The sequence below is a fragment of the Rhodanobacter sp. DHB23 genome, from assembly GCF_014842975.1.
Taxonomy (GTDB): domain Bacteria; phylum Pseudomonadota; class Gammaproteobacteria; order Xanthomonadales; family Rhodanobacteraceae; genus Rhodanobacter_A.
On sequence record NZ_JACYXK010000016.1, the window covers coordinates 56,789 to 107,734 of the forward strand.

Sequence of the window (50,946 nt, forward strand, 5' to 3'; positions counted from 1 at the left end):
GATCTGGCATTGACGCGCAAGGAATACGCCGTGCTCAGCCTGCTGCTGCGCCATGCCGGTCGCGTGGTCACGCAGCCCCAGTTGCTGCGCGAGGTGTGGGGCCCCAGCCACGTCGCGGACAGCCAGTACCTGCGCATCGTCATCGGCAAGCTGCGCCAGAAGCTGGGCGACGACCCGGCCAGCCCGCGCTGGCTGAAGACCGAGCCGGGCGTGGGCTATCGCTTCCTGGGCTGATCGCGGCGCAACGCGGGCCTGGTGAGGCGGCTCATGCCCGCTGGCGTCGCATCGGCATTGATTCGCGCGCCGCGGCATCGACTGCATCCAGGCATTCGCCGAACAGCTGCATCGCTTCGTGCAACTGCGCCCTGGACAGGCTGCAGTAGCCAAGGATGAGGCCAGGCACGGCCGGCGGCTCCCGGTAGTGCGGCGCGATGGGATAAAGGCCCAGTCCGCGCTCATGCGCGTCGGCGATCAAGGCATCGACTTGCGCGTGGTCGTAGCCGGGCAACCACGCCGTGACATGCATGCCGGCATGCGTGTCCGCGATCTGCACGCGTCCGCCGGCGTAGCGCCGCAGCCCGGCGATCAGCTCCCGTCGTCGCGCGCCCAGTTCGCGGGTCATGTAGCGCAGATGGCGATCGAAGCCGCCGTCCTCGATGAAGTGCGCGAGCGCCGCCTGTTCGATCGCCGGGTTGCCACGGTCGGACAGGTACTTGGCGTTGACGAAGTCGTCGCGCAGCGCCTCCGGCAGCACCATGTAGCCGAGCCGCAGCGCGCCGGACATCACCTTGGAAAAGGTGCCGACATAGATCACCCGGTCGTCGTCGTCGAGCGCGCGCAGGGCGGGCAGGGGCGCCGAGTCGTAGCGCAGTTCGCCGTCGTAGTCGTCCTCCAGGATCCAGCAATTCCTGCTTTTTGCGTAGCGCAGCAGCTCTTGCCGGCGCGACAGCGAGAGGGCCGGCCCGGCGGGAAACTGGTGGGACGGGGTGACCATCACCAGGCGCGGGGCATGCGCCGGCAGGGCAGCGCAGACCAGGCCCTCGCGATCGGTCGGGATGGCCTGCAACGATGCGCCGTGGGCGCCGAATTGCTGCCAGGCGCTGAAATAGTGCGGCTCCTCGAGGGCCACCTCGTCGCCTTCGTCCAGCAGCACGCGCGCCGTCAGGGTGATGGCCTGCTGGGTACCGCTGACGATCAGCACGCGGTCCGGCGAAGTGCGGATCCCGCGGCGCCGGGCGACGTAGTCGCAAATCTGCTCGCGCAGGGCGGGCAGGCCCTGGTTGTCGGCGTATTCGAGCCTGGTGTGCGTGGCGGCCCATGCGAGTTCGCGTCCCCAGACCGTGCCCAGTGCCGGGTTGACCTGCGGCCGCCCGTACTGCATCTCCAGGCGCCGGTCGCGATGCCGCGTCGCGATCGAGCAGTCGGCGAGTTGCCGCGCACGCTTCGCATAGCGCGTGAGCGGCGCGATGGGCGTGGCCGGCCCCTGTTGCGGCGGCATGGGTTCGACGCGCGATGCGCTCACGTAGCTGCCCGAGCCCACGCGGCCGACGATGTAACCCTCGGCCCGCAGCTGCTCGTAGGCGGTCAGCACCGTGATCCGGGAGAGCCCCAGTTCCTCGGCCAGCACGCGGGTGGGCGGCAGGCGTGCGCCCGCGGCCAGCAGGCCGTCGAGAATGGCCGACTTCATGGCGCGGGTGAGCTGGCTGTAATGCGGGCCATGCCCATCGAGCTGGAGAAACATGTCGCCTCCTGATTGGTTATGTGAATTCCATTTGAATTGGTCATGCACCAGGCATTACTGCACCCAGGCAAGACGTTTGACGACGCCAAAATTGAAATGGCGAAAATCTCCAGATAGAGGATTCGATGGAATTCATTTCATCTCATCCATTTGAATTACGGGTCATGTGCCAAAAGGCATGTCGCGATTTTTTTCGAAACGCAAATATTTGATGTTAAAAGATGATTTGGTCATGTTCGTTTGTGCTCAATTGGTTCTGTAAAGCATCCAAATGTTTATTTAGTGTGGATTTGTGGATGGCTTGAAGGATTGATTTGCTGCGTCGGATCCGGGCCGGATGAAGCCGGTGCCATTCGGGCATGCAAGTCAACCAGCCACATGTCGGACAAATCGCACACGGCGATATGACAGGAGCAGGGAAAATGCGCGTGAGGTTCTATCCGGGCGAGCTGAAGGACGAAGCCATCCGGTTGGTGGTCGAGCACAGGCTCACCACGAGCGAGGCCGCTCTGAAGCTGGGTTTGCGCAGTGAAGTCGTCCGTGTCTGGGTGCATCGGCATCGCTGCAGGAAGACCCATCTGAATGACATCGAGCAGCTGCGGGCTTGCGTGAAAAGGCTGGCGGTGGAGCGCGATACGTTTGCCGGTATCGCCGCCAGCCTGCTGGATAAAACGAGTTGATCTGCGTGCATTAGGCGTGCAGGTGTCGAGGCATGCGACTGACTTTCTGGTAATGCGGTTTGTCGTTGATTGTGCGGGTATTTTCGAATAGCGGGGAATGGACTTTTTTGGATCGTCGGCATGATGAGGCCACGACCTTTTTCATTGCATAAGCTTGGGGAGTCGTTTAATGGATATCGCAAAGTTTCGTAATTCATCGTTGCACGCTGCACGTCTGCGTCGCACGGCGCTGGCGATAGCCGTCGTCGCCGGTGTCGGCATGACGGGCCAGGCGCTGGCGCAGGCCACCACCGGTTCCGTGTTCGGCACCGCACCGGTGTCGTCCGGCGAAACGGTTCGCGTCGTCAACAACCAGACCGGCCTGACCCGTGAAGTGGCGGTCGGCAACGACGGCCGCTACAGCGCCAACCAGTTGCCGGTGGGCGATTACACCGTATCGCTGGTGCAAAACGGCAATGTGATTTCCACGCACGATCACGTGCAGGTGAGCGTGTCGGGCGGCACGCCGGTGGCATTCGCCGCCGCCGGCAACAACGTGCAGAACCTCTCCAGCGTCACGGTCACGGCCAACTCGCTGCCGGCGATCGACGTGTCCTCCACCCGCCAGAGCTCGGTGATCACCGCGCAGCAGCTGAAGACGCTGCCGATCGCGCATAGCGCCGAAGCCATTGCCTTGCTGGCGCCGGGTGTGAATCCGGGTGCGTCGGACCTTGGCAATGGTCCCACCGGCACGCCGCTGGTTTCCATGGGCGGCAACAGCGTCGTGGAAAATGCCTACTACCTCAACGGTTTCAACACCACCGATCCGATCGGCGGCTCGGGCGGCGTCGCGCTGCCGTACTTCGCGATTTCCGAACAGCAGACCATCACCGGCGGCTATGGCCCCGAATACGGCCGTTCGACCGGCGGCGTGATCAGCCAGATCGGCCAGCGCGGCAGCAACGACTTCCACGCCGGCGTGTACGTGTCGGTGCGGCCGGCCTTTGCCGAAAGCAACTACGACAACATCCTGTACAGCAATCCGCAGACGCCGATCGGGGACCCCCAGCTGGCCCCCAGCCAGGGCACCACGAATTATGTCCCGGGTTACGGCCAGATCCAGCGCGGCAACCGGCAGAACAGCGACTGGAACACGGTGTACGACGCCTATCTCAGCGGCCCACTGATCAAGGACAAACTGTTCTTCTTCGTGACGGCCGAGTGGGAGCATGACAGCAGCCAGTACGGCCTCGGCAACAACGGCATGGCGCAGGTTCCGCCGACGGGCACCTACGACTGGATGTCCACGTCGCATTCCGATCCCAAGCTGTACGGCAAGCTGGACTGGAACATCAACGACAACAACGTGCTGGAGTTCACGGGTGTCCGCTCCCAGAACAGCCTGACCTCGGACAACGCCTACCAGTACAACTACTCGAACCAGAGCGTCGGTTCGTATTACGGCTCGGGCGTGCTGACCAAGAACACCTTCGACATCGGCATCCTCAAGTACACCTCCTACATCACCGACGACCTCACGCTCGAAGTGTTGTACGGCCAGATGAAGGGGCAGTATTACCAGGCTTTGGCGGGTGGCGCGGGCTCGCCGGTGTTCTTCGGCGAAGGGGTGACCGTGCCGGCTGGTGTCTCCGTCCCGAACACGGTGGGCAGCTCGATGGGCCATCCGGACCACACCAGCAAGGTCGGCAACCTGCGCATCGACTTCGACTGGAAGATCACGGCCGACCACGATATCAAGTTCGGTATCGACAACATGCAGAACCGTGACGACAACGATGGCAGCCAGTTGCTTGGCGGCGCCACCTGGAACTACGCCTGCGGCGTCCTGCCGACCGGCGGCAATTTCGTCACCACCCCATCCGCGGGCTGTTACGCGACCGAGAACCTGCAGGGGCAGGACACCTCGCTGGCCGTCCACCAGATGGCCCAGTACGTGGAAGACCGCTGGCAAGCCACGCCCAACCTGCTGCTCGACCTCGGCCTGCGCAACGACCAGTTCACCAACTACGTGCCCGGCGGCGTCGCCTACGTGCGTGAAACCAAGCCGCAGTGGGCGCCGCGCCTGGGCTTCAGCTGGGACGTGTTCGGCGACAGCTCGTTCAAGGTCTTCGGCAACGCGGGGCGCTACTACCTGGCGATCCCGACGGGACTGGCGTCGCGCAACTCGGCCCTGGGTTCGTATCTCGGCACCGTCAACTACACCTATTCGGGTATCGGCCCGACCGGCCTTCCCATCGATCCGGTGCCGGTGCTGACCAACCTGCCTGCGTGTTCGCCGATGCCGGCAGGGTTCTACTCGCCGGACGGCGAGTACGGTTGCCACGGCAATGCGAAGGACTATGCCGCGACCAACCTCAAGGCGGAGTATCAGGACGAATACGTGCTGGGCTTCCAGAAGCTGCTGGGCGACACCGGCCTGGTGTTCGGCATGCAGGGAACCTACGAGCGCGTGGGCAACCTCGTGGATGACACCGACTTGAACCAGTATTGCAATGCTGGCCTGGTCAATCCCGGCAAGACCAATTACATCCCGTGCGCGGCGGCGCCCGGTGGCGTGATCACCTGGAACCCGGCCACGTACTGGGGGCAGGCCCAGCCTGGCGGTGGCGGCCTCGGCAATATCGGCAGCATCGGCACCACCACGTGGCCGGCGCCGTCGCGCAAGTACTACGCCCTGGATACCTACCTGGAACACACCTGGGACGGCAAGTGGTACGGCAAGGTCGACTACGTGTTCTCCAAGTCGTACGGCTCCAGTGAAGGCCCGACCGACACCGCCGTCGGGCAGATCACGAACCAGTCGAACGGCGGCATGTCCGGCTCGACCACGGTGCAGTGGGACTACCCGGACATCATGCAGTACGCCAACGGCGAGCTGCCCAACAGCCGTCGTCATACCCTCAAGGCCTTCGGCGCGTATTCCATCACGCCGGAATGGATGGTTTCCGCGACCTACATCATCCAGTCGGGTGCGCCGAACGTCTGCCTGAGCGGCTACGGTTTTGCTCCGAACGGCAACGGCGGGTACAACTACGCGGACCTGTACTACGGCTCCAACCAGCACTTCTGCGGTGGCGTGCCGAACGGCGACTCGTCCACGGGCTTCGCCTACGGCGGCGCCGGGTCTCCTCCGGGCGCCAGCGGCCACACGCCGTGGACGCACCAGCTCAACCTGAGCCTGACCTACGTGCCGGCATGGGCGAACAAGCACCTCACCTTCCAGGCGGAAGTGCACAACGTGTTCAACGAACAGAACACGTTGCTGTACGCAGGGGCCTATACGCAGTACGCGGTGGGCGCGGGCGGCAACACGCAGTGGATCACCGGTTACTACAACCCGATCTACAAGACCGCCTATTCGACGGAAGCGCCGCGCTACATGGATTTCAGCGTGAAGTTCGACTGGTAAGCCAACCCTCCAACCTCATGCCGTCCCATGGGACGGCATGAGGGGAAGAGAAGCAGAAACCAACACGGCCGCCGGTAATCCGGCGGCCGTGTTGGTTTCTGCTTGCACGATGATGGCATGAAGCCCTGTGCCGGTGATTGCCGCCGGCATGGCGATGCCTTCACGTCTTGCTCCGCACGGCGACCTCACTACGCGGATGGCCTGTGCCGCGGTGCGGCTGCCTCGAAGAGGCCATCGGCTTTCCGCCTCGTGGGAGGGGCGGCGATGGTGCCGGCCGACGCCCCGCATCTGCCTGGAATGACACCGCCCTCCGGTTCGCCGGTGGCCGCTTCCAGCCCCCGGCAAGGTAAGATGTCCGAACCCCAACCCCGGCCGCAATCCGACTTCACATGCGGCCGGCCAACCAAGGAACGCATCCATGGCACGCGGCATCAACAAAGTCATCATCGTCGGCAACCTCGGCAACGATCCGGAAACCCGCTACACCGGCAGCGGCACCGCCATCACCAGCCTGAGCATCGCCACCTCCGAGCAATGGACCGACAAGCAGAGCGGCGAGCGCCAGGAACGCACCGAGTGGCACCGCGTGAAGCTGTTCGGCAAGCTGGCCGAGATCGCCGGCGAATACCTGAAGAAGGGCCGGCAGGTCTACATCGAAGGCTCGCTGCGCACCGACAAGTACACCGACAAGAACGGCGTGGAGAAATACTCCACCGACATCATCGCCAGCGACATGCAGATGCTGGGCGGCGGTGGCGAGGGCGGCGGCAGTAGCGGTGGCGGCTTCCAGCGCGAGCGCCCGCAAGGCGGCCAGCGCCCGCAGGGCGGTGGCAACTACGGCAACAACAGCGGCAACAACTACGGCAGCCAATCCCGTGGCGGTAGCGCCCCGGCCCCGTCGGCTCCCGCCGGCAACGGTGGCTTCGAGGACGACGACATTCCCTTCTGATCCGGATTTCGCGCTTCGCAGTAACAGGAAAGCCCGCCGTGATGGCGGGCTTTTCTTGTTTGGGAAGGTCGGCTTTCCGGTCAACGATCTCCGATGGCGTCCAGCTCGGCCAGCACGGCGGCCGACAGTTCCAGTTCCGCCGCCCCGAGGTTTTCGCGCAGGTGGCCGAGCGACGAGGTGCCGGGGATCAGCAGGATGTTCGGCGAGCGGTGCAGCAGCCAGGCAAGGGCGACTTGCATCGGCGTGGCGTCGAGGCGCCTGGCTATGTGGTTGAGGGTCTCCGACTGCAGCGGGCTGAAGCCGCCCAGCGGGAAGAACGGCACGTAGGCGATGCCCATGCCGGCCAGCGCGTCGAGCAGGGCCTCGTCCTGGCGTTGCACGAGGTTGTACTGGTTCTGCACGCAGACCACCGGCGCGATGGATTGCGCTTCCTTCACTTGCGCCAGCGTGGCGTTGCTCAGGCCGAGGTGGCGGACCAGGCCTTGCTCGCGCAGTCCGGCGAGCGCGGCGAACTGCGGTTCGATGCTGCCTTCCTTCGGCATGTGGATGTCGCCCATGATGCGCAGGTTCACCACGTCGATGGCGTCGAGGCCGAGGTTGCGCAGGTTGTCGTGCACGGCCCGGACCAGTTCGGCGGGGCCTTGCGCGGGGTTCCAGGATGCGTCGGCGCCGCGCACGGCGCCCACCTTGGTCACGATGGTGAGCCGGTCCGGGTACGGGCTGAGCGCTTCGCGGATGATGCGGTTGGTGACGTGCGGGCCGTAGAAGTCGCTGGTGTCGATGTGGTCGACGCCGGCAGCGACGGCTTCGCGCAGCACGGCGAGTGCGCCGGCATGGTCCTTCGGCGGCCCGAATACGCCCGGGCCGGCGAGCTGCATGGCGCCGTAGCCCATGCGGTGGACGATGCGGTCACCCAGCTGGAAGGTGCCGGCTTTCTCGAGTGGGTTCATGGAGTGCTCCTGGCGGGCGATGGGGGATGTCCGGAAGCATAGGCATTGACCGGTCGATCGATAATCCATTGGAATCGGCACGGGTTGTGCGGATGGCCGGACAATGAATGCCGACATGCAGGATCTTTTCGCCTTTCTCGCCGTGGCCCGTGCCGGCGGTTTCCGCGAGGCCGCGCGCACCGGCGGTGCCTCGGCCTCCAGTCTCAGCGAAGCGGTGCGCCGGCTGGAGGCCGGGTTGGGCGTGCGCCTGCTGAACCGCACCACGCGCAGCGTCGTTCCGACCGAGGTGGGCGCAAGGCTGGTCGAACGGTTGCTGCCTGCGCTGGGCGAGGTGGAGGCCGCGCTCGACGTGGTGAACCACTACCGCGACAGCCCGGCGGGCACGCTGCGCATCAACGTGCCGGCGAACGTGGCGCGCACGGTGCTGCTGCCGATCATCGCTCCGTTCCTCAGGCGTTATCCCGACATCCGCATGGAAGTGGTGGTGGAGGACAGCTTCGTCGACCTGCTGGCCGCGGGGTGCGACGCCGGCATCCGCTACGACGAGCGCCTGGAGCAGGACATGATCGCCTTGCCGATCGGCCCGCGCACGCAACGCCTGGTCACCGCCGCCGCGCCGGAATACCTGGCCGCCCACGGCACGCCCCGGCATCCGAAGGACCTGCTCCGGCATCGCTGCCTGCGCGGCCAGTTCGCGGGTGGCGCCATGCCGGCGTGGGAGTTCGAGCGCGACGGCGAGATCGTGCGCATCGACGCGCCCGGCCCGCTGCTGGTGCGCCAGGGAGCGGCATTCGACCTTGCGCTGGGCGGCGCGCTGCAGGGGCTGGGCATCATCCACCTGTTCGAGGATTGGTTGCGGCCGCACCTGGACAGCGGCGCGCTGCTGCCTGTTCTCGAGCTCTGGTGCCAGACCTTCAGCGGGCCGTATCTCTATTACCCGGGGCGGCGGCATTTGCCGGCGCCGCTCAAGGCGTTCGTGGATTTCGTGCGCCAGCAGGGGCCAGCGGCGTAACGCGCGTGTTTCCCGTGACTGCCCGTGCCGGTCACGGCAGGGCATGGCTACTGGCATTGCTCCGGCAGGTAGTACGGTGCGATGTCCGGGCTCCCGCAGGTCCAGACGATGGCGCCGTCCCGCCCTTCGGCGACCAGCGCCAGCCGCTTGCCGCGCAGGGGTTCCGGCGCGCCGTCCCCGAATACGGTCACCAGCGCGGTGCCTTCGTCGATGGCCAGCACGGCGAAGCCGGTCAGGCTGTCGCTGGCATACGCCCCGGCTTCCTTCAGTCCGGCCTGGGCATTGCTTCGTGGCCAGGCGCGGTTGCGGTCGATCGAATCCAGGATCTGCTGCTGCAGGGGCTCGGCCTGCGCCAATGCCCTGGCCACGTGGGCCTGCAGCACATGGGTCTGGTAGAGGGGGACGGCGACGGCGCCGAGAATGGCGGCGCAGGGTATGCCCAGCAAGACCCAGAACACGGCCTTGGCCGCCCCGGGCCTGGCCTGGCCGGTCTGCTGCCAGCGCGCCAGCCAGCTCAGTTGCCCCTGCAGGTACAGCGTGTTGAAGAAGAACAGGGTGATGCCGCCGATCCGTAGCGGGAGCCGGTAGATCGCCATGTGCCGGCGGATCGAGGCCGCCATGGCGAAGTAGGCTCCATAGAAGAGTACCCCGGAGGCCAGTTGCAGCAGCCGGCCGAGGCGCTCCGTTACAGTCATGGGCGTCGCATCGCCGCCCGGCGGCCAGGCCGGGATCAGGAAAAACGAGACGAGGATGCCGCCCAGCGACAGCCAGAGCATCAGCGACGCACTGCTGCGCGGATCGATCCTGCGCACCCAGTTGGCCTGGATGAAGGGCCAGACGACGGCGAAGATGCCGAGCGTGAGTACGCTGAGCAGGAAGACCCAGCCCCAATGCAGCGATGGCGGGGGCGGCAGGCAGGCGCGATCGGCGGCCTCCGTATGCGAGGGCCTGCCTTGCCGGTTTGCATGCCCGGGCATCGTGTCGCCGCGATCCATTCCGCACCTCCCTGTTCGCCGGATCGCAAGATTATGCGGGCGTCTTCCGCCGGGGCAAAGCCATGGACTGGGCGGTCGGTCCGCCGGGTTGCGTCGGCGTCGGTCAGCCGCGTCCGGCGCGCCGGTATTCGCCCGGCGTCATGCCGAAGCGGTGCAGGAACAGGTCGCCGAAATGCGAGGGCGTGGCGAAGCCCAGGCTGGTCGCGATGCCGGCGATGCTCTGCTCCGTCTCGAGCAGGCGGCGGCCGGCCAGGTGCAGGCGGTGCGTGCGCACGTAGTCGCTCCAGCTCATGCCCACCTGTTGCTTGAAGCGGCGGCTGAAATAGGCGGCCGACATCGCGCAGAGCGCCGCGGCCTGTTCCGCGCCGGGTGCATCGGCAGGCTGGTGGCGTAGGCGGTCGATGGCGGGGCGCAGGCGCTGCAGGCCGCGTGCATTGGCGGCCAGCGGCTCGCCCGCGATCGCCGGCGCCAGCGTGGCCGCGCGCAGCAGCAGCCCGGTCAGCGGCACCACCAGGGGATCGCTGGCGTCTAGGCCGAGCAGCCAGTCGGCCAGCATGCCCAGGCGCCGTTGCAGCGGCCGGCCGGGGCGGGCGCAGAACGGCTGGCGCAGGCGTTCGAGTCCCGGCGCATGGGCCAGCGCCTCGCCCGCGGTGGCCTCGATCTGCACCAGCACCCAGTCGCGCGGGCCGGCGTCGAGCAGGAAATCGTGCTGGCACATCGAGGGGATGAACGCGATGCAACCGGGCGCCAGCGCGTAGCGCCGGTCCCCGGCATCGAAGTGGCCGCCGACCCGGCCGAACAGCACCAGCTCATGCGCATCGTGGAAATGCACGAACGAACCGCTGGCCGCGACGCTGCGGCCCTGGCGGACGCGCTCGGCACGCACCGGCGCACGCGGTGCCAGTTCCACCGGTTCGCAGATCGGGCGTTCGAAGTGGGGCAGGGCCATGCCGGTGCCTGCGTGAGGGCGACGGTCGATTGTCGCCCATTGCGCATCGAGGCACCGGGTTCAGCGCGTGCCCACGATGCGCACCTGCATCGGGTGCAGCACCGCGTCGGGCGAAGCGGCACCGCCGGCGTCGAGCAGGTCGAGCCACGCGGTGCCGGCAACGAGCCGCGGATCGAGGCGCGGCCGCGCATCGGCCTTGCCGAGGTTGACCAGCAGCAGCGTGCGCCGGCCGCCCTGTTCGCGCAGGATGCACAGCACCGCGCTGTCGTCGTCGCAGAGGATGCGCTGGTCGCCGCCGCCGATTTCCGGTCGCGCATGGCGCAGCGCGAGCAGCTTCCGGTACCAGTGGTAGAGCGAGCCGGGATCGGCCTGTTCCTCCTGCAGCGACACGCCGTCGTGCGAGCGGTTGAAGCGGTCCTTCCAGAACCACTGGTCGCCGCGATACCAGGTGGCCGAGCCCGCGGCGTCGAGGTCCGCCTTCCAGCGGAACGCCTCGCGCGAAGGTATGCCCACGGCGTCGGTGAGCGGGATGCCTTCGGCGGTGCCGATGTGCTTCGGCTGCTCGCCGCGCATGCCCAGTTCCTGCCCGTAGTAGATCAGCGGGTCGCCCTTGAGCATCAGCTCGATCGCGGCGCCCGCGCGCGCCCTGGCGGGGTCGTCGTGCACCAGCGACATGTAGCGGTCGACGTCGTGGTTCTCCAGGAAGACCACCTGCTGCTTGCCCGGCGGCGTGGCGGCGTCGGTGTCGCGGATCGCCTTGACGATGGCCTTCTTGTCCAGCGACACCAGCGCGCCGCGCAGCGGGAAGGCGAACACCATGTCGACGTGGCCGTCGGTCAGCCACTCCTTGCCGTAGCCCCAGCCGGCCTGTTCGGCGAGGATGCGCAGCGCGGGGCGGCGCGCTTTCAGCGCATCGAAGATCGGCGTCCAGAAGCCGGCGAACAGGTGCTTGTCCAGGCCCTCGTGGTCGAGGTCGTCCATCATGTGGTCGATGCGGAAACCGTCCACGCCGTCGCGGCCGCTGCCGTCGCCATGCGGGTCGGCCCAGTACAGCAGCAGGTCCCGGAAGTACGTGCGCACCGCCGGGTTTTCCAGGTTGACCATCGCGATGCCGATGTCGCGGCCGTCGTAGCCCAGCCACTTCGCCTTGCCCAGGAACGGCTGGGCCACGCAGTGCCGTGCGTCCGTCCACAGCAGGTAGTCCGCGTATTTCGCATGCGGCCTGCAGATCGAGTCACGCCACCAGGGATGGCCTTCGGCGACGTACTGGAACTCCTCGTCGAGGTAGACCTCGAGGCCCTGCGCATGCGCGGCGCGCACGAAGGCGAAGTAGTCGTCCAGCGTGCCGTAGGCCGGGGCTATCGCCTTGAAGTCGGTGGCGAAGTAGTTGTGGTAGTACGGCGAGGGTTGCAGCGGCGTGAGCAGGATCGTGGTGGCGCCGAGCTGCTTGATATAGCCGAGCTTCGAGGTCAGTCCCTTGAGGTCGCCGACGCGGTCACCGTTGGAATCGCGGAAGCTGCGGAAGAAGATCTGGTAGAACACCTGGCTGCCGGAGGACGCGGGCGTCGCGGCGTGCGCCGGCGATGCGGACAAGGTGGCGGACAGCACGGCGCCAAGCCAGGCGAGCAGGAAGCGGGCGGGTTTCATGCAAGGTCCTCCGTCGGGTGCAGTACCTGACCGAAGAAGCGCAGCGTGTGCTCCAGCGTGGCCGACCAGTAGGGCCAGTCGTGGTCGCCGGGTGCCTCGGCGTACTGGTGCGCGATGCCGGCGCGCTGCAGTTCGCGATGCAGCGCGCGGTTGGCTTCGATGTAGGGATCGTCGAGGCCGCAATCGATGCGCAGCGGCGGCAGCGGGGCATCGCTGCCGGTGAGCGCACTCAGCACGCTGCAGTCGGCGGGCGCCTTGCTCCAGTCGTGGCGGCCTTCCTCGACCAGCGCATCGAGCTGGGCGACTTCGGTCACCGCCGAAAGCGCGGCTGCAGCGGCGATGCGGCGCGGGTATTTGCCGGCCAGCCGCAGCGCGCCGAAGCCGCCCATGCTGAGGCCCGCCACCAGCAGCGGCGAGCGCCTGGTGCAGCCATCGACCAGCTCGCATGCCAGCGCAGGAAGCTCGTCGATGATCCAGCGTTCGGCGTCGTGGTCGCCGTGCGCGACGTAGCCCGAGCCGTCGCCCCACAGGCCGTCGGATGGCATCAGCAGCGCGATTGGCGGCAAGGCGCCTGCGTCGATCAGGCGCGCGGCGGTGAGGTGCGCGCGGCCCTTGAGCGCCCATGCCCAGTGCGAGCCGTACACCCCGTGCAGCAGCACCGCGATCGGCAGATCCGTCACGCCGCGCGCCGATGGCGGCACGTACAAGGTGACGTCCGCGCGCCGGCGCAATGCCCGGCTTTTCACGGTGGCGAAAGCCAGCCTGTCCGCCGTGATGGCCGGATCGGATAGTTCGACGGTGCAAAAGAGCCTGTTCAACATCTCCACGTAGCCCGCGTTGTCTGGCCGTGGCCGTCAGGTGGTAGTGCGTGGCGCAGCGCCTGCCTGGCCGGCAGGTCAAGCCGCGCGCTGCCGCATGGCGGCCACGACCAGGCAACCCGAAGGGCCGGGTCTGTTTGCCCGCATGCCAGCGTCATCACTCGGTCGTGGACGGACGTCCACTCCCTCGTTCTTCCTTGGCCTGCGCGCAAACAGCTCCCGGCGCGGGCCACGCGGAGATGTTGAACAGGCTCTAGGGTTTCGTCGTTCATGCGATGCGCAACACGCCCTTGGTGCTGCACCCCTGCAGCATGTCGTCGAAGGCGCGGTCCAGCGCCTCCAGCGGGTAGCGGTGGCTGACCAGCGCCGCGAGTTCCAGCTTGCCCTCGGCGATCCATTCGAACAGCCGCGGGAAATCGCGCGCGGGCACGCAATTGCCGTACAACGGCGCAAGGTAGCGCTTGTTCCAGAACAGGTCGGTGAGTTCCAGCGTCGCGGGGCCGTGCGCGCCGCTCACCTGCAATGCGTTGCCGCCGTTGCGGGCGAGCCTCAGCGGCAGGAAGGCCAGCGCGGGCACGCCGGTGGCCTCGAAGGCGTGGTCCACGCCACGGCCGTCGGCAAGCGCACGTACCTCGGCGACGAGTTGCACGTGGTCGTCGTCGCCAGCGTGCGGCAGCAGCGTGTGCGTGGCGCCCAGTTCGCACGCGCGCTGCAGCCGCGACGGCATGTGGTCGATCGCGATGATGCTGCGCGCGCCGGCGATGCGCGCGCCCTGGATCACGTTGAGGCCCACGCCGCCGCAGCCCAGCACGGCCACGGTGTCGCCGGGCGCCACCGCGGCCACGTTCACCGCCGAACCCACGCCGGTCATCACCGCGCAGCCGAGGATGCAGGCGAGCTCGAGTGGAAGACCGGATGGCAGTGGCGTCACCGCCTCGGCGCGCACCAGGGTGTGCTGCGCGAAAGTGCCGAGGTGGAAAGAGCGTTCGATGGGTTGCCCGCGCCAGCGCGTGGCGCCGGGGTGTGCGCGGCTGTTGCCGAGCTGCGGCACGTCGAGTTCGTGGGTACGCTCGCACAGCGCCGTGGCGCCATGTTTGCACTGGTGGCAGTGGCCGCAGGGGATCGCCCAGTTCAGCAGCACGGGCTGGTCGATCTCCAGCCCCGTCACGCCTGCGCCGATGGCTTCGACATGGCCTGCACCTTCGTGCCCCATCACCAGCGGGCCGGGCCAGCGCAGCGAGGCGTGGTCGGTATGGCAGACGCCGGCCGCGGCCATCGCCACGCGAACCTCGCCCGCGGCGGGCGGGTCGACCGCGATGGTTTCCAGGCTGAAGCGCCCCGTGCCGTCGGCGATGATCGCGCTGCCGTGGACGGCCTTGCCGCTCATGCCGCCTGCCCGGACGGCGCGCTTTCGAACAGCAGCGGATTCTTCGGCGTGGCAATCACCGCGCCGACTTCGGCGCCCGGGCACCAGCGCTCCCAGTCGGCCCGCTGCATGTGGTTGTCCGGCGCCTTCAGGCGCATGTCGCGGTCCATGTAGATCACCGTCATCACCGAACGCGGCGTGGTCGAGCGGTTCGGGCCGGCGCGGTGGAAGGTCCAGCCGGAGTGGAAGCTCACCTCGCCCAGCGCGAACGGCTCGTCCAGCACGTCGAAGCCGCGTGCCTGCATGTTCGCGGTGATCGCGCGCTCGCTCTCGTCGGAAATCTCCAGGTCGCGGCCGAACGCCTCGTGCTGGCTGCCGGCGAAGAAGGCCAGCGGCCCCATGTCCTGCGGCACCGCCTGCAGCGGCACCCAGGCGGTAATGGTGCGGTCGCTGTCGACGGGCCAGTAGTACTGGTCGGCATGCGCGGGCGTGATGCCGCCGCCCGGCTCCTTGTACAGCGACTGGTCGTGGTACAGCCGCACGCCGTCCACCTCCATCAGCGCGGCGGCGAGGCCGGCCAGGCGCCTGCCGAACACGAACTCGCGCACGGTGTCGCTCTCCTCCCACAGGTTCATCACCTGCAGGAAGGCGCGGTCGTAGGTGCTGCGTTCCTCCAGCGGCCTGGTCTGCGTGTTCAGCGCGATGGTGCGGCGGGTGATTTCCTCGCCGTAGTGGCGCAGCTCGTCGGCGTTGAACACGTCCTTGAGCTTGATGAAGCCGTCGCGGCGGTAATCGGCGATCTGCCGGGCGGTGAGCGGATAGGGGCGGTCGAGGTCGATGGCCATGCGCGGGTTCCTGCGGGATGGGAGTCATCCTAGGAAGCCGGTGGCCATGGCGCATCGGCAGGGGATGCCCAATGGCCAGGTGAAACTGTCGGATTCATGACCTCGATGAAGCCTCGCCATGCCCGCACGGACACGGCGTAGGCGCACCCTGTGCGCGATGGCTCCGATGCTCGATCGGAGCCATCGCGCACAGGGTGCGCCCCTACGGCTGCTCCGTCAGCTGCACGCGCAGCGTGCACAGGCCGGCGACGAACAGGCTGGCGCCGCCCACCATCAGGGCCCAGACCGGCTGGTCGTGGAAGCAGCGCTTCAGCAGTTCGCCCAGCACGCTGGCGGCGATCAGCTGCGGGATCACGATGAAGAAATTGAAGATGCCCATGTACACGCCCATCTTCGCCGCGGGCAGGTTGTCGGAGAGCATCGCGTAGGGCAGCGACAGGATCGAGGCCCACGCAAAGCCCACGCCGACCATCGGCAGCAGCAGCCAGTGCGGGTCGCGCACGAACAGGAAGGACGCCAGGCCCAGGCCGCCCAGCCACAGGTTGACCAGGTGGCTGGCGCGCAGGCCCCAGCGGCGCACCATCCGCGGAATGAGCATAGCCGCCACCGCCGCGCAGACGTTGTACGCGGCGGAAAGCACGCCCACCCAGTTCGCCGCCTCGTTGTAGAGCGCGGAGTGCGCGTCCGTGGCGCCGTACTGCACCTGCGCCACGGTGGCCGTGGCGTAGATCCACATCGCGAACAGCGCGAACCACGAAAACAACTGCACCCAGGCAAGCTGGCGCATTGCGGCGGGCATCGCGTGCAGGTCGCCCAGCACGTGGCCGAGCAGGCCGCGCTTTTCCGCCAGCGCGGGACGCATCTTCATGGCGGCCTCGTAACCGATCAGCAGCAGGCCGTAGACGGCCAGGCCGGCGGCCAGCAGGTAGACCTCGTCGCGCAGTTGCAGGAACCAGACCAGCACACCGAGCGCGATGCCGGCAAGCAGCCACAGGCTGCCGCGGCGCCAGATGCCGCGCAGGTCGGGCAGGCTCTCGTGTACCGCCGGTGTGGCATCGAAGCCGCGCAACTGTTCGGGCGGGTACTCCTTCGTGCTGAAGACGGTCCACAGCACCGCGCCCAGCAGCGCCGCGCCACCGGCATAGAACGAGTACTTCACGGTGTCGGGAATGCCGCCGTCCGGCGCCACGTTGCTGACGCCGAGCTGCGCGAGGATCCACGGCAGCATCGAGGCGACCACCGCGCCCGTGCCGATGAAGAAGCTCTGCATCAGGTAGCCCTGCGGGCGCTGGCGCACCGGCAACTGGTCGGCGACGAAGGCGCGGAACGGCTCCATCGCGACGTTGAAGCTGGCGTCCATCAGCCACAGCAGGATCGCCGCCATCCACAGCACGCCGGCGTTCGGCATCCACAGCAGGGCCAGCGTGGACAGCAGCGCGCCGGCGAGGAAGTACGGGCGCCGCCGCCCCAGCCGGGTCCAGGTGCGGTCGGAGTAGTGGCCGATGATCGGCTGCACGATCAGGCCGGTGAGCGGCGCGGCGATCCACAGCGAAGGGATCTGCTCCAACGAGGCGCCCAGCGTCTGGAAGATGCGGCTGACGTCGGCGGTCTGCAGCGCAAAGCCGAACTGGATGCCGAGGAAGCCGAAGCACATGTTCCAGATCTGCCGGAACGACAGCTCGGGCTGTTGCTGCGCTGGCGCGCGGTGGGTGGAGACGGGCGGCAAGGGTACGGTCCTGCACGGGGTGACTCCGCGAGGTTAGGTGGCATCGCAGTGCAGCAGCCAGCCCGGTGCATACGTATTCATGCGGTGCCATCGCCGTTCGTGCATGCGGAGACAGGGCGCTTTGGATCGGTTGAAGCCGCCCGGTCGTGCGATTGCGTTCACGGATTTTGCGTTGCGGCATGCGCCGGGATCGGGTCGGTGCTAGCGTCCACATGGATCGATCTAAATTTGGCTGCGACCGGCGTGGTCGCACACCGGCGCGCGGCGACATTGAAGAGGGGTGGGCGATGAAGAAGCGGTGGACGCGATGCATGCCGGCATGCCGCAGCCTGTTGCCGGTACTGGCGATCCTGGCGCTGGCCTTGCCCTTGCCGGGCATGGCTTCGACGCTGGCGACGCAATCGCTGGACGGCGGCTGGCAGTTCCGCCTGCTGCCCGGCGACAAGCACGTCGCCGACCATCCGGCCGCCGCGCAGTGGCTGCCTGCCACCGTGCCCGGCACCGTGCAGACCGACCTGCTCGCCGCGAAGCTGGTGCCCGATCCCTATTGGCGCGACAACGAGGCGAAGATCCAGTGGGTGGGCCTGTCCGACTGGCAGTACCGCAGCACGTTCACCGTGGACGCGGCCACGCTGGCGCGCAAGCATGTGGAACTGGTGTTCGACGGGTTGGACACCTTCGCCGACGTCTCGCTCAACGGCCACAAGCTGCTCGCCGCCGACAACATGTTCCGCCGCTGGCGCGTGCCGGTGAAGGCGTGGCTGCATGCGGGCACGAACACGCTGGAAGTCACCCTGCATTCGCCGATCGCGCGCCTGCAGCCCTGGTTGCTGAAGCAGCCGTATGCGCTGCCGGGCGAGTTCGATTCGGCCTTCGGCGACGAGCCTGAAGGCAAGCAGACGGCGAACTACGTGCGCAAGGCCGCGTGGCAGTACGGCTGGGACTGGGGCCCGCGCATCGTCACCGAAGGCATCTGGAAGGACGTGAAGCTGGAAAGCTGGGACGCGCTGCGCCTCGCCGGTTTCCACATCGCGCAACCGAAGGTCACCGCGGACGTCGCAGAACTGCAGGCGCAACTCGACATCCACGCCGATGCCGCAGGCCAGGCCAAGGCCACGCTGCGTTGGCGCGCGCCGGACGGCAGCACGCAATCGCAGGACAGCGACATCGCGCTGAGGGCCGGCGACAACCACATCGCGCTGCCGCTGCAGATCGCCCATCCGCAACGCTGGTGGCCGGTGGGCTACGGCGCGCCGAACCTGTACGACTTCCACGTCGACGTGGCCATGGATGGACAGGTCGTGGCCAGCGCGGACCGCAGCACCGGCCTGCGCAGCATCGAACTGCGCCGGCAGAAGGACCAGTGGGGCAAGAGCTTCGCGTTCGTGGTGAACGGCGTGCCCATCTTCGCCAAGGGCGCCGACGTCATCCCGCAGGACATGTTCCCGAACCGCGTCACCCCGGCGCGCATCGATGCGATGCTGCAGTCCGCGCGCGACGCCAACATGAACATGCTGCGCCTCTGGGGCGGCGGCTATTACTTCGACGACGCGTTCTACGCCGAGGCCGACAGGCTGGGCCTGATGGTGTGGCAGGACTTCATGTTCGGCGGCGCGATCCCGCCCTACGACAAGGCCTTCCGCGACAACACGCGCATCGAGGCGATCGAGCAGGTGGACCGCCTGCGCGACCATCCCTCCATCGTGCTGTGGGCCGGCAACAACGAGGTGGAAACCGCGTGGGAGACCTGGGGCGGCGGCGCGCATCTCGAAGCCACCCTGCCCAAGGCCGAAGTGCAGCGCATCGTGCAGGGCATGCGCGAACTGTTCGACCATGTGCTGCGCGACGTGGTAGCCACGCAGTCGCCCGAAGTGCCGTACTGGCCGAGCACGCCCAGCAGCGACTACGACGAGCAGGCCAACGTGCTGGACAACGGTGACTACCACTACTGGAACGTGTGGTCGGGCAAGGCGTTGCCGCCGACGGCCTATCTCGACGTCACCCCGCGCTTCCAGTCCGAATACGGCCTGCAGTCGTTCCCGGCCATGGCGACGCTGCGCAGCGTGCTCGAACCGGGCGATCTCGACATCGATTCGCCGGTGCTGCGCGCACACCAGAAGTTCGACAAAGGCAAGGGCAACCAGCGCCTGCTGATGTACGTGGAGCGCGGCTACGGCAAGCCGAAGGACTTCGCGTCGCTGGTCTACCTCAGCCAGGTGATGCAGGCCGAAGGCATCCAGTTGGCCGCCGAACACCTGCGCGCCTCGCGCCCGCAGAGCATGGGTTCGTTGTACTGGCAGCTCAATGACGTATGGCCCGGGGCCACCTGGGCCAGCATCGACTACTACGGCCGTTGGAAGGCGCTGCAGTACCACGCGAAACGTTTCTATGCGCCACTGCGCGTGGTGGCGATCCGCAAGAACGGCAAGACGCAGGTGTCGCTGGTCTCCGACCGCACCGAGGCGTTCGATGCCGAACTCCGCGTGCGCGTGCTCGACATGGATGGCAAGTCGTTGTGGGAACACACGCAGCCCGCGCACGTCGCGGCGCTGGCCAGCACGCCGGCCGGCGATTACGCCGACGCGCAGCTGCTGCACGGCGGCGATCCGCGCCACACGGTGGCGGTGTTCGAGTTGCTCGACCACGGCAAGCTGCTTTCGCGCCATCTGGTCTGGTTCGATGACGCGAAGAACCTGGCGTTGCCCGATCCCGGCCTGAAGGCGACGCTTTCCGCCGATGGCCACAGCGTCACGGTGAGCGCGCAGCATCTCGCACGCGAGGTCTGGGTGGATTTCGGCGAGGCCGATCCCGACGCGCGGCTGTCCGACAACGCCTTCGACCTGCTGCCCGGCGAATCGGTGACGCTGCAGGTGGACAGCATGGCCGATGCAGCGGTCTTGCGGCGTGCATTGACGGTGCGCAGCTTGTATGGCGCCACGGTAACCACGCCATGACGAAACGCACCGCCAGTGTCGCGGCTCTCACGTTGCTGCTGGCGGCGACAGGCGCTGCCGCGCAGACGCAGAGCGCGGTGGCGCGCGCGTCGGCGCTGGTGGCAAAGATGACATTGGCGGAGAAGGTGTCGCAGCTACAGAACGACGCGCCGGCGATCCCGCGCCTCGGCGTGTCCGCCTACGAGTGGTGGAACGAGGGCCTGCATGGCCATGCCCGCGACGGCTACGCCACCGTGTTCCCGCAGGCGATCGGCCTGGCCGCAAGCTGGGATGCGCCGTTGTTGCAGGCGGTGGGAACGACGGTGTCGGTCGAGTCGCGCGCCCGCTTCAACATGGTCGGCGCTGGCAAGGCGCACGCGCGCTACCAGGGCCTGACGATCTGGTCGCCGAACATCAACATCGACCGCGATCCGCGCTGGGGCCGCGGTCAGGAAACCTACGGGGAGGATCCCTTCCTCACCGGCAGCCTCGCGGTGGCCTTCGTGCATGGCATCCAGGGCGACGATGCGCAGCATCCGCGTGCCATCGCCACGCCCAAGCACTTCGTGGCGCACAGCGGGCCGGAGACCGGTCGCGACAGTTTCAACGCAGTGGTGTCACCGCATGACCTGCAAGATACCTACCTGCCGGCGTTCCGCGCCGCCGTCACCGAAGGCGGCGCCGGTTCGGTGATGTGTTCCTACAACGCGTTGGACGGCGTGCCGATGTGCGCCAACGCGACGTTGCTGGACACGCGCCTGCGCAAGGACTGGGGCTTCACCGGCTACGTGGTATCCGATTGCGACGCGGTGGGCGACATCTCGTCCTTCCACCACTACAAGCCCGACGAGGAACAGGCTGCCGCGGCGGCGCTGCGCGCCGGCACCGATCTCGACTGCGGCCACACCTACGCCAGCCTTGCCGCCGCAGTGCGCAAGGGCGAGCTGCCCGAGTCCGCGCTGGATGCTGCGCTGGTACGGCTGTTCACCGCACGCTACCGCCTCGGCGAACTCGGCGGTGACGAGACGTATGCACACTTCGGTGCGAACGACGTCGACAGCGCCGCGCATCGCAAGCTGGCGCTGCAGGCCGCGCAGGAATCGCTGGTACTGCTGAAGAACGCCCGCGACACGTTGCCGTTGCGCAACGGCCTGCGCCTTGCGGTGATCGGCCCCGATGCCGACACGCTGGAAACGCTGGAGGCGAACTACCACGGCGTGGCGCGTGCCCCGGTGACGCCGCTGCAAGGTTTGCGCGAACGCTTCGGCAACGAAGCCGTGAGCTATGCGCAGGGTGCCCCGGTGGCAGCCGGCGTGCCGATTGCGGTGCCGGAGACCGCGTTTCGCACGGCGGGCGGAGAGGCTGGCCTCAGCGCCGAGTATTACGCGAACGCGGACTTCAGCGGCGCGGCGAAACTCTCGCGCACCGACCGCGTGATCGACTTCGACTGGGATCGCGCGCCTCCGGCCGATGGCCTGGCTGTCGATCACTATGCCGTGCGCTGGAGCGGCGAGCTGTTGCCGCCGGGGCCGGGCGACTACACGCTGGTCGCGCACGTGGATCGCTGCTTCGACTGTGATACGCACGACGCCGTGCGCCTGTTCGTGGACGGCAAGCCGGTGCTCGCGGATGACGGCGACGACAAGCACATGCAGGCGAAGCTGCACTTCGCCGACGGCAAGCCGCATGCGCTGCGCATGGAACTGCTGCATCGCGGCCATGACAGCGGTGTGCGCCTGCAGTGGCTGGCACCGCCCGCGATGCAACTGGCCGAAGCCGATCGCGCGATGCGCGCGGCGGATGCGGTGGTCGCCTTCGTCGGCCTGTCGCCGGATGTCGAAGGCGAGGCGCTGCAGATCGAGGTGCCCGGTTTCGCGGGCGGCGACCGCACCTCGCTGGCCCTGCCGGCGCCGCAACGCATGCTGCTGGAACATGCTGCGGCCTCCGGCAAGCCGCTGGTCGTGGTGCTGATGTCCGGTGGCGCGGTGGCGCTGGATTGGGCGAAGCAGCATGCCGACGCCATCCTCGCCGCGTGGTATCCGGGGCAGGCCGGCGGCACGGCGATCGCGCAGGCGTTGGCCGGAGACACCAATCCGGGTGGACGCCTGCCGGTGACGTTCTATCGTTCGGTGCAGGACCTGCCGCCGTTCACCAGCTACGCGATGCAGGGGCGCACGTACCGCTATTTCCGCGGCACGCCGCTGTATCCGTTCGGCTACGGCCTCAGCTACACGCATTTCGCCTATGCCACGCCCACGTTGTCGACGCAGGCACTGAAGGCCGGCGACACGCTGCAGGTGAGCGCCGAGCTGCGCAATGACGGCACGCGCGCGGGCGACGAGGTGGTGCAGGTCTACCTGGATGCGCCGCCATCGCCGCTGACGCCGCGGCATGCGCTGGTCGGCTTCCAGCGCGTGCATCTCGCGCCCGGCGAAAGCCGGCGCGTGGACTTCACGCTGTCGCCGCGCGACGTGAGCAGCGTGGATGCGGCAGGCACGCGCACCGTCGAGCCAGGCCTCTATCACGTGTTCATCGGCGGTGGCCAGCCCGGCGATGCCGCGGGTGTCGCATCCGCATTCACCATCAACGGCAACGAGGTGTTGGCGCCATGACCCTGGATACGCTTTCCCGGCGCGGCATGCTCAAGCTGATGGGGGCGGGCGCCGTCGCGCTGGCCTCGTCGCGTTTCGCCATGGCCGGCACGGCGCAGGCGCGGCCCGACCGTCGCCCGCCGCCGGGCAAGCGCAAGTTCACCAGCGCCGCGGTGGAAGCGGAGATCGCGCGCGTGCAGGCGAAGATCGGCGATCCCGAACTCAAGTGGATGTTCGGCAACTGCTACCCGAACACGCTGGACACCACCGTGCAGATCGGCACGCTGCACGGCAAGCCGGACACCTTCGTCATCACCGGCGACATCGACGCGATGTGGCTGCGCGATTCCTCCGCGCAGGTGTGGCCGTATCTGCCGCTGGCGGCGAAGGACGAATCCTTGCGCCGCTTGTACCGCGGGCTGATCCATCGCCATGCGGCCTGCATCGCGATCGATCCCTATGCCAATGCGTTCATGCCCGATCCGCAGGCGCGTACCAACCTGAGCTGGGCGCAGCACGACCTCACCGACATGAAACCCGGCGTGGCCGAGCGCAAGTGGGAGATCGACTCGTTGTGCTGGACGATACGCATCGCCCACGGCTACTGGAAAGCCACCGGCGACCGCGTGCCGTTCGACGACGACTGGCGCGCCGCGATGCATTCAGTGCTGGCGACGTTCCGTACGGAGCAGCGCAAGCACGGGCCGGGGCCGTACCATTTCCAGCGCGGGTCGGCGGTGCCCACCGACACCGTGCCGCTGGATGGCTACGGCAATCCCGCGTTGCCGGTGGGCCTGATCTGCTCGATGTTCCGGCCTTCGGACGACGCCTGCATCTATCCGCTGTTCGTGCCGGCGAATGCCTTTGCCGTGGTCTCGCTGCGGCAACTTGCGGAGATGTCGCGCGCCCTGCATGGCGATGCCGCCTTCGCCACCGATTGCGAGGCGCTGGCCGCCGAGGTGCAGGCGGCGCTGGAGAAGTACGCCGTGATGAGCGAGGCCGGCGAGGATTTCTGGGCCTACGAGGTGGACGGCTACGGCAACCAGCTGTTCATGGACGACGCCAACGTGCCCAGCCTGCTGGCCTTGCCCTATCTCGGTTTCTGCACGCGCGACGATGCACGCTACCGGCGTACCCGTGCGCGCGCCTGGGGTGGGCGCAATCCGTATTTCTTCCGCGGCACGGCAGCGGAAGGCATCGGGGGCCCGCACGAAGGCCTGCGCATGATCTGGCCGATGTCGCTGATGGTACGCGCGCTGACCAGTGGCGACGCGGGCGAGATCCGCCAGTGCCTGCACTGGCTCAAGACCACCCACGCCGGCACCGGCTTCATGCACGAGGCCTTCGATCAGGACGATCCGGCGAAATTCACGCGGCCCTGGTTCGCCTGGGCCAACAGCCTGTTCGGCGAGCTGATCGCCGGGCTGGCCGACCACCACCCCGAACTGCTGCGGTAACCGCCGCACCTCCACATCCCCGAAGGAGACCACGACCATGGTGACCCGCAGACGATTCCTGCAAGGCGCAACGGCATTGACCTTGCTCGGTGGCCTCGACGCACGCCGCGCGCTGGCCGCGACAGGCACGCAGGCCGGTGCGGGGGCACTGTCCCTGTCCAGCCTGCCGAAGAACAACGTATCGAAGCATGTCGACGTCTTCGTCGGCACCGGTGGCCACGGCCATACCTTTCCCGGCCCCACGCTGCCGTGGGGCATGGTGCAGTTGTCGCCCGATACCAATACCTACGGCTGGGACGCCTGCTCGGGCTACCACCAGGCCGATGGCTCGATCATGGGCTTCTCGCACACGCACCTGAGCGGCACCGGCTGCGGCGACATGCTCGACGTGCTGGTGATGCCCGCGCAGGGCGAGGTGCTGCTCGATCCCGGCGCGCGCGGCCTGCCCGACGAGCTGTACTACTCCAAGTTCGACGGCGCGGCGCATGGGCCGCACCTCACGGCGGACGTGGTGGCGCATCCGGGCAAGGGCTACCGCTCACGCTACGACAAGGGTTCCGAGCAGGCGGTGCCCGGCTATTACCGGGTGCGCCTCACCGACCACGACATCCTCGCCGAGCTCACCACGACCGCGCGTGCCGGCCTGCACCGCTACACCTTCCACAAGCGCGGCCCCGGCCACCTGCTGGTCGATCTGGCGCATGGCTGCCAGGACAACATGAACACGCCGTGCAAGGTCAGCGATGCCGAATTGCGCCTGGTCGGCAACGACACCCTGGTCGGCGGTCGCCGCGTGCACGAATGGGCGAATGGCCGCTACATCTACTTCGCGATGAAGCTGTCGCGGCCGTTCTCGCACGCCGGCCTGTATTCGGACGACAAGCCGCTCGCCTCAGGCGCGACCGAGGCCAAGGGCACGAACCTCAAGGTTGCACTGCACCTGGACAATGCCGCAAAGGCGCCACTGTTGGTCAAGGTGGGCATCTCCGCGGTGGACATCGATGGCGCCCTGCGCAACCTCGAAGCGGAAATCCCCGACTGGAATTTCGATCGCGTGCAGCGCGCCGCCGCGCAGCAGTGGGAGCAGGAACTCTCGCGCATCCGCATCGAAAGCTCGTCCGAGGTCGTGCTCAAGACCTACTACAGCGCGCTCTATCACACGATGCTCGGCCCCACGCTGTTCAGCGACGTCGATGGCCGCTACCGCGGCATGGACCTCCAGGTGCACCAGCTGTCGCAGGGGCAGCATTCCTACAGCGCGTACTCGCTGTGGGACATCTACCGCGCGCTGCATCCGCTGTACACGCTGTTCCAGCCGGAGCGCGTGCCCGATTTCGCCAACGACCTGATCCGCCAGGCGAACCAAAGCCCGGAAGGCCCGCCGATCTGGCCGCTGCAGGGCGTGGAGACCGGCACCATGATCGGCTACCACTCCATCGTGCTGCTTGCCGAGGCACAGGCCAAGGGCTTCACCGGCATCGCCTTCGACAAGGCGTGGCCGGTCTTCCGCAAGCGCGCCTTCGACGACGATTGGCGCGGCCTGCCGTACTACCGCAAGATGGGTTACATCCCCAGCGACAAGGAGGGCGAGGCGGTCAGCAAGACGCTGGAATACGCCTACGACGACTGGGCGATGGCGCGCCTCGCCGATGGCGTGGGGCAGCACGCGGATGCCGAGACGCTGCGCAAGCGCTCGCGCAACTACCGCAACGTGTTCGACACCAAGCTCACCTTCATGCGCCCGCGCGACAGCGCCGGCAAGTGGATCGAGCCGTTCGATCCGCGCGAGATGGGGCACTTCGAGAAGTGGCGCGACTACACCGAGTCGAACCCGTGGGAAGCCACCTTCCTCAACCAGCACGACCTGTACGGCTACATGCCGATGTTCGGCAGCGTGGACGCGTTCGAACGCAAGCTGGACGAACTGTTCACCACCAGCTCCGAACTGCCCGCCGATGCGCCGCCGGACATCGCTGGCATGGTCGGCCAGTACGCGCACGGCAACGAACCCAGCCACCACGTGGCCTATCTCTACGCCTACACCGGCAACCACTGGAAGACGCAGTCGCGCGTGCGCTCGCTGCTGGAAACCATGTACCCGCCGCTGCCCGACGGTACCGCCGGCAACGACGACTGCGGGCAGATCAGCGCGTGGTACGTGCTGAGCGCGCTGGGCCTGTACGCGGTCGATCCGGTGAGCACGGAGTGGGTGTTCGGCAGCCCGCTGGTGGACCGCGGCGAGGTGATGGTGGGTGAAGGCAAAAAGCTCGTCGTCGAGACGAAGGGCAACGGCCCGGGCAAGCCCTACATCCAGTCGGTGACCTGGAACGGCCAGCCGTGGACGAAGAGCTGGATCGACCACAAGGACCTCACTGCCGGTGGCACGCTGGTGTTCGAGATGGGCGACAAGCCGAACAAGCAGTTCGGCGCCGCGGCGGAAGACCGCCCACCGTCGTTCGGCCAGCTGGCCGGCAAGGGCGAGGGCTGAGCGATGCGACGAGCTTTCACCGCTCACCCTGAGCGTAGCGAAGCGCAGTCGAAGCGCAGCCTCGCCGGGTGGCTTCGACTCCGTACCTGCGGCGCTTCGCTCAGACCGAACGGATTGGGGCAGCGACTTGCCCTGCTGCTCGCTTGTGTATGCGCCAGTCCCGCCACGTACGCTGCGACGCCACCCGTCGCAGCGGCGCCTTCGGAAGCCGCGCCCACCGAGTCACAGCGCATGCAGTGGTTCGCGGATGCGAAGTTCGGCATCTTCATCCACTACGGCATCTACGCGGTGGATGGCATCGACGAGTCGTGGTCGTTCTTCGACGGCTACGTCAGCCACGACCACTACATGCAGCAGCTCAAGGGTTTCACCGCGGCGAACTACCATCCGCAGGCCTGGGCCGACCTGATCCGCGAGAGCGGCGCGCGCTACGCGGTGCTCACCGCCAAGCACCACGACGGCGTGGCGCTGTGGGACACCGCGCAGGGCATCAACGTGGTGAAGGACACGCCGGCGAAGCGCGACCTGGTCGGGCCGTTCGTGCAGGCGCTGCGCAAGGACGGCGTCAAGGTCGGCCTGTACTTCTCGCTGATCGACTGGTCGTATCCCGATTACCCGGGTTTCACCAAGGCCGAGTCGCGCTACGACGCCAAGGCCGACCCTGCTCGCTGGGATCGCTTCGTGAAGTACTACCAGGGCCAGCTGAGGGACCTGTCACAGCGCTACAACCCCGACCTGTACTGGTTCGACGGCGACTGGGAACACAGCGCCGAGGAGTGGCACGCGAAGCAGGACCGCGAAATGCTGCTGGCGCGCAACCCGATGGCCATCATCAACTCCCGCCTCGCCGGCTATGGCGACTACGCCACGCCGGAGCAGGGCGTGCCGATCACGCCGCCGCCGCAGAAGTACTGGGAGTTGTGCATGACCATGAACAACTCCTGGGGCTGGCAGCCGAACGACGACCATTTCAAGAGCGCGAACCAGCTGATCCGCATCCTCGCCGACACCATCGGCATGGGCGGCAACCTGCTGCTGGACATCGGCCCGCGCGCCGACGGCACGATCCCCGAACAGGAAGTCGACACGCTGAAGCAGATCGGCCGCTGGACGCACAAGAATGCCGAGGCGATCTACGGCACGCAGGCCGGCATCCCGAAGGACTACTACGCCGGCTCCAGCACGTTGTCGAAGGATGGCAGCACGCTGTACCTGTTCGTGGATGGACGTCCAAACGGACCGGTGCTGGTGAAGGGCCTGGTGAACCGCGTGCTGCACGCGCGCGTGGTCGGCAACGGCACCACGCTGGATACGCAGGTGGTGGGCAAGGCCTATTGGAGCAAGGTGCCCGGCCTGCTCTACGTCACCGTGCCGCCCGCCACGCTGGATTCCGAGGTCACCGTGCTGGCGCTCACGCTGGATGGTCCGGTGCAACTGTTCCATGACGAAGTGAAGCCGATCACCAGCAACTGATCCGCCTGTCTCCCCTCTCCCGCTTGTGGGATGAGGCCGGGGGAGAGGGTTCGGACTTGCCAGGACCTTCAGCCTTCCGCTCTGCCCGAACCCTCTCCCGCCCTTCGGGCACCCTTTCCCGGAGGGAGAGGGGAAAGGAAAGCTTCACCATATTGCAATGCGGCTTGCATCGTTCATGGGTGAATGATAGCTTCATATATGGATCGATCTAAATGACGACAAGGATTTCCGGCCTGCATGTGGGCGCACAAATTTGCGCGTCGATTTGCAGGGCTCCACGAACAAGATCGTGACCTGGCCCCGCTGGGATTTGACTCGATCCAAGCGGGTCAGGGGCGGCAAGAGAAACCAAGCAGGGCCGGGCGGATCAGGGGTGTTTCCGTCAGGCCTTGCGACAACGGCAAACAACATATTTGAGGGAGGGGTTCCCATGCGTCATGCCATCGCATTGCGTCGTACCACGCTAGTGAGTGCGCTTTCCATCGCCCTGCTGTCGCCGCTCGCCGTGCAGGCGCAGACGGCTTCGGCCGGCGGCGCCCAGTCCACGTCGTCGAATTCGTCCAGCGCTCAGCAGCCCGACCAGGGCAAGGCGAAGAACCTGCAGACGGTCACCGTCACCGGTTCGATGATCCCGCGCGTGGAAGTCGAGGGCGACGCGCCCGTGGTCATCATCACCGGCACTCAGATCAAGCAGCAGGGCTTCACCACGCTGTGGGAATTCCTGGATTCGCTGCCGCAGATGGGCCAGCCGCCGCAGGATCCGGCCAGTTGGGGCGCCACCGCGGTGAATGCGCGCCCGGTGAACCTGCGCAACCTGGGTGCGGGCTTCAGCCTGCTGATGATCAACGGCATTCGCGTGGTGGATTACCCGCAGCCGCTGGGCGCGCAGAGCAGCTTCCAGAACTACGCAAACCTGCCCAGCGGCATGATCGACCATGTCGAGATCCTGGCCTCCGGCGCCTCGTCGATCTACGGTTCGGATGCGGTGGCGGGCGTGGTCAACGTGATCCTGAAGAAGAACTACCAGGGTGACGACCTGCAGGTCACCGGCGGCGGTGCCACTCGTGGCGGCCGCCGCTATGGCGACATCAATTTCTTCGGCGGCAAGTCCGGGGAGAACTGGCACATCCTCTACAACGTGGAGAAGTCCAATCGTACGGCCTTGTGGGGCAGCGATCGTCCGTACCAGGATTCGGTGTCCGATGCAGGCTATGGTGCCTGGAACGCGGCCGACCGCATGTTCGGCTACCAGTACGATACGGCCGGCGCCATCGCCCTCTCCGCGACGAACGGCAATGGCCAGTACATCACGCCGCCGGCGGGCACCTGCAACAAGTTCAGCAACTCGCAGTTGAGCCAGTCGCACAGCGTCAGCACCAACGGCACCCAGATCACCGGCACGACCGACAACGGCTCCTTCTGCTCGCAGCCCAACCTGTTCCAGAACTGGGTGCTGACGCCGGGCAGCCGTACCAACAACGGTTACCTGGCCGGCGAGTACGATTTCAGCAATGGCCTGCAACTCTACGGCTCGGCGGCCCTGTACGACTCGGTGGGTATCTCCCAGACCCAGTTACCCTTCTTCGGCTACAACAGCCCGTTCTATGACTCGAGCACGGGGCAAACCATCAACACGCTCGACCGCCAGTTGACCGCGCAGGAAATCGGCACGTCCGCCAATACCCACGACCGCGAGCAGAACTGGAACATCACCGCCGGCCTGCGCGGCACCATGTTCGACGGCAACTTCAACTGGGACTTCAGCCTCAACAGCCAGAAGTACATCGTGCGCGAGGACTTCACGGGCATGGACCAGGCGGCCATGAACAACTTCTTCCTCGGGCCGCAGATGGGTACCACCGCCGGTGGGCTGCCCATCTATGCCATCAACTGGCAGCGTTTCTGGAACCCCATCACGCCGCAGCAGTACAGCCAGTTCGGGGTCAGCGGCGAGAACACGGCGGAGTCGTCGCTGAACCAGGCGAAGTTCCTCGTCAACGGCGACCTGTTCAAGTTCCCGTGGGTGGACGAGTCGGTGGGCTGGGCAGCCGTGCTGGAAGCTGCGGACAACGATTTCCTGCTGTCGCCGGATCCGCGCGAGGCCAACGGCGCGACCTTCGTGGATCCCTTCTACAACGACAACTTTGGCGGCGGCAGCCGCCAGCGCCTCTCGCTGGGCACCGAGTTCCGCGTGCCGATCCTGAACTCGCTGACCTGGACCATCTCCGGCCGCCTCGACAAGTACCACGACGCCAGCAGCGCCGACATTGCCCGCACCTGGGGCACCGGCCTCGAATGGCGGCCGCTCGACAGCCTGCTGATCCGCGGCAGCTACGGCACCAATTTCAAGGCGCCGGACATGGAGGCGATCTACCAGGGCGGCTCCGTCGAGCCGCAAGGCATTTACGAGGATTATTACCAGTGCATCAACGCCATCAAGGCGGGCAACACCTCGAGCACCTGGTGCAACGGCAATATTCAACGTCCCCAGTCGCAGTGGTACTACGCGAAAACGGTCGGCGGCCCGAACCTGGTGCCGGAGACCGGCCACTCCTGGACCTATGGTTTCGTGTGGCAGGTTCCGGGCGTGCAGGGTCTGTCGGTGTCTGCCGACTACTGGCACATGGGTGTGAGCAACGCCATCGAGTACATCAGCCAGAATACCGTGCTCCAGGACTCGGCTGGCTGCCTTACCGGCTATCAGCCGGACGGCTCAACGGGTCTGTCGCCGTACACCGCGCACGTACCGGGATCGCCGTATTGCCAGATGGTGATAGCGGATGTGCAGCGCAATGCGGCAGGCCAACTCACCATAGTGCAATCCGGCCCGATCAACGAGGCCTCGCTGTACGTGAGCGGTGTCGATGCCTCGTTGCAGTACAGGCTGGATACCGAGGATTACGGCAATTTCACCACCAGCGTCAACTACACTGACAACCTCTCGTACAAGCAGCGCGTGCTGGCTTCCGACCCATTGCTGAACACTCGTTACAACAATGTGGCGAGCAGGGCCACCTGGATCGGCACCTGGCAGAAGGGCGACTGGAACGCGTCGATCTCCGGCGTGCGCGATGGCCGCATGCGCGCGCCAGGCTACGGCAACTGCAACACGCTGGCCAATGGCATCCAGCCGAGCCCGGTGACTTACGTCAGCAGCGACGGGACGACGGTCAATACCGGCGTCTGCCAGATCGGCGGGGTAAACGTCAACGACACCATCTACTACGGCCACGTGCCGGCGTGGATCACCTGGAGCGGTTCGCTTGGCTGGCAGATCAACCCGGAGACCAAGCTGACCTTCACCGTGTCGAACATCTTCAACAGGGTTTCTACGATCCCGTACTACGCCGGCGGCTTCGAGTTCGTCACGACCGGACAGACCGGCAGCGAGTACGACGGTCGTGAGTTGTTCCTGACCTTTGACTACAAGCTCAACTGATCCCTCTCAGGTTGGGCTTTCCCCCGCGCCCCGGTTTCGACCGGGGCGTTTTTTTACTTGCATTGGTGCACCGAAGCTGTCTTCCTTGCCGGCCGTACCATCCCCGCAGGCTGTCCGCAGGCCCGTCCGGCGCCGGTCACGCAAGCCCCAGCGCCTCGCGCAAGGGATTGAGCAGCTCGCCATAGCGTGGCGCGCGCGCCGTATCGGTGCGCAGCGGCTGCCGTACCTGCATGGCGCTGGGGGTGCCGACGGCGCGCTGCGTTTCGTTGAAGCGCAGGCAGGCTTCCTCGAACGGCAGGCCGCAGAATGCGAGCAGCTCGCGGATGCTGCCGGCGGGATCGCGCAGCAGGTCTTCGTACACGTGCTGGTGGACGTGCCGCGGCGCTTCCTTCGCCCAGTGGCTGGCGGCGGCATCGAAACTGCGCCAGTACGCGGCCAGGTCGGCGAAACTACGCGTGTAGTCGTTGCCGGGAAAGAATTGCCGATAGCACGAGAAGCAGGTTTCCAGCGCGTCGCGGCGACTGACGACGATGCGCGCCGCCGGCAGCATCGCGCGGATCATGCGGACATGCATCCAGTTGTTGGGAAGCTTGTCGGTGAACACCGGGCGCTGCCGGCGCCAGCGTGCGGTGCGCTCCAGGTAGCGCCGCCCCAGCCGCCGCCAGTCATCGGCGCTCATGTCCGGCAACCACTTCGGGTAGGGCTTCCGGTGCCTGGCCGATTCCTCGGCGATCAGCAGGGGCAGGTCGGCGAGTTCCGCGGCGCCCTCGACCCTGGAATGCGAGGCGAGGATCTGCTCGATCAGCGTCGATCCCGAGCGGGGCATGCCCACGATGAAGATCACTTCCGACCCCAGCTCCTGCCCGGCATCGGCGTGGCAGGGCGTGGCCTGGATCGCGGCCATCGTCGAGGCAAAGCCTGCCGCATTCCATGTCCTGTGCCTGCGGGCCAGCTCGTTGGCCGCAGCCAATGCCTGCAGGGACTCGGCGTAGCGGCCCTGGTCGTCGAATGCCTTGGCCAGCGCGAAGCCCATGCTGACGCGATCGCCGTCGGTGGCGCGCGGGTGCGCATAGGCGCGCCGGATGGCATCGCTGTCGGTCTGCTCCAGCCGCAGCGTCTTGATCTCCGCCAGGCCCCACCAGGCCATGCCCGTCCATGGCTGCTCGGCAAGCAGCCTGCGGTACTCGGCGATGGCTTCGTCGCGGCAATTGTCCATGCGCAGCAGGTCGGCGAGCTGGGCGCGTGCCGCCGCATAGGCGGGAGCCAGCTCCACCGCATGCCGCAAGGCCTGCTTCGCTTCGTCGAAGTGCGCGCTGCGGGTCAGGAACAGGCCCAGGTTGTACCAGGCCAGCACGAAGCCCGGCTGCAGCCCGCAGGCCTGGCGCAGGCACGCGATCGCCTGCTCGAGCTCGCCCGCATCCGCGAGGAGGATGGCATAGGCGTTGTGGTAAAGGGCTACGCGCGGGCGCTGCTCCAGCGCACGCCGCATCGCGTGCAAGGCCGTGCGGTGTTCGCCGCGCAGGCTCAGCAGGCTCGCCTGCAGGCGCAGGACTTCGGGATGATCCGGATGGCTGGCCAGCACCGGGCCCAACTGGCCGATGGCCTGGTCGGGGCGCTGCATCTCCAGTGCCTGCGCCGCGGCGATCACGCGGTTGGCCGCAGCGGGATCCAGGCCTTGCAATAGCGTGTTCAAAATCGTCTCCGGGACGTGCTGCGGGTGAAACGAAGATGCCCCCATGTCTGGGACATGGGGGCATCGGTGTCAAGCGAGGTACGACGTCAGGCCATCAGTTGAACTGCCAGCGGAACACCAGTTCGCCGACACGCCCGGCCTGGAACCTGTTCGGCGACATGAACAGGGGGTTGTACTGGCCGCCGCCGGTCTGGATCTGGTTGTTGTACGCGGTCACGGTCTGGCTGTTGAAGAGGTTCAGCACCTTCAGGTCCAGCGAGAACGCGTTCTTGTCGTAGGCCCAGTCGTAGCCGACGTCCAGGTCCACCTGCTTGTACGCCGGCAGCCGGCCATAGCTGCCCTTGGGGTAGATGACGGTGGGCGAGTTCGGGTTGTTGTTCAGCGCGTTCGCGAGGGTGTTGCAGTAGAACGCATTGGTGTTGCCGGTCTGGCCGCTGCCAATGTCCGTGCTGTTAGGGTACGGATAGTTGGACAGGCAGTCGATCGGGCCGCCCTGGTAGTAGGTCAGCGCACCGCCCAGGCGCAGGCCCTTCAGGAACTCGCCGTAGTGGGCGAACTTGTAGTAGCCGAAGACCTTGAACGTCGACGGGATGTCGTCGGAAAGGTTTCCGTTCGCGCCCTGCAGGAAGGCTGCGGACGACAGTGCGCCGTCGTAGCCCGTGGCGCCGGTGTTGTCGGTGCCGTTCTGCGAGTAGTCGGTGGTGCCATCGGTGTTGCCGAACTCGTGACGCCAGGTGTACGAGGCGCTCAGGTAGTACGGCTCGTCATCGGAGTAGGCGTGGTCCAGGGTCAGGCTGGCTTGGTAGATCCGGCGATGCAGCGACGGATAGCCGAGGTAGCTGGCCGGGAAGGTGTACATGGTCAGCGGGCTGTTGCTGCCGTTGAGCTGCACCGGGATGGTGATGTCCTTGCCCGGGGTGATCAGGTACTGGCCCAGCAGGCTGGCGTTCGGATAGCCATGCGCGGCCAGGTAGGCGGCTAGCTGGCTGGTGTTGCCGTCGATGTTCGGCAGCCCCATCAGCTTGCTGGTGAACAGCGTCGCGCCGGCGGTCCAGTTGTCGCCCAGCTTCTGCTGTGCGTAGACCTCGAACTGGCGCAGTTTGGCGTTCTGCGTGGTGCGCGAGATGAACTGGTCGGGTGTCAGGTAATGCAGGCCGCTGCCGGAACTGCCCTGCACCGTGCCCACCTGGGTCAGGCCGGTCGGCACGCCATCGGGGGCCATGCCGGTGTACACGTAGGTGGTGTTGGTGTGGATGTAGCCCTGGCCGGGCGTGCCGCCGTAGGCATTGAAGTAGAGCGGGATGCCTTCGCTGTACTCGCCCGCGGTGGCGCCGATCTTCAGGCTGGAGTCGCCGTGGACGTCCCAGGCCACGCCGACGCGTGGCGTGAAGTCACCCTTGCTGTACATCTTCACGTTGATGTTGTCGGTCATGGCGTAGTTGTCGTAACGCCCGCCGAGATAGGCCGTCCAGTTGTCGGCGAAGTGCCAGCTGTCGGCCAGGTAATAGCCGTAGGTGGGGGAGCTGTTGTAGTAGATGCGCGGCGCGTAGTTCGACGTGACGTACTTCGTGCCCGGCGCGAACGTCTGCCCCGTCGCCGGATTGACGGTCTGGCCGTTGATGACGCAGGGCTCCGTGGGGCCCGTCGCCGTGCTGCAGTAGTTGTAGGTCCAGGTGTTCGGGTTGGGGATGTTCGACTGCGCCATGCTGGGGCTGTACTGCTCGGCGCCGAAGGTGGCCTCGTTGTTCTCGGTCACGTCCCAGGTGAAGTCGATGCGCGACCCCATCATGCGGTACTTCAGGATGTAGGCGCTGCCGGCGCCGTTGCCCGCTGGGCTGGTGTTCTGTCCCGTATCCGGGTTGTGGTACGTGATGTTGGGAACGTCGATGCCGTACAGGTTGTAGCTGGAGAAGTACTGCTGCGAGGTGCCCGCCATCGCGGTGACGGAGAACGTGTCGGTGATCTGGCCGTGGTAGTTGGCGACCAGCATCTTGTCGTGCCACGCGTTGCCGCCCCAGTTCGCCAGCGTCGGCGCGGCGCTGGCAGCGTCATACGGAGTGGCCAGCGGATACTGGGAGTCTGCCTGGTACGCGGTCTGGCGATCGCCGAAGACGTTCAGCGTATGGCCCGGCGCGATGTCCCAGGTGAGGTTGATCAGGAACTGCTTGTTGCGGTTGGTGTTGAGCGTCTTGTTCGAACCGTCGACCTGGGTGGTCGGGGTCGAGCCCTGCACGCCCTGGCCGTAGTTGTTCGGCTCGATCTCGCCCAGTGCGTAGAAGAACAGCTTGTCCTGGATGAGGGCGCCGGACGCCCAGTAGTCCTGCAGCAGGCTGGGCGACCAGTGGTTGCCCTGGTTGTTGTTGGCGATCTGCCCGTTGAGGTTGTAGGTGTTCTTGAGGTTCTCGTTCAGCACGCCGGTGGCTGGGGTGAACGACAGGTCGACGCCGGCCTTGAAGTCGTTCGTGCCCTGCTTGATCGTGCCGCTGATGACGCCGCCCATGGAGCTGCCGTACTTCGCATCCATGCCGCCGTCGACGGTCGAGATGCTCTGGAACGCCTCGTTCGGGATCTTGTCCGGCATCGCTCCCTGCTGCATGTCGGTCATGTTGAATTCGTTGATGAAGTACCGGTTCTCGGTACCCGACGCGCCGTTGAACTGTGGGGCATTGCCGTGCGAGCTGGTGATGGCGGCCACGTTCGACTGCATCGAGCCGACGCCCACGAGATCCGGGTTGATCAGTGGCAGGCGGTTGACGTCGGTGGAGGTCCAGGTCTGGACCTGCTGGCTGGTGGTGACGTCGATCGCGTTGACCGCGGGGCGGCTGGCGGTGACGGTCACCGAGTTCAGGTTGGTCACGTTCTTGCCGGTGGCCGCGAAGATGGCGGGGCTGTTGGAGCCGGCATGCACGGTGACTCCGAGCTGGTCGACGACCTGGCCGTCGCGCAGCAGCTTGACGACGTAGTCGCCGGGCATCAGGCCGGTGACCGTGTAATGGCCGCTGGCATCGGTCTGCACCTTGTTGTCATAACCCGTCGCCGGATTGGTCACTTCGGCGACCACGTTCTTGCCCGCGGGCGCGCTGCCATAGACGCCGCCCGTGATTGCCTGCGCATGGGCTGATCCGCTGATTATCAGCGTCGCGACGATTGCTGTGGATAGAACCCTCTTGCGATACATGTGACTCCCCTCGCTCGCCATTTGGCTTAAGTGTTAATGGAATCCCCCTTATCCGATGTTTCAGGGGGCACAAAACCACCCTTGGCCATGGCTTTCGCCATGACCCTTGGTACCGCTCTCCGGGATTTATGCCGGCCGACTCAGTCGAAGGGCATATGCCGCAGGCGAAACAATTGCCACGCCGTCCCCAAATCCCTTCCTTCGTAAAATTAGATCGATCTAAATTTTAGGGCGCTATAACGCGCTCAACATAGATAAAACAACGGAAGAACCGCTGTCAATAGGAATTTGTATTGATCTAAATTTTGTGCAATGCAGCGATTATGACGCGATGCGGTATCGGGTTGGCGCCTTCAGCAGACGTCATGGCCTGCATTCGCCCTGCATGGCCACGCACGGCCGCCAGCGCACTCGTGATGGGCAATGGATTTCTTCTGATTCACGAAGCAAGAAGTAAATCGAGTGGACCTTAATCAAGGGCCGCGAATCTTGTATCCGGCACATTCCGATGCTTGCCGGCATTTCCGCGAATGGCCATGCTTTTTACCGGCCATGGCTTTATGCCTATGGCGGCATGTCGTCTGGTGCTTTTGGCTCCGGCCGGGTTTGAATGCCGCGGGATGGTCTGGCGCCGGATCAATTGATTATCCGTGCCTTGCAGCATCATCCCCGGGGACAGGGCAGGCCGGCTGCGTCGATGGCGCCGCGTCGTGCACATTCGCCCCGTCCGGGCCCCTGTGTCGGCCACCTCCGGCGCAGGCGCCGAGGGGTGGATGGATCCTGGGCCCGGGCGCCGTTGTCAGCGCCCGTGCAACTGCAGCAACTCGTAGCACGCGCCCATGGTGTGGTAGTCCACCTTGCCGGCGGGGCTCTTCTCGTCGCTGTACTTGCGGTTGTCGCGGGTGAGGATGCGGTACCAGGCGCCGTATTCGTGGTCGACGAAGTGCTGCCACGAATACGCCCACAGCTTGTCGTGCCACGCGGCGTAGCCGGCGTCGCCGGTGCGGGCGTGCAGCAGGGCGGCGGCGGCGAGCGATTCGGCTTGCACCCAGAAATACTTGTCGTCGTCGCACACGCTGCCGTCGGGCGCGAAGCCGTAGCACAGGCCGCCGTGCTTCTCGTCCCACGCGTGCTTCACCGCGGTGTCGAACAGGTGGCGTGCGACGGGCAGGATCCAGCGCTCCTCGCGGTTGCGCTCCAGCAGCAGCGGCTCGAGGATCATCAGCAGCTTGGCCCATTCGGTCTGGTGGCCGGGCTGGAAGCCCCAGGGGCGGAACAGGTGCTTGGGGTTGTCCTTGTTGTAGTCCCAGTCGATGCGCCACTGCGTGTCGTAGTGCTCCCACACCAGGCCGTCGGCCAGCGCGGCCTGGCGGCGCGTCATGTGGTCGGCCAGCGTGAGCGCGCGGTCGAGGTAGCGCACGTCGTCGCTGGCCTGGTACGCGGCCAGCATCGCCTCGCACATGTGCATGTTCGCGTTCTGGCCGCGGTAGCTGCTGAAGTGCCAGTCGGCATCGGCCTCGTCGCGGTACAGGCCGGCCCCGGCGTCCCAGTAGCGGCGTTCGAGCAGGTCCCAGGTTTCGTCCATCCACGCGGCGGCTTCGGCGATGCCGGCCTTCAGCGCGCTGGAGTAGGCCAGCAGCACGAAGGCGACGCCGTAGGCGTGGTTGGTGCGGTCTTCCGCCTTGCCGTCGCGGATCGTCCAGGTGTAGCCGCCGGTCTGCGCGTTGCGGTGCACGTCGCGCAGGTAGCGCAGGCCGTGGCGCACGGCGTCGCGGTATTCGGCGGCGAGCGTGGCGTCGTCGGCGAACTCGATCGCCGCCATCGCGTAGTTGAAGACGAAGCGCGTGCTGCTCACCAGGTGGCGGTGGCTGCGGTCGTAGATGGCTCCGTCGTCCTTGTAGTAGTGGAAGAAGCCGCCGGCCGGGTCGATCGCGTGCGGGTGGTAGAACGCCATGGTGTCGGCGATGTGCCGGCGCAGGAAGGCGGGCGAGTTGAAGTCGGGCAGCGGCGTGGCGGGCAGGACGGAACTCATGGGTGCGGGACTCAGGAATGTGATGCCATGAAGGCGAGGACTTCGCCGGTGGTCGGCAGCGAGACAAACGAGCCTTGCCGCGTCACCGCGATCGCGGCGGCGGCGGCGGCATGGCGCAGGGTGGCGTGCAGGCGCGGCAGCGTGGCGACCAGCGCGTCGAGGTCGCGTGCGCCGACCTGCTGCTCGGCCAGTTGCTGCAGCAGGCCGCCCACGAAGGCGTCGCCCGCGGCGGTGCTGTCCACCATCGGCACGCTGTAGGCGGGCAGTTCGCCCTCGGCATCGGGGTGGAACCAGCGCAGCGGGGCGGGGCCGTCGGTGACCACCAGCAGGCGCGTGCGGCCCTGCCACAGGCGTTCCAGCACGGCGTCTGCGCCGTCCACCGCCAGCCAGGCGAATTCCTCGGCGCTGAGCTTCACCAGGTCGGCGAGTTGCAGCGCGGGCCACACCTGCGCGCGCGCGTCGACGTCCTGCGGCCACAGCGCCGGGCGCAGGTTGAGGTCGAAGCTCACCAGCGCGCCGGCGGCGCGCGCGCGGCGCATGCCTTCGCGGGTGGTTTCCGCCGCGGCCGGTTCGGTCATGCTGTTGGAGCAGACGTGGAACACCGCGGTGTCGTCGAACGCATCGGCGCGGAAGTGCTCGGGGCGGAACAGCAGGTCGGCCGAGGGCGGCCGGTAGAAGCTGAAGCTGCGGTCACCGTGCGCGTCCAGCGCCACGAAGGCCAGCGCGGTGTTCGCTTCGCCGGTGCGTGCCACGTCGCGGGTGTCCACGTCGGCGTGCCTCAGGCTGTCGAGCAGGAAGTCGCCGAACAGGTCCTGGCCCAGCATGCCGGCGAAGCGCGCCGCGCCGCCCAGCTTCGCCACCGCCACCGCCACGTTGGCGGGCGCGCCGCCGGCGAACGGCACGAAGGCGCGCGGGTAGCCGTGGGCGTCGCGGCCTTCGGCGTGGAAATCGATCAGCGCTTCGCCGAAGCAGAGTACGGAATGCATCGTGCGGATTACCTCTGGATGGCGTCACGGATCTTCGATCCGTGCAGGCCGTAGAACAGGATGAAGGCGTAGCAAAGCACCGGCAGCACGAAGGCGTGGTGCACGCCCAGGTGATCGGCCAGCACGCCTTGCAGCCACGGGATCAGCGCGCCGCCGACGATGGCCATGATCAGCAGGCTGGACGCCTTGTCGGTGAGCGGTCCCAACCGCTCGATGCCCAGCGCGAAGATGGTGGGGAACATGATCGAGTTGAACAGGCCCACCGCGACGATGCTGTACATCGCCACGTGGCCCTGGCTCGTCATGCTGACCAGCACCAGCACGCCCGCGATGGCGGCGAACACCGCCAGCAGTCGACGCGGATTGAGCCATGCCAGCAGGAAGGTGCCGAGGAAGCGGCCGATCATCGCGCCCGTCCAGTAGAAGCTCACGTAGCGCGATGCCTGCTGTTCGGTCATGCCGCCGATATCCGGCTGTGCGAGGTAGTTGATGAGGAAGCTGCCGATGGCCACTTCCGCGCCCACGTAGCAGAAGATCGCGATCACGCCGTACTTCACGTGCGGGACGCGCAGCGCGTCACCCAGCGTGTGCCTGAGGCCACCCGCCTGCTCGCTGGCTTCGGCCAGCGGCGGCAGGCGGAACAGCGCCACGAACACGGCCAGCAGGAACAGCACGGCCGTCAGCACCAGGTAAGGCATCTGCACCGCATGCGCCTGCTGCGCGCGGTAGGCCGCCTGTTGCAGGGCGGGCAGTGCAGCTACCTGGTCGGCGCTCAGCATGACACCGGAGAGGATCAGCAGGCCGCCCACCCACGGTGCCACGGCGGTGCCGAACGAATTGAGCGTCTGCGCCAGCGTCAGCCGGCTGGAGCCGGTGCGCGCGGGGCCGAGCAGGGCCACGTAGGGATTGGCCGCCACCTGCAGCACGGTGATGCCGGTGGCCAGCACGAAGAACGCGAAGAGGAACAACGGATAGCTCTGCCATTCTGCCGCTGGCGAGAACAGCAGTGCGCCTATGCCCGCGACGGCAAGCCCCGCCACCATGCCGCGCTTGAAGCCAAGGCGTTCCACCAGCCTGCCGGCGGGCAGCGCCATCAGGAAATACGCGCCGAAGAACACGAACTGCACCAGCATGGCCTGCGAATAGTTCAGCGTGAAAAGCGCTTTCAGGTGCGGGATCAGGATGTCGTTGAGGCTGGTCAGCGCGCCCCACATGAAGAAGATCACCGAACAGGCCATCATCGCCGCCGGGTAATCGGTATAGCGGCCGCTGCCGGCGTTGCCGCTGGCGGCGGGCGAAGGTTGTGGCGCGGAAGCAAAGGCCATGCGTTTCCCCAGGTGGAAGATCAGGCTGCCGGCGGCGGGCAACTGCTGCCGCGCACCACCAGTTGCACCGGGAACACGGTGCGCTGCGGATCGGCCTGCGGCTCGCCCAGCCGGCGCAGCAGCAGTTCGGCGGCCTGGCGGCCGCGCGCGCGCGGCATCGAGGCCAGCGTGGTGAGTGGCGGCGCGCTCAGCGCGGCTTCGGCGATGTCGTCGAAGCCGGTGACGGCGAAGTCGCGGCCGGGCCGGATGCCGCGCTGGTACAGGCCCAGCATCAGGCCCAGCGCCACCGCGTCGTTGTAGCAGACCGCCGCGGTGGGCGCGGGCGCGTCGAAGAACAGCGCGCCGCACTGCGCCGCCGCGTCCACGCGGTTCGGCGCGCATTCGATGCGCCAGTGCGGTTCGATCGGCAGGCCCGCCGCCTTCATCGCCTCGACGTAGCCGGCGTGGCGCTGCTGGCAGGAACTGGAGCCGGCGTGGCCGCCGAAGAAGGCGATGCGCCGCTGGCCCAGCGCGATCAGGTGCTCGGTGGCCAGCCGCGCGCCGCGCTGGTTGTCCAGCATCAGCCGGTCCCACGGCGCGTCGGACGAGGCCTTGCCGCCGAGTTCGCGGTTGAACAGCAGCAGCGGCGTGCGCATGCCGATGGTCTTCAGCACCTGGCCGGCGTCGCTGCCTTCCGCGGGCGAAAGGATCACGCCGGCCGGGTCGTGCTCCAGCAGCGAGCCGAGCACCGCCTGCTCGCGCGCGATCGATTCCCCGGTGCTGCCCAGCAGGGTGACGTAGCCGGCGCCGCCCAGCGCCTCGTCCACGCCGGTGGCGAACTCGGCGAAGAACGGGTTGGCGAGGTCGTTGAGCACCAGCGCTATGCTCGACGAGATGCGCCGGCGCAGGTTGGCCGCGGCGCGGTTGTACACGTAGCCTTGGCGGCGCAGTTCCTCCTCGACGCGGGCGCGGGTGAGCTTGTTCACCAGCGGGCTGCCGCGCAGCACCAGCGACACGGTGGCGCGCGACACGTCGCAACCGGCGGCGATGTCGGCGAGAGTGATCTTGCGGTTGGCGTGAGGCGTGCTGTCCGTGGCCATGCTCGTCTTGACGGGTATTGGAACGATCAAAATGTAGCGTATGCGGGGCGCCAGCGCTTCCGCGATGCAGCATGCACAAGTCCGTGCCGCGATGGTAGCGTCCCCGGCTTGGAACGATACAAATTTTTGCGGTTTCCTTGTGGAAGTCCGGCTGACCGGTTTTTACCCGCTATCCCGGTGCCTTTGCCCGTCATCCCGGCGTAAGCCGGACAAGCGCTCCGCGCGCAGAACGCCCGAAGGGCGGCCCCGAAGGGGCGAGCGAAGCGAGTCATCCAGTGCCTGCAATGCCTTAGCTTGAATGCAAAGTCACTGGATTCCGGCTTGACCAGCCTTCGGCTGTTGTGAAGCTCCTCGCCGGAATGACGAGCAAAAGATCGACGGGCAAAAGACCAAAGCCTCCTTCGATCGCGGAAACCAGGCACGCACTTCAAAGAGGCATCCATGAACCAGCGCTGCAAGCAATTCTGTCCGGCACTCGCGATGGCGGTTTCGCTGGCCTTGTCCAGCGGCGGCGCACTGGCCGCGACGGCCGCGGTCGGCAACGCCGCCGCGGTCGATCCGCGCATCGGCACCGGCGGCGACGGCCACACCTTCCCCGGCGCCACCGTGCCGTTCGGCATGATCCAGCTCTCGCCCGATACCGCGATGCCGGACTTCAAGCACGCCTACAAGTGGGCCGCGGGCTACCAGTACGGCGATCCCACCATCGTGGGCTTCTCGCACACGCACTTTTCCGGTTCCGGCCACTCGGACCTGGGCGACGTGCTGGTGATGCCGGTCGCCGGCGACGTGAAGCTCGATCCGGGCGATGCGGACAAGCCCGGCAGCGGCTACCGCTCGCGCTTCAGCCACGCCAGCGAAGTGGAGCAGGCGGGTTATTACGCGGTGACCCTGGGCGACTACGGCGTCCGCGCCGAGCTGACCGCCTCGACGCGCGTCGGCTGGCACCGCTACACCTTCCCGAAGGACCAGCCGGCGCACCTGCTGCTCGACCTGCGTCCCAGCATCTACGACTACCCGGGCAAGGTGCTGTGGGCCGACCTGCGCGTGCACGACGATGGCACGGTGACGGGTTGCCGCACCACGCGCGGCTGGGCGCCGGGGCGCGAGCTGTGCTTCGCGATGCGCTTCAACCAGCCCATGGCCTCGCGCACGCTGTACGACCGCGAGACGGACGTGCCCTACAAGGGCTTCAAGGGCCCGGGCAACCAGCCCGAGGACCGCGACGCCGAGAACGGCCGCGCGCTGGAAGGCGTGTTCGACTTCGGCCAGTTGGATCGGCCGCTGCTGGTGAAGGTGGCGATCTCGCCGGTGAGCGAGGCGAACGCCGTCGCCAACCTCGACCGGGACGGCAAGGGCTGGGACTTCGACGCCCGCCGCGCCGATGCCACCGCGGCCTGGAACAAGGCGCTGTCCGCGATCGACGTGACCGGCACGCCGGCGCAGCGCACCGGTTTCTACACCTCGCTCTACCACGCGATGCTCGCGCCCACGCTGAGCATGGACGTCAACGGCGAGTACCGCGGCCCCGACCACCAGGTGCACAAGGCCGCCGGCTTCGACTTCTATTCCAGCTGGTCCATGTGGGATGTGTACCGCGCCGAGGAACCGCTGATGGTGCTGCTGCGGCCCGACCTCAGCACGCAGTTCATCCGCTCGCTGATCGCCGCGCAGCAGGCCAGTCCGTTCGGCATGCTGCCGGTGTGGGCGTACCAGGGCCTGGAAACCTGGTGCATGACCGGCTACCACGCGGTGGCGATCATCGCCGACGCGTACATCAAGGGGGTGCGCGGCTTCGATGCGGACCAGGCGCTGAAGGCGATGGTGTCCACCGCCACCTATGGCAACTACGGCGACCTCGCCGACTACATGAAGCTCGGCTACGTGCCGATCGACAAGGAAACCGAGGCCGGCTCCAAGACCCAGGAATACGCCTACGACGACTGGGCCATCGCGCAGATGGCCGGGGCACTGGGCAAGCACGACGTCTACGCCACCTTCGAGAAGCGCGCGGCCAACTGGCGCAACGTGTGGGATCCGCAGACCGGCTTCATGCGCGCCAAGCTCAGCAACGGCCAGTTCCGCACACCGTTCGATCCCGCCTCCGCGGCCTACGGCAGCGACTACACCGAGGCCAACGCGTGGCAGTACTCGTGGTACGTGCCGCAGGACGTGGCGGGCCTGGTCGCGGCCTACGGCGGCGACGCGAAGTTCGTCAGCAAGCTGGATCAGCTGTTCGACGCCAAGGTCGACCCGGCGATCTTCAAGAACGTCGAGGACATCACCGGCCTGATCGGCTGGTACGCCCACGGCAACGAACCCAGCCACCACATCGCCTACCTCTACGACTACGCCGGCGCACCGTGGAAGACGCAGCAGCGGCTGCAGCAGATCATGGACAGCCAGTACGGCATCACGCCGGACGGCCTGGTCGGCAACGACGACCTCGGCCAGATGTCGGCTTGGTACATCTTCACCGCGCTGGGCTTCTACCCCGTCACGCCGGCCAGCGACGAATACGCCATCGGCCGGCCCTTCGTGCCGAAGGCCGTGCTGCACCTGCCGAACGGGCACGCGTTCACCATCGTGGCCGAGCACATGGATGCGGCGCATCCGTACGTCGGATCGGTCACGCTCAACGGCAAGCCGCTGGACCGCGTCTTCCTGCGCCACGGCGAGATCCTCGCCGGCGGCGAACTGCGCTTCGTGATGCAGGCGCAGCCGAACAGGCAGTGGGGCACGGCGACCGCGGCACGACCGGCATCGATGAGCCCGTGGCAGCAGTGAGGCCTCGCCGGAAACCTCCGCGTGGACGGCACCAGGGGTGTATGCCTGCGTCACCCGCGCCCCGAATCGCCTTGTCCCCGCGATGACGCGGGCTCTTCTCCCCGGGGGCCTGATTGGCGTCGAGTCCCAGCGGTGAGCCGATTTGCCCCTCCCCCTGCTTGCAGGGGGAGGCTGGGAGGGGGTGAAACCTTGCGAAAGACGCTCATGGATGGCTTTCGCAAGAGCTTGACCCCACACCAACCCTCCCCTGCACGCAGGGGAGGGAGACAGCACATGGCACGCTGAGACTCGACGCCAATCAGGCCCGGGGCTTTCCGGGGATTCCTGGCCAGCATCGCCCGCGGGCTGGCCGTCGCCGGCAAACCTGCGCAGAATAGGGAGAGTGCCCGCGGGGAGCCGGGCCCAGCCGATCGGGAGTCGCCGATGTCGCGTGTCCGATGAAAGCCCAAGGCCTGCCACGCTGGCGCTTCGCCGGCCTCCTGCTCGCGATGGTCGTCATCGTGGCCCTGCCGTACCTCGCCATGCGCGTGATGGCCGAGCAGACGCAGGAGGCCAACCGCTGGCTCAACCATGCCAATACGATCAAGGCGCTCACCTACCGCATCGCCTACCTGATCCGCGACAGCGAGGCGGCGAGCTACCGCATCCTCGCCGGTGATGGCGATACCGCCACCGAGCAGCGCGCCCTGGGCGCCAAGGACCAGGTTCCCGGACTGCTGGGCCGGCTGCATGCGTTGACCATCGACAACCCGGACCAGCAGGTGAGCATCGGCGCGCTGGAGAGCGTGGTCAACGGCCGCGTCACGCTGGTGGACCAGGCGCTGGCGCGGATGCACAAGGGCGACGCCGGCGGGGCGCGGCAGTCGCTGCGCGACGCCAGCGACCTGTTCCGCATGCACATGCTGATCGACGGCATCGCGCAGTCCGCGGACCGCCTGCTGGTCGAGCGCAGCCGCGACGTCGAGCACCAGGTGCGCCGCAGCCAGTTCGTGCTCGGGCTGATCGCGCTGGCGCAGCTGCTGCTGCTGATCGTGGTGGTGGTCACCTCCGAGCGGCAGATCGGCAAGCGCCAGCTGGCGGAGACCCGCGAAGGCCGTGCGGTGCTGCGCGCGCAGCTGATCGTGCAGGCGGTGCGCGAGCCCATCGCGCTGTTCGACGAGCAACTGCGCAGCCTGCTGGTGAACGCCGCCTTCGCCGAGCTGTACGGGCTGGATCCGAAGCACCAGCGCGCCCTGTCGCTGCCGCAGATCGGCAGCGGCGCATGGAGCGACGGCGCCCTGCTGCAGCGGCTCAACGACGTGCTGCTGCGCGACCGCGAGCTGTGGGACTACGAGGTCGTCCAGCACACCCCCGACGGCGTGGACCGGCACGTGGTGATCAACGCCCGGCGCATCCAGCAGCAGGACAGCGACGCGCAGGCGCTGCTGCTCACCGTGAGCGACGTCACCGCGCGCGCGCTGGCCGAGCACAAGGTCAACGAGCTGAACCACCAACTGGAGGGCAAGGTGGCGCAGATCACCGACGTCAACCGCGAACTGGAGGCCTTCAGCTATTCGGTCTCGCACGACCTGCGCGCACCGCTGCGCCACATCGCCGGCTTCGCGCGCAAGCTGCGCCAGCACCTCGGCGAGCAGATGGACGAGACGGGCAGCCACTACCTCGACGTGATCGGCGGCTCGGCGCAGCGCATGGGGCAGCTGATCGAGGACCTGCTGGTGTTCTCGCGCCTGGGCCGCGGCGCGCTGCGCCTGCAGCCGGTGGACATGCAGTCGCTGGCCGAGGAGGCGCGCGCGCTGTGCACCGCGGAGGTGCCGGAGCGGCGCATCGCCTGGTCGATGGCGCCGCTGCCCATCGTGGTGGGCGACGAGAACATGCTGCGCACGGTGTGGCAGAACTTGATCGGCAACGCGGTGAAGTACACCGGCCAGCGCGAGGTCGCGCACATCACGGTGGACGTCCAGCGCGGCCGCAACGGCGACTACGAGTTCACCGTGGGCGACGACGGCGCCGGCTTCGACATGCAGTACGCCGACAAGCTGTTCGGCGTCTTCCAGCGCCTGCACCGCGCTTCGGACTTCCCCGGCAACGGCATCGGCCTCGCCAACGTGCGGCGCATCCTCGCCCGCCACGGCGGCCGTGCCTGGGCCGAGGCCGAGCCGGACCGCGGCGCACGCTTCCATTTTTCGCTGCCGGCGCGCGACCTGTCCGGCGTACACAACGAGGGACTCTGAGTGATGAATCGCCATATCCGCACCATCCTGCTGGTCGAAGACAGCATGGCCGACGCCGAAATGTCGCTGGACGCGCTGCGCGAGGCCAACCTCGCCAACCCGGTGGTGCACCTGCAGGACGGCGTGGAATGCATGGACTGGCTGCAATGCCGCGGCGCCTGGGCCACGCGCGAACCGGGCAATCCCGCCGTGGTGCTGCTGGACATCAAGATGCCGCGCATGGACGGCCTGGAAGTGCTCAAGCGCATGCGCGCCGATGAGCGCCTGAAGCGCATCCCGGTGGTGATCCTTTCCTCCTCGCGCGAGGAAAGCGACCTCGCGCGCAGCTGGGACCTCGGCGTCAACGCCTACGTCATCAAGCCGGTGGACGTCGACCAGTTCTTCACCGCCGTGCGCACGCTGGGACAGTTCTGGGCGGTGCTGAACCAGGCGCCCGAATACGATTGAGACCGCGAACGAAGGAGATGCTGCCCATGCATGGTCCGCAAGGCCGCGACGCCCGCCCCATTCGCGTGCTGGTGGTGGAGGACAGCCGCGAGGACGCCGAGCTGGTGCTGGTCGAGCTGGCCGACGACGCGCTGCCGCACGAGGCGCGCGTGGTGGACGACGAGGCGGCCTATCTCGCCGCGCTGGGCGAGTTCGCGCCCGACATCGTGCTGTCCGACCTCAGCCTGCCGGGCTTCTCCGGCCGGCGCGCGCTGGAACTGCTGCGCCAGCGCGACGAGGACCTGCCCTTCATCTACGTCTCCGCCACGCTGGGCGAGGAGGCGGCCATCGCGGCGCTGCGCGACGGCGCCACCGACTACATCCTCAAGCAGAACCCGGCGCGCCTCGCCAGCGCCGTGCGCCGCGCGCTGGCCGAGGCCGCCGAGCACCGCGCCAACCAGCGCGCCGAAGCGGAACTGATCCGCGCGCAACGCTTCGAGAGCCTGGCCATGCTGGCCGGCGGCCTCAGCCACGACCTGCGCAACCTGCTGCAGCCGCTGCTGCTGGCCGGCGAAAGCCTGCGCGACCGCGGCGACGACCCGCAGCTCGCGCGGCTGGGCGAACTGGTGCGCGACTGCGGCAAGCGCGGGCTGGAAATGGTGCAGTCCATGCTCTCCTTCGCCCGCGGCGCGCGCCGCGCCGAGGAAGTGCGCCTCGGCGCGCTGATGGATGCGCTGGGCCTGCTGCTCAAGGGTAGCGTGCCGCGGGCGATCCGCATGCAGGTGGCGGTGGACGCGCCCGAGCTCAGCTTCGCCGGCAACCACACCGAACTGCAGCAATGCCTGCTCAACCTCTGCCTCAACGCGATCCAGGCGATGCCGGCCGGCGGCGAGCTGCGCATCGAGACGGCGCAGCAGAAACTGGAGGCGGATTTCTTCCAACAGGGCGAACAGCCGCGCCCAGGCCAGCACCTGCGCCTCAGCGTGACCGACAGCGGCACCGGCATGAGCCGCGAGGTGCTGGCGCGCCTGTTCGAGCCGTTCTTCACCACCAAGGAAAGCGGCACCGGCCTCGGCCTGCTGTCCTGCCGCCGCATCGTCGCCAGCCACGGCGGCGTGATGCGCGTGGACAGCGCACCGGGCCGCGGCACGCGCTTCGACCTCTACATCCCGTTGCAGGAGGCGCCGGACGTCGCCGAGGCGGGCGGCGACAGCAGCGATCTCGAAGGCCTGGGCGAGCTCGTGCTGGTGGTGGCCGAGGCCGCCAGCGAACTCTCCCTGCTCACCGACACGCTGGACGCTTGGGGCTACCAGGCCAGCGCCAGTCAGAGCGGCACCGCCGCCTTGCAATGGATCGGCGCCTACGGCCTGCCCGACCTCGTGCTGATGGATGCGGACATGAACCTGCTCACCGGCGTGCGCACGCTGGCCGCACTGGTCGAGCAGGGCTACGACGGCGCCGTGGTGATGCTGGTGCGCCCGGACGCGCCGCCGAACCCCGACGAACTGCCGCCCCTGGCCAGCCTGCACGTGCTCGACAAGCCGGTCACCACGCGAAAGCTGTTGCGCACGTTGCGGTTGGCGTTGGCCGGCGCCTGACCCGCAATGCCCCTCTCCCGCTTGCGAGGGAGGGGTTGGGGAGAGGGGCTTTTCTGCCGCAACGGTCTAGCCGTACCTGGAGCGGCCAGGCGCTGGCTGCCGGAGGCGCGCCAGGTTTAGTGGGTGGTTGAGCGCCGGGGCGCGCCACTGGGGGCGGTGTTGCTTGGCGTACGGGCTGCAGCCACGGATCGCGGCCTTGCAGTTCGCAGTCAAGGCAGCCTTACTGCCCTACAAGAACGCGCGAAACGCTGGAGTTAAGCGGCGGCGAAGCCGTCCGCCTTGAACGAGGTGTTAGCTATACAGCCAGCTTCCATATGAATATTTTTGAATTTGATCCGCGATGGATTTCGATATTCTCATTTTGAACGACGCATCTTCTTCATATGTCAGATAAACGTACTTGAAAAACAAACTACGCTTACACACGCCGTGTAGTTTAGACAGAGTTAGAAGCGTCGCGAAGCGAGGAGGGAATGAAGAACTCACCAGCAGTGCTTTGTCGTTTACTTGAAATCTCAAGATTCCAGTGAATTCATTGCCTCGAACATTGCCGGAGCTTCCCGATAAAGTTTTGCCATCAAAGCTGTCCGGGTCGGGGCACGAACCGTGGCTCATTCCTTTCATGGATTTAGATGTGAATATAAGCCCTATTGCAGTAGATAGAAGAGTTGTTCCTACTGCAACAAGTCGAGCAATTTGCATTCCTGACATGATCATAAATCCGGTCTCTCCTAGGGCATCTAGCTTCGAAACTTGCTGAATATTTAGTGGTTTTCGGCCAGAGTGTGTCGTGGTGAACTACATCCAGTGCTGCCGTGACCTGCGCCAGATATGGATTGGCTTGTATCGCTCATCACGCAATATTCCCTGTGTCTAACGCTGGAGTTAAGCGGCGGCGAAGCCGTCCGCCTTGAACGAGATGTTAGACCTTATTTGTTTTGTCGAAACCGAATGAACATGGATGTGACTGCACATAACAAGAAGAGCAAACAGAAAACAAAGGCTAGCGTGCGATGACCCGAAGACGACGAAACGAGATACGCACCAATAAACAGATTCCAAAGGGACATGATCGTTTTATAGGTGCGGGTGGGCTCTGTGCGCCCGGTGAGCATGCCCGGACCATAGAGGGGCGAGTTACCGATGGTTGGAACGAGCCAGACCCCTACGAGACCGATGAAACCATAGGCCACGACGACAAGACCCAGAACAATCAAAATGGTTTCGATCATCGAGACGCTCCCTGTGAGGTCTAACGCTTGAATTAAGCGGCGGCGAAGCCGTCCGCCTTGAATGAGTAGTTAGACGCCACGTCGTCACCAAACCTCAATGGTTGCAGTGAAGTCAGAAGGGTCATGAGCGTGCACGGTAACTACGGACGGAACAAAACTGTCACCCTTGTATGACGGTTTGGCCGAGTATTGCTTGATTTTCCCATCTTGCGCTAACGGGAGAATGGTGCCGATGTCGATTCTCTGCTTTTGTTGAGCGGCCCAAGCAGGAACAAACACTACGTTTGGGCCGGCATCTGGGCCGCCGAATTCCTTGGGCATTAAGAGCATCGGGACTAGGTCGCCGCTTCGAGTGGCAGCCTCAACCTTTTCACGCGAATTGAGGGAAGAAAAATCTGGGCCAGATCCCTTCTTTTTAAACCAGTTGAACATAGACCCTCCTGTGGCATCTAACGCTGGAGTTAAGCGGCGGCGAAGCCGTCCGCCTTGAACGAGATGTTAGGTCGACCACGCAACATCCCAGCCGGTCTCCTTGAAAAATTGTTGAAGCTCTTGTCGATCAGCGACCCAAGAATCGAACGCATTGTTCGCATTGGGGCCGTTTGAACCAACCCACCACTCGTAAATAAACAAGCCATCCCTGCCCTCGGCATCACCTGAGACCAACACTCGATGCTCGGCTCTTTCACTGTTCCGGATTTCTCCGATGGTATCTAAGGGGATGCGCATAGCGACCTAACGCTGGAATTAAGCGGCGGCGGAGCCGTCCGCTTGAATGACTGGTTAGCAGGCTGTTGAGAAACCCCCCGCACCGGCGACAATCATAGCCCTCATCAATCATCAGGCCGTTTCCGTGCGCGGAGCCGACATCCAGCAACTGGGCATGTTCTCGTATGTGTCGGTGGACGAGC

At 66.6% G+C, this 50,946-nt stretch carries 33 protein-coding genes (1 of these 33 running past the window's edge); 15 read left to right on the plus strand and 18 right to left on the minus strand.

Annotated features, from left to right (window positions below; genetic code table 11):
• Positions 1-234, plus strand: partial view of a response regulator transcription factor gene (locus IHE47_RS01435; RefSeq protein WP_192103476.1) — the 3' end only. The gene continues 459 nt to the left of window position 1, outside the view; 234 of the gene's 693 nt are visible here — the last part of the coding sequence; its start codon lies beyond the left edge, outside the window; its stop codon occupies positions 232-234.
• Positions 235-265: 31 nt separating this feature from the next.
• Here the strand turns inward: IHE47_RS01435 and IHE47_RS01440 are convergent, their stop codons facing one another.
• Positions 266-1,741: a PLP-dependent aminotransferase family protein gene (locus IHE47_RS01440; protein ID WP_192103478.1), complete on the minus strand. Its 1,476-nt coding sequence runs from the start codon at positions 1,739-1,741 to the stop codon at positions 266-268.
• Positions 1,742-2,100: 359 nt separating this feature from the next.
• On the opposite strand from IHE47_RS01440, the gene IHE47_RS01445 reads away from it, so the two are divergent.
• The 3 genes from IHE47_RS01445 to ssb all read left to right on the plus strand — a co-directional run bounded on the left by IHE47_RS01445 (position 2,101) and on the right by ssb (position 6,779).
• Positions 2,101-2,421 carry a transposase gene (locus tag IHE47_RS01445; RefSeq protein ID WP_192103479.1) on the plus strand — a complete coding sequence of 107 codons (321 nt, stop codon included), beginning with the start codon at positions 2,101-2,103 and terminating at the stop codon, positions 2,419-2,421.
• A gap of 169 nt (positions 2,422-2,590) precedes the next feature.
• Positions 2,591-5,830, plus strand: a complete 3,240-nt coding sequence (locus IHE47_RS01450; RefSeq protein WP_192103481.1) for a TonB-dependent receptor — start codon at positions 2,591-2,593, stop codon at positions 5,828-5,830.
• Positions 5,831-6,248: 418 nt separating this feature from the next.
• Positions 6,249-6,779: a single-stranded DNA-binding protein gene (gene ssb / locus IHE47_RS01455; RefSeq protein WP_192103483.1), complete on the plus strand. Its 531-nt coding sequence runs from the start codon at positions 6,249-6,251 to the stop codon at positions 6,777-6,779.
• Between the two features lie 80 nt (positions 6,780-6,859).
• On the opposite strand, the gene IHE47_RS01460 is transcribed toward ssb, so the two are convergent.
• Complete coding sequence (locus IHE47_RS01460; protein ID WP_192103485.1) at positions 6,860-7,729, minus strand: aldo/keto reductase family oxidoreductase; 870 nt, start codon at positions 7,727-7,729, stop codon at positions 6,860-6,862.
• Positions 7,730-7,832: 103 nt separating this feature from the next.
• On the opposite strand from IHE47_RS01460, the gene IHE47_RS01465 reads away from it, so the two are divergent.
• Positions 7,833-8,741 carry a LysR family transcriptional regulator gene (locus IHE47_RS01465; protein WP_192103487.1) on the plus strand — a complete coding sequence of 303 codons (909 nt, stop codon included), beginning with the start codon at positions 7,833-7,835 and terminating at the stop codon, positions 8,739-8,741.
• A gap of 47 nt (positions 8,742-8,788) precedes the next feature.
• Here IHE47_RS01465 and IHE47_RS01470 read toward each other — a convergent pair whose 3' ends face one another.
• From IHE47_RS01470 to IHE47_RS01500, 7 genes are all read right to left on the minus strand, one after another.
• Complete coding sequence (locus IHE47_RS01470) at positions 8,789-9,736, minus strand: pilin (RefSeq protein WP_192103489.1); 948 nt, start codon at positions 9,734-9,736, stop codon at positions 8,789-8,791.
• Positions 9,737-9,839: 103 nt separating this feature from the next.
• On the minus strand, positions 9,840-10,685 hold the full coding sequence (locus IHE47_RS17925; RefSeq protein WP_192103491.1) for an AraC family transcriptional regulator: 846 nt from the start codon (positions 10,683-10,685) through the stop codon (positions 9,840-9,842).
• Between the two features lie 60 nt (positions 10,686-10,745).
• Complete coding sequence (locus IHE47_RS01480; RefSeq protein ID WP_192103493.1) at positions 10,746-12,332, minus strand: alpha-amylase family glycosyl hydrolase; 1,587 nt, start codon at positions 12,330-12,332, stop codon at positions 10,746-10,748.
• A complete protein-coding gene (locus IHE47_RS01485) occupies positions 12,329-13,150 on the minus strand; it encodes an alpha/beta hydrolase-fold protein (RefSeq protein ID WP_225561548.1) in 822 nt (273 codons plus the stop codon). The genes IHE47_RS01480 and IHE47_RS01485 overlap by 4 nt, the downstream gene beginning before the upstream one ends.
• A gap of 268 nt (positions 13,151-13,418) precedes the next feature.
• Entirely contained in the window at positions 13,419-14,537 is a 1,119-nt protein-coding gene (locus IHE47_RS01490; protein ID WP_192103497.1) for an alcohol dehydrogenase catalytic domain-containing protein, read from the minus strand.
• Entirely contained in the window at positions 14,534-15,361 is an 828-nt protein-coding gene (locus tag IHE47_RS01495) for a phytanoyl-CoA dioxygenase family protein (RefSeq protein ID WP_192103499.1), read from the minus strand. Before IHE47_RS01495 ends, IHE47_RS01490 begins: the two co-directional genes overlap by 4 nt.
• A gap of 202 nt (positions 15,362-15,563) precedes the next feature.
• Positions 15,564-17,015 carry an MFS transporter gene (locus IHE47_RS01500; RefSeq protein WP_192103550.1) on the minus strand — a complete coding sequence of 484 codons (1,452 nt, stop codon included), beginning with the start codon at positions 17,013-17,015 and terminating at the stop codon, positions 15,564-15,566.
• Positions 17,016-17,464: 449 nt separating this feature from the next.
• Between IHE47_RS01500 and IHE47_RS01505 the strand changes: the two genes are divergently transcribed.
• The 6 genes from IHE47_RS01505 (at position 17,465) to IHE47_RS01530 (ending at position 31,468) form a co-directional block, all read left to right on the plus strand.
• Positions 17,465-20,041, plus strand: a complete 2,577-nt coding sequence (locus tag IHE47_RS01505) for a glycoside hydrolase family 2 protein (RefSeq protein WP_225561555.1) — start codon at positions 17,465-17,467, stop codon at positions 20,039-20,041.
• A complete protein-coding gene (locus IHE47_RS01510) occupies positions 20,038-22,632 on the plus strand; it encodes a glycoside hydrolase family 3 protein (protein ID WP_192103503.1) in 2,595 nt (864 codons plus the stop codon). Before IHE47_RS01505 ends, IHE47_RS01510 begins: the two co-directional genes overlap by 4 nt.
• Positions 22,629-24,068, plus strand: a complete 1,440-nt coding sequence (locus IHE47_RS01515) for a glycoside hydrolase family 125 protein (RefSeq protein WP_225561549.1) — start codon at positions 22,629-22,631, stop codon at positions 24,066-24,068. Before IHE47_RS01510 ends, IHE47_RS01515 begins: the two co-directional genes overlap by 4 nt.
• 37 nt (positions 24,069-24,105) lie before the next feature.
• Positions 24,106-26,556 carry a GH92 family glycosyl hydrolase gene (locus IHE47_RS01520; protein ID WP_192103504.1) on the plus strand — a complete coding sequence of 817 codons (2,451 nt, stop codon included), beginning with the start codon at positions 24,106-24,108 and terminating at the stop codon, positions 26,554-26,556.
• Between the two features lie 231 nt (positions 26,557-26,787).
• Positions 26,788-28,029 (plus strand): alpha-L-fucosidase, encoded by a 1,242-nt coding sequence (locus IHE47_RS01525; RefSeq protein ID WP_192103506.1) that lies wholly within the window; start codon positions 26,788-26,790, stop codon positions 28,027-28,029.
• Positions 28,030-28,459: 430 nt separating this feature from the next.
• The gene (locus IHE47_RS01530; RefSeq protein WP_192103508.1) at positions 28,460-31,468 is read left to right on the plus strand and encodes a TonB-dependent receptor; all 3,009 of its coding nucleotides are present in this window, start codon (positions 28,460-28,462) and stop codon (positions 31,466-31,468) included.
• Between the two features lie 136 nt (positions 31,469-31,604).
• On the opposite strand, the gene IHE47_RS01535 is transcribed toward IHE47_RS01530, so the two are convergent.
• The 6 genes from IHE47_RS01535 to IHE47_RS01560 form a co-directional block, all read right to left on the minus strand.
• Positions 31,605-33,161, minus strand: a complete 1,557-nt coding sequence (locus tag IHE47_RS01535; RefSeq protein ID WP_225561550.1) for a sulfotransferase — start codon at positions 33,159-33,161, stop codon at positions 31,605-31,607.
• A 94-nt stretch (positions 33,162-33,255) separates the two neighbouring features.
• Positions 33,256-36,339: a TonB-dependent receptor gene (locus tag IHE47_RS01540; RefSeq protein WP_192103512.1), complete on the minus strand. Its 3,084-nt coding sequence runs from the start codon at positions 36,337-36,339 to the stop codon at positions 33,256-33,258.
• A gap of 799 nt (positions 36,340-37,138) precedes the next feature.
• A complete protein-coding gene (locus IHE47_RS01545) occupies positions 37,139-38,371 on the minus strand; it encodes an AGE family epimerase/isomerase (protein ID WP_192103514.1) in 1,233 nt (410 codons plus the stop codon).
• Positions 38,372-38,382: 11 nt separating this feature from the next.
• Entirely contained in the window at positions 38,383-39,357 is a 975-nt protein-coding gene (locus tag IHE47_RS01550) for a carbohydrate kinase (RefSeq protein WP_192103516.1), read from the minus strand.
• A gap of 8 nt (positions 39,358-39,365) precedes the next feature.
• Positions 39,366-40,598 (minus strand): L-fucose:H+ symporter permease, encoded by a 1,233-nt coding sequence (gene fucP, locus IHE47_RS01555; protein ID WP_225561557.1) that lies wholly within the window; start codon positions 40,596-40,598, stop codon positions 39,366-39,368.
• Positions 40,599-40,702: 104 nt separating this feature from the next.
• Positions 40,703-41,761: a LacI family DNA-binding transcriptional regulator gene (locus IHE47_RS01560; RefSeq protein WP_192103520.1), complete on the minus strand. Its 1,059-nt coding sequence runs from the start codon at positions 41,759-41,761 to the stop codon at positions 40,703-40,705.
• A gap of 441 nt (positions 41,762-42,202) precedes the next feature.
• Between IHE47_RS01560 and IHE47_RS01565 the strand changes: the two genes are divergently transcribed.
• From IHE47_RS01565 to IHE47_RS01580, 4 genes are all read left to right on the plus strand, one after another.
• Positions 42,203-44,548, plus strand: coding sequence for a GH92 family glycosyl hydrolase (locus IHE47_RS01565; protein WP_192103522.1), 2,346 nt, complete (start codon positions 42,203-42,205; stop codon positions 44,546-44,548).
• Positions 44,549-44,985: 437 nt separating this feature from the next.
• Entirely contained in the window at positions 44,986-46,779 is a 1,794-nt protein-coding gene (locus IHE47_RS01570; RefSeq protein WP_192103530.1) for an ATP-binding protein, read from the plus strand.
• A 3-nt stretch (positions 46,780-46,782) separates the two neighbouring features.
• On the plus strand, positions 46,783-47,226 hold the full coding sequence (locus IHE47_RS01575) for a response regulator (RefSeq protein ID WP_192103532.1): 444 nt from the start codon (positions 46,783-46,785) through the stop codon (positions 47,224-47,226).
• A 26-nt stretch (positions 47,227-47,252) separates the two neighbouring features.
• Positions 47,253-48,803 carry a response regulator gene (locus IHE47_RS01580; RefSeq protein ID WP_192103534.1) on the plus strand — a complete coding sequence of 517 codons (1,551 nt, stop codon included), beginning with the start codon at positions 47,253-47,255 and terminating at the stop codon, positions 48,801-48,803.
• A 291-nt stretch (positions 48,804-49,094) separates the two neighbouring features.
• On the opposite strand, the gene IHE47_RS01585 is transcribed toward IHE47_RS01580, so the two are convergent.
• The 3 genes from IHE47_RS01585 to IHE47_RS01595 form a co-directional block, all read right to left on the minus strand.
• Positions 49,095-49,514, minus strand: a complete 420-nt coding sequence (locus IHE47_RS01585; RefSeq protein ID WP_192103536.1) for a hypothetical protein — start codon at positions 49,512-49,514, stop codon at positions 49,095-49,097.
• Between the two features lie 218 nt (positions 49,515-49,732).
• On the minus strand, positions 49,733-50,035 hold the full coding sequence (locus IHE47_RS01590) for a hypothetical protein (RefSeq protein ID WP_192103538.1): 303 nt from the start codon (positions 50,033-50,035) through the stop codon (positions 49,733-49,735).
• An 84-nt stretch (positions 50,036-50,119) separates the two neighbouring features.
• On the minus strand, positions 50,120-50,467 hold the full coding sequence (locus IHE47_RS01595) for a hypothetical protein (protein ID WP_192103540.1): 348 nt from the start codon (positions 50,465-50,467) through the stop codon (positions 50,120-50,122).
• Positions 50,468-50,946 lie beyond the last annotated feature (479 nt).

Coding starts and splice junctions, on each gene's coding strand:
- IHE47_RS01440 (WP_192103478.1), bottom strand. CDS start 1,741: ATGTTTCTCCAGCTCGATGGGCATGGCCCGCATTACAGCCAGCTCACC.
- IHE47_RS01445 (WP_192103479.1), top strand. CDS start 2,101: ATGCAAGTCAACCAGCCACATGTCGGACAAATCGCACACGGCGATATG.
- IHE47_RS01450 (WP_192103481.1), top strand. CDS start 2,591: ATGGATATCGCAAAGTTTCGTAATTCATCGTTGCACGCTGCACGTCTG.
- ssb (WP_192103483.1), top strand. CDS start 6,249: ATGGCACGCGGCATCAACAAAGTCATCATCGTCGGCAACCTCGGCAAC.
- IHE47_RS01460 (WP_192103485.1), bottom strand. CDS start 7,729: ATGAACCCACTCGAGAAAGCCGGCACCTTCCAGCTGGGTGACCGCATC.
- IHE47_RS01465 (WP_192103487.1), top strand. CDS start 7,833: ATGAATGCCGACATGCAGGATCTTTTCGCCTTTCTCGCCGTGGCCCGT.
- IHE47_RS01470 (WP_192103489.1), bottom strand. CDS start 9,736: ATGGATCGCGGCGACACGATGCCCGGGCATGCAAACCGGCAAGGCAGG.
- IHE47_RS17925 (WP_192103491.1), bottom strand. CDS start 10,685: ATGGCCCTGCCCCACTTCGAACGCCCGATCTGCGAACCGGTGGAACTG.
- IHE47_RS01480 (WP_192103493.1), bottom strand. CDS start 12,332: ATGAAACCCGCCCGCTTCCTGCTCGCCTGGCTTGGCGCCGTGCTGTCC.
- IHE47_RS01490 (WP_192103497.1), bottom strand. CDS start 14,537: ATGAGCGGCAAGGCCGTCCACGGCAGCGCGATCATCGCCGACGGCACG.
- IHE47_RS01495 (WP_192103499.1), bottom strand. CDS start 15,361: ATGGCCATCGACCTCGACCGCCCCTATCCGCTCACCGCCCGGCAGATC.
- IHE47_RS01500 (WP_192103550.1), bottom strand. CDS start 17,015: ATGTGCTTCGGCTTCCTCGGCATCCAGTTCGGCTTTGCGCTGCAGACC.
- IHE47_RS01505 (WP_225561555.1), top strand. CDS start 17,465: ATGGCTTCGACGCTGGCGACGCAATCGCTGGACGGCGGCTGGCAGTTC.
- IHE47_RS01510 (WP_192103503.1), top strand. CDS start 20,038: ATGACGAAACGCACCGCCAGTGTCGCGGCTCTCACGTTGCTGCTGGCG.
- IHE47_RS01515 (WP_225561549.1), top strand. CDS start 22,629: ATGACCCTGGATACGCTTTCCCGGCGCGGCATGCTCAAGCTGATGGGG.
- IHE47_RS01520 (WP_192103504.1), top strand. CDS start 24,106: ATGGTGACCCGCAGACGATTCCTGCAAGGCGCAACGGCATTGACCTTG.
- IHE47_RS01525 (WP_192103506.1), top strand. CDS start 26,788: ATGCAGTGGTTCGCGGATGCGAAGTTCGGCATCTTCATCCACTACGGC.
- IHE47_RS01530 (WP_192103508.1), top strand. CDS start 28,460: ATGCGTCATGCCATCGCATTGCGTCGTACCACGCTAGTGAGTGCGCTT.
- IHE47_RS01540 (WP_192103512.1), bottom strand. CDS start 36,339: ATGTATCGCAAGAGGGTTCTATCCACAGCAATCGTCGCGACGCTGATA.
- IHE47_RS01545 (WP_192103514.1), bottom strand. CDS start 38,371: ATGAGTTCCGTCCTGCCCGCCACGCCGCTGCCCGACTTCAACTCGCCC.
- IHE47_RS01550 (WP_192103516.1), bottom strand. CDS start 39,357: ATGCATTCCGTACTCTGCTTCGGCGAAGCGCTGATCGATTTCCACGCC.
- fucP (WP_225561557.1), bottom strand. CDS start 40,598: ATGATGGCCTGTTCGGTGATCTTCTTCATGTGGGGCGCGCTGACCAGC.
- IHE47_RS01560 (WP_192103520.1), bottom strand. CDS start 41,761: ATGGCCACGGACAGCACGCCTCACGCCAACCGCAAGATCACTCTCGCC.
- IHE47_RS01565 (WP_192103522.1), top strand. CDS start 42,203: ATGAACCAGCGCTGCAAGCAATTCTGTCCGGCACTCGCGATGGCGGTT.
- IHE47_RS01570 (WP_192103530.1), top strand. CDS start 44,986: ATGAAAGCCCAAGGCCTGCCACGCTGGCGCTTCGCCGGCCTCCTGCTC.
- IHE47_RS01575 (WP_192103532.1), top strand. CDS start 46,783: ATGAATCGCCATATCCGCACCATCCTGCTGGTCGAAGACAGCATGGCC.
- IHE47_RS01580 (WP_192103534.1), top strand. CDS start 47,253: ATGCATGGTCCGCAAGGCCGCGACGCCCGCCCCATTCGCGTGCTGGTG.
- IHE47_RS01585 (WP_192103536.1), bottom strand. CDS start 49,514: ATGTCAGGAATGCAAATTGCTCGACTTGTTGCAGTAGGAACAACTCTT.
- IHE47_RS01590 (WP_192103538.1), bottom strand. CDS start 50,035: ATGATCGAAACCATTTTGATTGTTCTGGGTCTTGTCGTCGTGGCCTAT.
- IHE47_RS01595 (WP_192103540.1), bottom strand. CDS start 50,467: ATGTTCAACTGGTTTAAAAAGAAGGGATCTGGCCCAGATTTTTCTTCC.